This is a genomic window from Chthoniobacterales bacterium (assembly GCA_036569045.1).
GTDB lineage: Bacteria > Verrucomicrobiota > Verrucomicrobiia > Chthoniobacterales > JAATET01 > JAATET01.
In genome coordinates this window covers 1-49,618 of record DATCRI010000057.1, presented here as the reverse complement: position 1 = coordinate 49,618, position 49,618 = coordinate 1, and the positions used below count along the sequence as shown (strand labels likewise).

49 protein-coding genes and 1 tRNA gene are annotated in these 49,618 nt (G+C 64.5%); 15 read left to right on the top strand and 35 right to left on the bottom strand.

The window, feature by feature from the left end:
- Positions 1-1,232, top strand: a 1,232-nt coding sequence (locus VIM61_11205; GenBank protein HEY8900968.1) for a tetratricopeptide repeat-containing protein, incomplete at its 5' end; no start/stop codon positions are given.
- A gap of 8 nt (positions 1,233-1,240) precedes the next feature.
- On the opposite strand, the gene VIM61_11200 is transcribed toward VIM61_11205, so the two are convergent.
- The 5 genes from VIM61_11200 to VIM61_11180 all read right to left on the bottom strand — a co-directional run bounded on the left by VIM61_11200 (position 1,241) and on the right by VIM61_11180 (position 6,350).
- Positions 1,241-5,107 (bottom strand): FtsK/SpoIIIE domain-containing protein, encoded by a 3,867-nt coding sequence (locus VIM61_11200; protein ID HEY8900967.1) that lies wholly within the window; start codon positions 5,105-5,107, stop codon positions 1,241-1,243.
- The gene (locus VIM61_11195) at positions 5,100-5,312 is read right to left on the bottom strand and encodes a hypothetical protein (GenBank protein ID HEY8900966.1); all 213 of its coding nucleotides are present in this window, start codon (positions 5,310-5,312) and stop codon (positions 5,100-5,102) included. The genes VIM61_11200 and VIM61_11195 overlap by 8 nt, the downstream gene beginning before the upstream one ends.
- Positions 5,309-5,836: a hypothetical protein gene (locus VIM61_11190; protein ID HEY8900965.1), complete on the bottom strand. Its 528-nt coding sequence runs from the start codon at positions 5,834-5,836 to the stop codon at positions 5,309-5,311. Before VIM61_11190 ends, VIM61_11195 begins: the two co-directional genes overlap by 4 nt.
- A gap of 4 nt (positions 5,837-5,840) precedes the next feature.
- Positions 5,841-6,113, bottom strand: coding sequence for a WXG100 family type VII secretion target (locus tag VIM61_11185; protein ID HEY8900964.1), 273 nt, complete (start codon positions 6,111-6,113; stop codon positions 5,841-5,843).
- Between the two features lie 165 nt (positions 6,114-6,278).
- Positions 6,279-6,350 (bottom strand) — tRNA-Thr (locus VIM61_11180).
- Positions 6,351-6,468: 118 nt separating this feature from the next.
- On the opposite strand from VIM61_11180, the gene VIM61_11175 reads away from it, so the two are divergent.
- Complete coding sequence (locus VIM61_11175; protein HEY8900963.1) at positions 6,469-7,503, top strand: aldo/keto reductase; 1,035 nt, start codon at positions 6,469-6,471, stop codon at positions 7,501-7,503.
- 29 nt (positions 7,504-7,532) lie between these two features.
- Here VIM61_11175 and VIM61_11170 read toward each other — a convergent pair whose 3' ends face one another.
- The 11 genes from VIM61_11170 to VIM61_11120 all read right to left on the bottom strand — a co-directional run bounded on the left by VIM61_11170 (position 7,533) and on the right by VIM61_11120 (position 20,836).
- Complete coding sequence (locus VIM61_11170; GenBank protein ID HEY8900962.1) at positions 7,533-8,024, bottom strand: ferritin-like domain-containing protein; 492 nt, start codon at positions 8,022-8,024, stop codon at positions 7,533-7,535.
- Positions 8,025-8,178: 154 nt separating this feature from the next.
- Positions 8,179-9,288, bottom strand: a complete 1,110-nt coding sequence (gene dnaN / locus VIM61_11165; GenBank protein HEY8900961.1) for a DNA polymerase III subunit beta — start codon at positions 9,286-9,288, stop codon at positions 8,179-8,181.
- A gap of 87 nt (positions 9,289-9,375) precedes the next feature.
- The gene (gene dnaA / locus VIM61_11160; GenBank protein ID HEY8900960.1) at positions 9,376-10,755 is read right to left on the bottom strand and encodes a chromosomal replication initiator protein DnaA; all 1,380 of its coding nucleotides are present in this window, start codon (positions 10,753-10,755) and stop codon (positions 9,376-9,378) included.
- A gap of 452 nt (positions 10,756-11,207) precedes the next feature.
- A complete protein-coding gene (locus VIM61_11155; protein HEY8900959.1) occupies positions 11,208-12,899 on the bottom strand; it encodes a sodium:solute symporter in 1,692 nt (563 codons plus the stop codon).
- 1 nt (position 12,900) lies between these two features.
- Complete coding sequence (gene argA / locus VIM61_11150) at positions 12,901-14,190, bottom strand: amino-acid N-acetyltransferase (GenBank protein HEY8900958.1); 1,290 nt, start codon at positions 14,188-14,190, stop codon at positions 12,901-12,903.
- Between the two features lie 54 nt (positions 14,191-14,244).
- Positions 14,245-15,249, bottom strand: coding sequence for an alpha/beta hydrolase (locus VIM61_11145; protein HEY8900957.1), 1,005 nt, complete (start codon positions 15,247-15,249; stop codon positions 14,245-14,247).
- A 65-nt stretch (positions 15,250-15,314) separates the two neighbouring features.
- The gene (locus tag VIM61_11140; protein HEY8900956.1) at positions 15,315-16,040 is read right to left on the bottom strand and encodes a glycosyltransferase; all 726 of its coding nucleotides are present in this window, start codon (positions 16,038-16,040) and stop codon (positions 15,315-15,317) included.
- Positions 16,037-17,659: a hypothetical protein gene (locus VIM61_11135; GenBank protein ID HEY8900955.1), complete on the bottom strand. Its 1,623-nt coding sequence runs from the start codon at positions 17,657-17,659 to the stop codon at positions 16,037-16,039. The genes VIM61_11140 and VIM61_11135 overlap by 4 nt, the downstream gene beginning before the upstream one ends.
- 22 nt (positions 17,660-17,681) lie before the next feature.
- Positions 17,682-18,695, bottom strand: coding sequence for a phosphoribosylformylglycinamidine cyclo-ligase (gene purM, locus VIM61_11130; protein ID HEY8900954.1), 1,014 nt, complete (start codon positions 18,693-18,695; stop codon positions 17,682-17,684).
- The gene (gene purF, locus VIM61_11125) at positions 18,692-20,164 is read right to left on the bottom strand and encodes an amidophosphoribosyltransferase (GenBank protein ID HEY8900953.1); all 1,473 of its coding nucleotides are present in this window, start codon (positions 20,162-20,164) and stop codon (positions 18,692-18,694) included. Before purF ends, purM begins: the two co-directional genes overlap by 4 nt.
- Before the next feature lie 21 nt (positions 20,165-20,185).
- Positions 20,186-20,836: a hypothetical protein gene (locus VIM61_11120; protein ID HEY8900952.1), complete on the bottom strand. Its 651-nt coding sequence runs from the start codon at positions 20,834-20,836 to the stop codon at positions 20,186-20,188.
- Positions 20,837-20,973: 137 nt separating this feature from the next.
- Between VIM61_11120 and VIM61_11115 the strand changes: the two genes are divergently transcribed.
- Both VIM61_11115 and VIM61_11110 read left to right on the top strand, forming a co-directional pair.
- On the top strand, positions 20,974-21,447 hold the full coding sequence (locus VIM61_11115) for an RNA pyrophosphohydrolase (protein HEY8900951.1): 474 nt from the start codon (positions 20,974-20,976) through the stop codon (positions 21,445-21,447).
- A gap of 202 nt (positions 21,448-21,649) precedes the next feature.
- Complete coding sequence (locus VIM61_11110) at positions 21,650-22,165, top strand: GNAT family N-acetyltransferase (protein ID HEY8900950.1); 516 nt, start codon at positions 21,650-21,652, stop codon at positions 22,163-22,165.
- A gap of 30 nt (positions 22,166-22,195) precedes the next feature.
- Here VIM61_11110 and VIM61_11105 read toward each other — a convergent pair whose 3' ends face one another.
- From VIM61_11105 to VIM61_11080, 6 genes are all read right to left on the bottom strand, one after another.
- A complete protein-coding gene (locus VIM61_11105; GenBank protein HEY8900949.1) occupies positions 22,196-22,648 on the bottom strand; it encodes a R3H domain-containing nucleic acid-binding protein in 453 nt (150 codons plus the stop codon).
- On the bottom strand, positions 22,645-24,429 hold the full coding sequence (yidC, locus tag VIM61_11100; GenBank protein HEY8900948.1) for a membrane protein insertase YidC: 1,785 nt from the start codon (positions 24,427-24,429) through the stop codon (positions 22,645-22,647). The genes VIM61_11105 and yidC overlap by 4 nt, the downstream gene beginning before the upstream one ends.
- A 31-nt stretch (positions 24,430-24,460) precedes the next feature.
- Entirely contained in the window at positions 24,461-24,691 is a 231-nt protein-coding gene (gene yidD, locus VIM61_11095; GenBank protein HEY8900947.1) for a membrane protein insertion efficiency factor YidD, read from the bottom strand.
- A 6-nt stretch (positions 24,692-24,697) separates the two neighbouring features.
- Positions 24,698-25,078 carry a ribonuclease P protein component gene (rnpA, locus tag VIM61_11090; protein HEY8900946.1) on the bottom strand — a complete coding sequence of 127 codons (381 nt, stop codon included), beginning with the start codon at positions 25,076-25,078 and terminating at the stop codon, positions 24,698-24,700.
- A gap of 21 nt (positions 25,079-25,099) precedes the next feature.
- On the bottom strand, positions 25,100-25,273 hold the full coding sequence (rpmH, locus tag VIM61_11085; protein HEY8900945.1) for a 50S ribosomal protein L34: 174 nt from the start codon (positions 25,271-25,273) through the stop codon (positions 25,100-25,102).
- Between the two features lie 305 nt (positions 25,274-25,578).
- Positions 25,579-26,367 carry a TIGR00282 family metallophosphoesterase gene (locus VIM61_11080; GenBank protein HEY8900944.1) on the bottom strand — a complete coding sequence of 263 codons (789 nt, stop codon included), beginning with the start codon at positions 26,365-26,367 and terminating at the stop codon, positions 25,579-25,581.
- A gap of 49 nt (positions 26,368-26,416) precedes the next feature.
- Here VIM61_11080 and VIM61_11075 point away from each other — a divergent pair, with 49 nt between their 5' ends.
- Together VIM61_11075 and VIM61_11070 are read left to right on the top strand one after the other, a co-directional pair.
- The gene (locus VIM61_11075; protein HEY8900943.1) at positions 26,417-27,649 is read left to right on the top strand and encodes an N-acetylmuramoyl-L-alanine amidase; all 1,233 of its coding nucleotides are present in this window, start codon (positions 26,417-26,419) and stop codon (positions 27,647-27,649) included.
- Positions 27,650-27,730: 81 nt separating this feature from the next.
- Positions 27,731-28,540 carry a ParA family protein gene (locus VIM61_11070; GenBank protein HEY8900942.1) on the top strand — a complete coding sequence of 270 codons (810 nt, stop codon included), beginning with the start codon at positions 27,731-27,733 and terminating at the stop codon, positions 28,538-28,540.
- A 48-nt stretch (positions 28,541-28,588) separates the two neighbouring features.
- Here the strand turns inward: VIM61_11070 and VIM61_11065 are convergent, their stop codons facing one another.
- Positions 28,589-28,960 carry a hypothetical protein gene (locus VIM61_11065; GenBank protein HEY8900941.1) on the bottom strand — a complete coding sequence of 124 codons (372 nt, stop codon included), beginning with the start codon at positions 28,958-28,960 and terminating at the stop codon, positions 28,589-28,591.
- A 207-nt stretch (positions 28,961-29,167) separates the two neighbouring features.
- Here VIM61_11065 and VIM61_11060 point away from each other — a divergent pair, with 207 nt between their 5' ends.
- The 6 genes from VIM61_11060 to VIM61_11035 all read left to right on the top strand — a co-directional run bounded on the left by VIM61_11060 (position 29,168) and on the right by VIM61_11035 (position 35,027).
- Positions 29,168-29,773, top strand: coding sequence for a 3'-5' exonuclease (locus VIM61_11060; GenBank protein ID HEY8900940.1), 606 nt, complete (start codon positions 29,168-29,170; stop codon positions 29,771-29,773).
- A gap of 116 nt (positions 29,774-29,889) precedes the next feature.
- Positions 29,890-31,359 carry a hypothetical protein gene (locus VIM61_11055; protein HEY8900939.1) on the top strand — a complete coding sequence of 490 codons (1,470 nt, stop codon included), beginning with the start codon at positions 29,890-29,892 and terminating at the stop codon, positions 31,357-31,359.
- Positions 31,360-31,427: 68 nt separating this feature from the next.
- Positions 31,428-31,994: an orotate phosphoribosyltransferase gene (pyrE, locus tag VIM61_11050; GenBank protein ID HEY8900938.1), complete on the top strand. Its 567-nt coding sequence runs from the start codon at positions 31,428-31,430 to the stop codon at positions 31,992-31,994.
- A 10-nt stretch (positions 31,995-32,004) separates the two neighbouring features.
- Positions 32,005-32,355, top strand: a complete 351-nt coding sequence (locus VIM61_11045; GenBank protein ID HEY8900937.1) for a lysozyme inhibitor LprI family protein — start codon at positions 32,005-32,007, stop codon at positions 32,353-32,355.
- A gap of 69 nt (positions 32,356-32,424) precedes the next feature.
- Entirely contained in the window at positions 32,425-32,973 is a 549-nt protein-coding gene (locus tag VIM61_11040; GenBank protein HEY8900936.1) for a sigma-70 family RNA polymerase sigma factor, read from the top strand.
- Positions 32,970-35,027 (top strand): DUF4349 domain-containing protein, encoded by a 2,058-nt coding sequence (locus VIM61_11035; GenBank protein HEY8900935.1) that lies wholly within the window; start codon positions 32,970-32,972, stop codon positions 35,025-35,027. The genes VIM61_11040 and VIM61_11035 overlap by 4 nt, the downstream gene beginning before the upstream one ends.
- Before the next feature lie 22 nt (positions 35,028-35,049).
- Here VIM61_11035 and VIM61_11030 read toward each other — a convergent pair whose 3' ends face one another.
- Positions 35,050-36,192: a hypothetical protein gene (locus VIM61_11030; protein HEY8900934.1), complete on the bottom strand. Its 1,143-nt coding sequence runs from the start codon at positions 36,190-36,192 to the stop codon at positions 35,050-35,052.
- A 48-nt stretch (positions 36,193-36,240) separates the two neighbouring features.
- Between VIM61_11030 and VIM61_11025 the strand changes: the two genes are divergently transcribed.
- The gene (locus VIM61_11025) at positions 36,241-37,374 is read left to right on the top strand and encodes a hypothetical protein (protein HEY8900933.1); all 1,134 of its coding nucleotides are present in this window, start codon (positions 36,241-36,243) and stop codon (positions 37,372-37,374) included.
- On the opposite strand, the gene VIM61_11020 is transcribed toward VIM61_11025, so the two are convergent.
- From VIM61_11020 to lpxI, 4 genes are read right to left on the bottom strand one after another with little or no spacing between them, the layout of a single operon-like run.
- Entirely contained in the window at positions 37,369-37,875 is a 507-nt protein-coding gene (locus VIM61_11020) for an HIT domain-containing protein (GenBank protein HEY8900932.1), read from the bottom strand. The two genes, VIM61_11025 and VIM61_11020, sit on opposite strands and share 6 nt — an antisense overlap.
- Entirely contained in the window at positions 37,872-38,996 is a 1,125-nt protein-coding gene (gene lpxB, locus VIM61_11015; protein ID HEY8900931.1) for a lipid-A-disaccharide synthase, read from the bottom strand. The genes VIM61_11020 and lpxB overlap by 4 nt, the downstream gene beginning before the upstream one ends.
- Positions 38,993-39,979, bottom strand: a complete 987-nt coding sequence (locus VIM61_11010; protein ID HEY8900930.1) for a Gfo/Idh/MocA family oxidoreductase — start codon at positions 39,977-39,979, stop codon at positions 38,993-38,995. The genes lpxB and VIM61_11010 overlap by 4 nt, the downstream gene beginning before the upstream one ends.
- A 3-nt stretch (positions 39,980-39,982) precedes the next feature.
- A complete protein-coding gene (gene lpxI, locus VIM61_11005) occupies positions 39,983-40,792 on the bottom strand; it encodes a UDP-2,3-diacylglucosamine diphosphatase LpxI (GenBank protein HEY8900929.1) in 810 nt (269 codons plus the stop codon).
- A gap of 51 nt (positions 40,793-40,843) precedes the next feature.
- Between lpxI and VIM61_11000 the strand changes: the two genes are divergently transcribed.
- Positions 40,844-42,226, top strand: a complete 1,383-nt coding sequence (locus tag VIM61_11000) for a deoxyribodipyrimidine photo-lyase (GenBank protein ID HEY8900928.1) — start codon at positions 40,844-40,846, stop codon at positions 42,224-42,226.
- Between the two features lie 39 nt (positions 42,227-42,265).
- On the opposite strand, the gene VIM61_10995 is transcribed toward VIM61_11000, so the two are convergent.
- Genes VIM61_10995 through serS form a run of 3 tightly spaced genes read right to left on the bottom strand, consistent with a single transcriptional unit; the run spans position 42,266 to position 45,190 of the window.
- The gene (locus VIM61_10995) at positions 42,266-42,979 is read right to left on the bottom strand and encodes a hypothetical protein (protein HEY8900927.1); all 714 of its coding nucleotides are present in this window, start codon (positions 42,977-42,979) and stop codon (positions 42,266-42,268) included.
- Positions 42,976-43,944: a tRNA lysidine(34) synthetase TilS gene (gene tilS, locus VIM61_10990; protein ID HEY8900926.1), complete on the bottom strand. Its 969-nt coding sequence runs from the start codon at positions 43,942-43,944 to the stop codon at positions 42,976-42,978. The genes VIM61_10995 and tilS overlap by 4 nt, the downstream gene beginning before the upstream one ends.
- Positions 43,922-45,190, bottom strand: coding sequence for a serine--tRNA ligase (gene serS, locus VIM61_10985; protein HEY8900925.1), 1,269 nt, complete (start codon positions 45,188-45,190; stop codon positions 43,922-43,924). The genes tilS and serS overlap by 23 nt, the downstream gene beginning before the upstream one ends.
- Before the next feature lie 163 nt (positions 45,191-45,353).
- Between serS and VIM61_10980 the strand changes: the two genes are divergently transcribed.
- The gene (locus tag VIM61_10980; GenBank protein ID HEY8900924.1) at positions 45,354-46,307 is read left to right on the top strand and encodes a J domain-containing protein; all 954 of its coding nucleotides are present in this window, start codon (positions 45,354-45,356) and stop codon (positions 46,305-46,307) included.
- Between the two features lie 101 nt (positions 46,308-46,408).
- Here VIM61_10980 and VIM61_10975 read toward each other — a convergent pair whose 3' ends face one another.
- The 4 genes from VIM61_10975 to VIM61_10960 all read right to left on the bottom strand — a co-directional run.
- Positions 46,409-46,951, bottom strand: a complete 543-nt coding sequence (locus tag VIM61_10975) for a hypothetical protein (protein ID HEY8900923.1) — start codon at positions 46,949-46,951, stop codon at positions 46,409-46,411.
- A gap of 130 nt (positions 46,952-47,081) precedes the next feature.
- On the bottom strand, positions 47,082-47,621 hold the full coding sequence (locus VIM61_10970) for a hypothetical protein (GenBank protein ID HEY8900922.1): 540 nt from the start codon (positions 47,619-47,621) through the stop codon (positions 47,082-47,084).
- A 274-nt stretch (positions 47,622-47,895) separates the two neighbouring features.
- Entirely contained in the window at positions 47,896-49,185 is a 1,290-nt protein-coding gene (gene sufD / locus VIM61_10965) for a Fe-S cluster assembly protein SufD (protein HEY8900921.1), read from the bottom strand.
- 37 nt (positions 49,186-49,222) lie between these two features.
- On the bottom strand, positions 49,223-49,618 hold a 396-nt coding region (locus VIM61_10960), incomplete at its 5' end, for a SufD family Fe-S cluster assembly protein (protein HEY8900920.1).

The window sequence follows — 49,618 nt, the reverse complement described above, 5'->3', positions numbered from 1 at the left end:
CCAGCGGGCTTTGCTCCTGCCACAAGGCCCCCCCACCGCCGCCAGCCCCGCCGCCGCTTTCCGCCAACGATCTCGAGACCCGCGGACTCGCCCTCCAGGAAAAAGGCGACTTTCCTGCCGCCGAAAAGGACCTCCGCGAATGCCTCGACGAACGCGAACGCACCCTCGGCCCCGAGGACATCGACACCCTCGCCGCCCTCAATAACCTCGCGAACCTTTTGCTCGATCGCGGCCAGCTCGACGAGGCCGAAGCCCTCGACAGCCGCTGCCTCGAGGCCCGCCAGCGCACCCTCGGTCCCGACCATCCCCACACGCACGCCAGCCAGAACAACCTGGCCATCGTCCTTCGTTCAAAAGGTGACTACGCCGGCGCCGAGGCGCTTTATCGGCGGGCGCTGGACTCAATGCGCCGCACCCTCGGTCCGGAGAATCTCGATACCCTCTCCTGCCTGAACAATCTCGCGAACGTCCTCTCCGACGAAGGGCGCTATCGCGCCGCCGAACCGCTCTACCGGGAACTCGCCGCCATTCTCGAGCGGACCCGCGGCTCCGAGGATCCCGCAACCCTCGCCGCCCAGGGCAACCTCGCGAACCTCCTCCTCCGCAAAGGCGACCCCTGGGCCGCGGGCCCGATCTACACCCGTTGTCTCGAGATTCGCGAGCGCATCCAGGGCCCGGATCACCCCGAAACCCTCCTTGCCCTCAACAATCTCGCCGCCTTCCAGCTGGAGACCGGTCGCCTTCCGGAGGCCGAGGAACTCTATCGCAGATGCGTCGCGCGGCGTCAGGTCGTTCTCGGCGCCAATCATCCCGAGACCCTCGCGACGATGCTGAATCTCGCCCGCACCCTGCGCAAGGAACGCTCGCTCGACGAGGCCGAGGCTCTCACCCGCACCACGCTCGCCGCGCGCGAACGCCTTCTCGGTCCCAACCACTCCGAGACCTTCGAAACGGTCGCCGTCCTCGGCGACATTCTCCGCGATCGCGGGGCGAATACCGACGCCGTCGCGCAATACCAGAAGGCCCTCACCGGCCTGCGGCAAACGCTCGGCTCCGCCCATCCCACGACCCTCGGAGTAATTTACGACCTCGCCGCCCTGCAAAAAAACACCGGGCAAACCGTCGCAGCCCGGAAGCTCGCCTACGAGCTGATGGCCGGCGCGCGGCATTCCTTGCCGGAAGGCGCTCCAGACCGCGTCAAATACGAGAGCTTCTTCGCCTCACTCCAGTAATGCCGCTCTCACGCCGGCGGCTGCACGGCATCGAGCGTGACGCCCCGCGTCCGCCGGCCCGGAGCCTTCGCCAGCCAGGCGGCGTCGGGCATCGCGTAGGGTCGGAAGGTTTCCAACGTGCCCTCGTGCTCGTTGTGAAGCAGCGCGCGGTGCAGGCCCAGCCCACTGGCCTTCGGGGAATCGATCAGGCTGGCCGAGTCGTTCGCGCTCATCTGGAAAACCACGCGCATTTCAAACTCCGCCAGCGCCTTCCGGCTCAGGAAGCGATTCACGCTATTGAAGGTGTCCATCGACACGAGCAGGTGCATCCCGTGCCCGCTGCCTTCGGCAACCAGTTCCGCAAACCGCGCCGCCGGCTTCGGCTCGGCCTCGGCTTCGGCAAAGGAAAAGTCGAACTCCTCGTCGGCGCGCAATTTCCGGAATCGTTGCAATCCATGCACGAAGACGAACACCGGCGCGCCGCCCCCCTCCTCGCGTCGCTTCAACTCCCCCGCGAGATCAGACAGCACCTCCGCGACACCCGCTCCAGTCGCCACCGTGACCTCCTGCGGCACGGCCGCCACCACCCGGTCGAGAAACTCTGCGTCGGCCGAGCCCGGAGCGGCATTGTGCAGAAAAACGAAGCGCGCCGCATCCGCTGGAAACTGCGCGCCGAGCGCGAGCAACGCGTTGCCGAGCATCGTCAAGGCCGCCTCGTCCCGCTGGCCGACGATCAGCAGGTTGTTGCCGCCCTGCCGCTGAAAGACGACCTCCGTCGGTCCCTTGATGGAATTCGGCGCGCCGAGCCAGGCCCGCGCCGCGACCGGCGCGGACTTCGGCCGGGTCCGCAGCACCCTGGCGAGCAACGGATTCTCCGCGACATCGGCGGGCGCATTGCCCTCGAAGACCACCGGCGCCGCGTCCATGCCCGGCCTCTGCTCCGCGAGCTGACGCACCTTGTCCAGGCACGCGTCGCGCTCCTCCTCCGGCAGCCACACGACCTGGAACGGGCTATTGCCCTCCACCGCGCCGGCGGCGTCGTTGTAAATGCCCTCACCCGGCCGCGAAAGCAGCCGCGGTGCGGCATTGCCGTCGTCCATGATGAGATACGCGTCCGCCTCGTTGCACTGCAGGGCGATGCGAATGACCATCTGCCCGAGCGTCGCGCGGGCGAGGGAATACGCCCCGCCCAGCGTCTGCGAGCCAAGCAGCACGTGGATGCCAAAGGCGCGCCCCTGCCGCACGATCCGATCGAGCAACACCGACGCGCTCTGCGCAATGGCGTCGTCCTCGACGAAGAATTCCTGGAACTCATCGATCATCAGGAGCGACCGCGGCATCGGCTTCCCGCCACTGGCCCGCTGGTAGCCGGCGAGATCCTGCACGCCGAGCTTGCGGAAGACATCGCCGCGCCGACGCAGCTCGTCGTCCACGCGCTGGAGCACGCTGAGCCCGAACTCGCGATCGCTCTCGATCGCCACCACGCGCGCGTGCGGCAGCCGCTTCGTCGCGTAGCATTTGAACTCCACGCCCTTCTTGAAATCGATGAGGTAGAACTCCACCTGCTCCGGACTGCACGCGAGCGCGAGATTCGTGATGATCACGTGAAACAGCGTCGACTTGCCGGAGCCCGTCTTGCCCGCAATCAGCGCGTGCTGCCGCGTGCCCTTGCCGATCGCCAGCATCTGCCGCTTCGTCGCGCCCGTTCGACCGATCGCCACGCGCAGCTCGTTCGTCGTGTCGGCGGCCCACAGCTCCTCCTCGGTCGGCGCAATCGCGCGAAACGGCACCTGCACCTGGCCCGCATCCACGCTGCGCGCGCCGATCCGATGCGTGAGCTCCAGCGCCAGCGCGGCATCCGGCGCGGTATCGAGCACGAGCTGGGCTTCGAGCGCCGAGGACTCGCTCTCCAGGCTCACGCCGTCGGTGTCAGTCTGGATGCAAATGCTGCTCTTGCGCAACTCCTCCGCCACGAAGCCCGATGGCACCGGTTGCCGCCGATCCCAGTGAATGAGCGTGTAGACCCCGCAGCGCGGACCGCTCGCCAGGATGCTCTGCAGCCGCTTCAGCGCGACCTCGCTGAAATTCGCGGGGAAATCCGCGATCACCAGGAAGTGAAACTTCTCTGCCGTGCTCCCCGCCTGCGCGTTGTATTCGACGATCGTCGGATACTCGTTGCGCAGATACATCTGGATGACCTTCTCGATGTGCTGGCTGAGATCCGCCAGCCGCTCCTCGATCTGGTCCGCCTGCGTCCAGATCCGCCGGCTGATCAGGCTCTCCTCGTAATCGCCGAGATGCATCAACCCCGCAAAGTTCTGCCCAAGTCCGACCGGATCGACGATCGTGAAACTCAGCTTGCCCGGCGGCGTGGTCGCCAGCAGCCGCAGGATGATGTGGTTCAGGCAGTCGATCACCGCCGCTCCACCGGAAGCACTCGACTCGAAAAGCAACGAGCCGTGCTGCGGATACGTGAGCGCGAGCGGAATCGAAAGACGCGCCGGCCCGGGCAGCCGCAACCGCGATCTGTCGGTGCCGATCGGCGCGGGAATCTCCACGTCGAGCCGCCCGAATTTCGTCGCCGGCGTGAACTCCGTCGGCGGCATCCACGCCTCCACGAGCGCCTGGCTCCATTCCGGGAAAGCCGCCGCGGCGAGCGCATTCAATCCGGCCACCTCCGCATAAATCCGCTCGATCTCCCGTTGCCAGCGCGCCTCGAGTTCGCTCCAACGCTGGACCTCATCGGCGTCGACCCCGGCATTCCCCGTCGCGCACTCCGCGGTAATCGCCGCCCGTTGGCGCTCGAAATCAGCCCGCACCTCGCCGGTCTCCTCCGTCTCGCCGAGGCGCGCCAACCGGTCCTTCAGGGCCTTGTCATTCGCCGCGAGCGCGCGCGGCACCCGCGCTTCGAGTTTGGACCGCACACGGGCCTCGAAATCGATCTTGATCTCGTCTCCCCGCGTCCACTGCCCCTCGATCTGCGTGCTCGTCCGCGCGAGCTCGCCCTTGATCCGTTCACACGCCCGCTCGTGCTCCGCGAGCGCTGCCGCCCGCCAGGCGGAATGCAACCCGCGCGCCTCGGCGATTCCCGCCGCCACGGCTTCCGCCAGCGGCTTGGCCTGCCGTCGACTCACGAAATGCACCGCGATCAGCGCGATCATCACCAGCGCTCCGGCCAGCACCACGCCAGTGAAGATACCCGGGAAGGAACTCGCGACGAGGAAGGTCGCCACCGCGAGCAACACGAGCAACGCCGGCAGCGGCAGAAAGCTGAAGACCTTCGGCAGCGGCAGCTTTCGGAACTCGCGCAGTCGTTCCGTCGTCTGCGCCAGAACGGTCGCCAGCTTTTCCCGGGACCCCGCTTCGACGGCCCCCTCGCGCCGCAACAGCCAGCGGAAGCTCAGGTAGCCGGTGAAATACTCGCGCGCCCGTCTCTCGAGATTCCGCAGGTCGGATCCGATTGCCGCCAGCTCCGCGGAAACTTTTTCAAACGCCTTGTCCGCAGCCTCGCGGTCCGCGGTGAGCTTCCGCGTCACCAGAAATTCCTGCATCTGCAGATCTCCCAGCCAGCGCTCGCGCTCGAGCCGGGCGAGCCTGGGCAGATTCCTCAGCCCCTCGCTCTGCAGTCGGCGGATGCGCAGCCGGCGAGCGTCATGCCGCTCGGTGAGCCGCCGCTTGCTTTCGGAAAGAGCGGCGCCCCGCTCGGAGAGCGCGTCCGCGAGCCGGCGGTCCACCTCCGCAAGTCGATCGTCGCAGGCTCGCTGCAGCCGATAACGTCGGTCCCGCAGGCGACGCCCGAGTTCCGCCTCTTCGCTGGCAAAGGCCGCGAGGGTCGCCCGCAAATGCTCGAGCCGTTCCATGCCCCGGCCGACTTCCAATTCGCGCACGTCACTCACACTCCCGCCTCACCTTTCCGAGCAGTCGATCCAGTTCCTCGAGCGTCTCCACGGCCCGCGCCAGCTGCGGCGGCAGGGGATCGAGATATTCCCGCTGAAATTCCGCGGCCTTCGCATCGCGCCAGTGCGCCTGCGCTTCCTCCCACTCGGAGGAAAGATTCCGGCCCGCCTGGGCCAGCGTGGAGGCACATCCCTTGAAAATCATGTCGTCGGTTCCTGCGGTTCGCTCGCGGGCTCTGGATTGGCCGCCGCGCGCCGTCCGGCATATTCGTCGAGCGCCCGCTGCCGGGCCGCCAGATCGGCAATTCCCCGCGGCAAATCCTGTTCCAAAAAGCTGCGCAGCCCGCCGAGTCGCTTGGCCAAAGGTTCGGCCGTGAGGTCGTAATTGCGCGCCCAGTATTTCACGCGCCGCAGTTTCTCCTCCGCCTCGCGCAACGCGGCCCGCGCCTTCGTCACGGCATTCTGCTGCGCGGCGGTCGATGCCCGGAGATCGGAAAGCCGGGCGCCCATGAGCTCCTGCAGCGCCTGATCGAGCTTCTTCTGCCGCCGGCGCACCTCGCCCTCCCAATGAAAGCGCCGGTCGTTGAGGATCCATTGCCGCGTGCGACGGACTTCGTCGAACAACTCGTCGAGCGCCTGCGAGGTCGTGGCGCGAAAAACCACCAGATTTGCCCGGAACGTTCCGAGGGCATCGATCGAGGTAACGTGTGCCTGGGCGGGAATGGCCATGCCGTCAGCGTTGATCCAGATACTGCTCGATCCGCTGCGCCTTTCGCAACAGGTAGGGCGCATGCTGGTCCGAGACCTCGATGAATTTCTTGAGCGCCTTCATCGTGGCGACGAACTCCTCCGCGAACTTCTCGTGCTCCTGATCCTGCCAACTGCTTCCCAGGGCGGAAAATCGGGCCTGCAGCGACGCCGCCCGCACCTGGACATCCTGATTGAACCGCTTGAGCTCCGTCGCAAACCGGCGGACTTCCTCCGGGTCCATGATTGCCTGTGCCATAGTTTGATTCCTTTCGCTTGTCGAAACCCGGACTGACGCCCCCACAATAGCACCTCGCCCGACCTCTTCAACGCCGCGGGGAGCCGTCCTCAAAAAATCCGCGCCACAGAAAAGTGAGCTTCGGCCCGAAGACGACCGACCAATCCTCGCGACCTTCGAGAAGAAAGCCGGCAATCGGATTCGAACCGATGACCTACGGTTTACAAAACCGTTGCACTACCACTGTGCTATGCCGGCATTTGAGAAAATGCTGGGCCATCCTGCGGCCACTCCTCCCGGCTCGCGAGAAAAAATTTTCCGGGAAAGTGCAGAAAGGCGCTTCCGTTCTGCCGATCCCGGCGCATCGTGATCCACCATGGAATTTCGACAATTGGGCGGTTCGGGCCTCCGGGTTCCGGTGCTGAGTCTGGGCACGGGCACTTTCGGCGGCGGCACGGAGTTTTTCAAAACCTGGGGTTCCACGGGGCCGGAAGAGGCCACGCGCCTCGTCGACATCTGCCTCGAGGCGGGCCTGAACATGTTCGATTCGGCCGACATTTATTCCGCCGGGCAATCCGAGGAAGTGCTCGGCGCGGCCATCAAGGGCCGCCGCGATGCCGTGATGATCTCCACCAAGGCCACGTTTCGCCTCGGCGAAGGGCCGAACGACGTGGGCTCGTCGCGCCATCACCTCATCCGCTCCGTCGAGGGCAGTCTCCGCCGCCTCGGCACAGATTACATCGACCTCTTTCAACTCCACGGCTTCGATGCCATGACTCCGGTCGAGGAAACGCTCGCCACGCTCGACGACCTCGTGCGCGCGGGCAAGATCCGCTACCTCGGCTGCTCGAACTTCTCCGGCTGGCACCTCATGAAATCGCTCGCCACGGCGGATCGCCTCGGTCTCACGCGCTACGTCGCGCACCAGGCCTACTACTCGCTCATCGGCCGCGATTACGAATGGGAGCTCATGCCGCTTGGCCTCGACCAGAAGGTCGGCGCCGTGGTCTGGAGCCCGCTCGGCTGGGGCCGCCTCACCGGCAAGGTTCGCCGCGGCCAGGAAAAGCCGGCTGTCACCCGCCTGAACGATGCGCAAAGCATGGACTACGGTCCTCCCGTCGACGACGAATTCGTTTACTCCGTCGTCGACGTGCTCGACGCGATCGCCGAGGAAACCGGAAAATCCGTCCCGCAGATCGCGCTGAACTGGCTGCTCCACCGTCCGACTGTCGCCACTCTCATCATTGGCGCGCGCAACGAGGAACAGCTCCGCCAGAATCTCGGCGCCGTCGGCTGGAACCTGGCACCGGACCAGGTCGCCCGCCTCGAAGCGGCCAGCGCCCGGACGAGGATCTATCCGTATTGGCACCAGATGGCCTTCGCCGAGCGGAACCCGTTTCCGACGTCCTGAGGTCAAATCTCGAAGCGCGCGAGCGCGAGCTACTTGTCGGCAGCGACATTGATGGCGGAGACCGCCAGATCCGTGAGTTTCTTGTCGGTCGCGCCTTCCTCGTCGAGCGTCGTCTGGAGGAGTTTCGCGCCTTCCTTGTCCCCGAGGAGTTGCGCGTAGGTGCGAGCCGAGCCGTAGCCAGCCATCTCGTAATGCTCCACGCGCTGGGCGGCGGCGATAAGGCCCGCGTCGCGAACTTCGTCGTCCGCCTCCTCCTCGATCATTTCCGCCCCCTCGGCAACGACACCTTCCATGCCTTTGCACTTCGGTCCGCGGGTCGTCTGCCCGAGGCTCTTGAGAATTTTCTCGAGCCGGGCGGCGTGTTCCTTCGTTTCTTCGAGGTGAGCCTTGAAGCCGGCGACGAGGTCCGGGTGAGTGGCGGCTTTCGCCATCTTCGGGAGCGCCTTGATGATCTGCTTCTCGGCGCTGTAGAGGTCCTTGAGTTCGTGGATGTAAAGATCCTTGAGGGTGTTGAGTTCCATAGGACCAGTTTTCGCTCGAAAACCCCGTCCCGGCCGCTCCCCGATCCCACGCGAGGGGCAATCCCCTAAACTCCGGCAGGCAAACAGCCATCGCTCGCCCGGTTGATGCCCGGGCGAGGAGGAAAATAGCGGTGACCGGCGACGATCGAGTCGATTACGCGGAGACGCGCATCGGCATGATCACGTAGAGGAAGCCGGAGTTGATCTTCAGGACGCCGGGGCTCATCTCGTCGATGAGGTGAAGATTCACCTCGTCGTTCGGCAGGGCCTTGAGCGGGTCCATGAGATACTCGGGATTGAACGCGATCGAGAAATCGCGGCCGCGATAGGCGACGGCGATGGATTCCTTCGCTTCGCCGATTTCCGGCGTGTTCGAGGTGACCTCGATGTTGTTCTTCGTAAAATTGAGGCGGATCGAGCTGGTCTTGTCGTTGCTGAGCAGCGACACGCGGCGCACGGTCGTGAGGAACGTTTCGCGCTCGAGGGCGACGACTTCCTTGACGTCCTCGCTCGAGGGAATGACCTGCTTGTAGTTCGGGTAGTTGCCGTCGACGAGCTTCGAGACGAGCAGCGAGCCGTTGAGCTCGAAGGAGACGAGATTGTCGCTCACGGAAAGCGTGAGGTCACCGTCATCGTTGAGGAGGCGCTGGAGCTCGTTGATCGCCTTGGTCGGGACGATGAAGTCGAGGTCGAGCTTGCCGGCGAGTTCGGCATCGATCGTCTCTTCGAAAAGCGCGAGACGGCGGCCGTCGGTGGCGACGAGCTTGAGCGTGTTTTCCTTGAAGGAGAAGAGGATGCCATTCAGCACGTAACGGGTCTCGTCCATCGAGATCGCGTAGCTGGTCTTGCGCAGGCCATCGCGGAGCACGCTCTGCTTCAGCGAGAGGCTGCGGGCGTCCTTCGAGCTCGGGAACGCCGGAAATTCCTCACGCGCGAGGCCGAAGATCTTGAAGAAGCTCTGGCCGCTGCGAATGGCGGAGATGCTCTTCGCGTCGGTCTCGATCTGGATCTCGCTCGAGGGAAGCTCCCGGACGACGCTCAACAAACGACGGGCCGGCAGCGTGGTGGCGCCGGGCTTCTCGATGACCGCCGGCACGTCGACGCGCAGGGCGACTTCCATGTCGGTCGTGCTGAGGCGAACGCCGGTGTCGGTGGTCTCGACGAGCACGTTCGACAACACGGGAAGCGTGGTGCGATTGCTAACGACGTTCTGGGTTTTCTGGAGGCCTTCGAGAAGGTTTTCTTTGGTGACGCTGAACTTCATGGAATGGGGCGCTGCGGCACTCGGCCGCGATAGCTGCTGTGGTATCCGCGGGGCGCGGGCCTCTCAACTAAAAACTCGCGGCATCGGCTATCTCTGCAGCTGCGTTTCGATGGACTGGATCATGTGGCGCGTGCGCTCGTCTTCCTCCATGCGGCGCTTGATGAGCTTCACCGCATGGATCACGGTGCCGTGGTCCTTGCCGCCGAAAAGATCACCGATCTCCGTGAGGGTGGAATTCGTCAGCTCGCGGGACAGATACATCGCGATCTGGCGCGGGTAGGCGATGCTCGCCAGGCGGCGCTTGCTCGTCATGTCCGCGATGCGCAGATCGAACGTCTCCGCAACCTTGCGCTGGATCTGGTCGATCGTGACGGCGCGACGGGCCTGCTCCTGGAAGATGTCGCGCAGCAGCGTCTCGATGTCCTCGCGGGTGAGCTTGCGACCGCTGAGCGATCCATAGGAAGCCACGCGCATGAGCGCGCCCTCGAGGCGGCGGACGTTGTTGCGAATCTTGTCGGCAAGGAACTCGATCACCCACTGTTCGAGGTGAATCTTGAGGTTCTCGGCCTTGCTCTGGAGAATCGCGATACGCGTTTCCATGTCCGGCGGCTGCAACTCCGCCGTCATCCCCCACTCGAAGCGGGAGACGAGGCGCTGCTCGAGCTTCTCGATCTCACTCGCAGGGCGGTCGCTGGACAGGATGATCTGCTTGTGACCGTCGTGCAGGGTATTGAAGGTATGGAAGAATTCCTCCTGCGAGCGCTCCTTGCCGGCGAGGAACTGGATGTCGTCGATCATCAGCACGTCCGCCTGCCGGTATTTCTTCCGGAATTTGACGAGAGTGCCGTGCTGAATGGCGTCGATGAACTCGTTGGTGAACTGCTCGCTGGAGACGTAGAAAACCTTCGCACCCTTGCGGGAGGCGAGCACGTGGTGGCCGATGGCCTGCAGCAGGTGCGTTTTGCCGAGTCCGCTGCCGCCGTAGATGAAAAACGGGTTGTAGGTCTTGGCTGGCGCCTGCGCGACGGCGAGGGCCGCGGCGTAGGCGAACTGATTGTTCGAGCCGACGACGAATGCGTCGAAATTGTTGCGGGGGTTCATCCCGCTGGTGAAGGCCGTGGCGCCTTTCTCGCGTGGAGCCGGGCGCACGGGCTCGGGCTCCTCGATCACGTTCAGCGTCGGGCCGGCCTCCATATCGTCCGCCTGCCGGGCCACGATCACGATCTCGCGGGCCGAGTCGAAGGCCTCGGCGACCGCGCCCTGCACGAGGGGCAGATAATTGCTCTCGAGGAAGAACTTGTGAATGGGGTTCGGGACCGAAAGCGTGAGCGTCGTTCCGTCGTCTCCACAGACCTCGATATCGCGGAACCAACGCTGAAATCCATCAGCGCTGACCCGGGGGGCGATAAGGGCGGAAATGGTGCCCCAAATGGTCGCGAAATCCTGCGTCGCAAGTAACTTATGCACAATTGCTCCTTAGAGATTTGCCGCGCTTTCGGTGGATGCCGGGTGCGGCAGGAAACAAGCCGGAAAATAAGCCCACAGAGAAATTCGGAACGACCCAAAGCTCGCTGAAAACCCTCTTTTTCTCTGTATTTTCCTGTCAGTCAACATCTTCAAAATTCTTTTCTCGTGGCGTCGTCGATGCCTCTCCTTACCCTGACTTTGAAACGGATTCCTCTCTGTGAGCGGGCCGTGGAACACCGCGCACGACCGCCGGAGGAACATTTCACAAGTTATTCACAGGGCAGGATCTTTCGCTCGCCGCAACTGCCGAGAGGCTAGGAACCGGGGGTTTTTCCCTCAAGAAAAAAGGTTACGGAAGCGTCAAATTTAACCCCCGAAACCGCGGGATATTTTCTTGACCCGACGCTGCGTGCCGATGGTTCCTTGGCGCGCGCGAATCGGCGAAAAATCGCTCAGGCTTCCGCGCCAGCGCGCCGTTTCTCGGCGGCGGCGGCAATCTGCTCCGGAGGCGTCGCAAAACCCAGCGCGACGACGAAGGTCACGACGCTGCCGAAGGCCACCCGCCACGGAAATTCGATCTTGGGCAGCCAGTCGGGCTTCCAGAGAACGGCGTCGACGGTCGCGGGATGCAGGAGCGCCCAGAGATCGTTGTGGAGGCCACTGAGCAGCGAGACGACGATGAATCCACAGAGCATGGCGATGAGGTTGCCGCGCTCGTTGCCTCGGCTCCGGGTCAGCAATCCGACGAGGAAGACACCGAGGAGCGAGCCGTAAGTGTAGCCGAAGATGCCGAGGACGACGGGAATGATGCGGGCGTGAAGGACGATAACGGCGTAGGCGGTGAGTCCGCCGACGATCACGAGCAGGATGGAAAACACCACCGTTGCCCGCCGCGCGGCTCGCACGGTGTGGGCCACCGAAGCGTCTCGATTGATGTAGGGACGATACCAGTCCTCGACGAAACTTGTCGCGAGGGCGTTCAGCGCGGTGCTGAGGGAGCCCATGGCGGTGGCGAAGAGGCCGGCCACGAGCAGTCCGCGCACGCCGGGCGGCATCTCGTAAACGATGTAGTGCGCGAACGGAGCGGTCATGCCGGGTTTCTGATAGTAGCTCCAGAGCAGGAGGCCGACGAAAAGGAAGCAAAGCACGAGCGGAAGATCGGCGAAGCCGGACAGGATGAGCGAAAGGCGGCTCTTGCTGTGATTCTTGGCCGTGAGCATGCGCTGAACCATGTCCTGGTCCGTCCCGTGCGTCGCGAGCGTGGTGAAGGTCGATCCGATCAGCGCGGCCCAGATCGTGTATTCGCTTTCGAGAATGGACCGAACATTCTGCCAGAAGCTGGCGTTCGCATCGATGCCGCTGTCGTAGAACTTCAGGGCGTGGCCAGCGACTTTTTCGGCGGCAGCCTGGGCGTAAGCCTCGCCATGGGAGGCGACGAGCGCGGGGTCGACGACGACGCGATGCGCCGAGGAGAACACTTCGGCAAGTCCGCCGGGAATGTGCGAGAGAATCGACCAGATCGCGAAACCCAGCGCGCCGAACATGATCACGACCTGAATCAAATCCGTCCAGACCACCGCCTTGATGCCGCCGAGAGCCGTGTAAACGGCGGTCATGGCCGTGATGGCGACCAGCGACGCGAGGTAAATCGGCACCTGCTCGAGCGGCTCCAGTTCACGCCCGGTCACGAACTCGTAGCCGAGCACGAGCACGATGGCTGCCACGTAGAGACGGGTGCCGCTCGCGAGAACGCGCGTGATCAGGAAGATCGCAGAAGCGGCATTCTTCGTGCGCAGGCCGAACCGGATGAAGAGATATTCGTAGATCGAGACGACGCGAAAGTCGTAGTAGGGCTTGATGAAAATGTAGGCGATGAGGATGCGGGCGAGGATCGTGCCGATCGCCAGTTGCGCGTAGGCGAAATTTCGGGTCGCGTAGCCCTCACCCGGTGCTCCGAGAAACGTCGCCGCGCTGATTTCCGCCGCGAGAATCGAGGCAAGGACCGCCCACCACGGGATGTTCCGGTCGCCAACGGCAAAACTCTCGAGCGATTTGCTGCCCCGGCCCTTGTAGAGGCCGATGCTGATAACGATGACGAAGTAGGCGAGAACAACGAATCCGTCGGTGAGCAGGCCGAGATTCATTTCAGGATGTCGGGCCGAGGGTTTTCACGAGCACCTTCGAGTTCCGGCCGCTCTGCATGTATCTCTCGAGGCGAACGGCCGGCAACGATTCGGCCGGAGCTTCGGCGTAACCGCCCTTTTGCTGGAGAAACATGAAGGCCTGAGTCGAAAGCGCGAACAGCCGGGTGAGCCCTTTTTCCTTCGCGAGATTTTCGACGAAGGCCATGAGCTTGCGGCCGTAGCCCTGGTTTTCATGCGCCTTGCTCACGTAGAGGCAGGCGAGTTCGCCGGCTTTCTCCGGGGCGTAAACATGCAGCGCCACACAGGCGACGGGCTGACGATCGACCTCGAGCACCCAGTAGTCCTCGATGTGCGCAAGGATGTCGTTGCGGGTGCGACTGACGAGTTCCTCGCTCTGGACCGACTGGCGAATGAGCGTCATCACGCTGCGGACGTCCTTTTTGAAGATGCGGCGAACCTGCTGGTATTCGTTGGAATACACCATCGTGCCGAAGCCCTCGTGGCTGAAGATCTCGGTAAGGAGCGCCTCGTTGATGCTGCCGTTCAGCAGGTGCGCACGCGGCACGCCCTGCCGGCAGGCGCGGGCGCTGGCCTCGAGCTTCGATTGGAGACCGATCGCGGCGTCACTGCGGTGCTTGCGCAGAACCTCCTCGGCCTCACTGATCGAGAGCAGGCGCGGCAGCCAGGCGGTATTCGCAAAGGTCACCCCGGGCGCGAGGAAAATGATCTTCGCGGCCTGCAACGCCTCGGCGACCTCGACGGCAATGCTGTCGGAATTCACGCGATACGTGCGGCCTTCACCATCGAAGCCGAGCGGCGGGATCACGGGCACGATGCCTTCCTCGAGCAGGAGCTTCAGCGCCTTCGCGTCGACGCGCTCGACCTTGCCGGTGAATTGAAAGTCGGTGCCACCGAGAATGCCGGCGGGATGGGCAATGATCGCGTTCAGGTAGGCGGCGCGCAGGTCCACGGCGGACAGGCCTTCCATGATCTCGTTCGTGAGCCGGATGGCCGCATCGATGCTCACCTGCAGCGTGGCTTCATCGGCGACGCCGGTGCCGTCGGCATTGGAGAGGGCAACGCCGCGGCTGCGCGCAAGCTCCTCGATCTGCCAGCTCGCTCCATGCACGACGACGGTGCGAATGCTCAGCGAACGGAGAACGGCGAGGTCGAGCAGGACGTTGTGGAAATTCTCGGAGGCCGCAATCTCGCCATCGACGGCGACCACGAAGATGCGCCCGCGGAAACGAGGCACGTATTGGAGAATTTCCCGAAGATCAGAGACGTTCACGGCAGAACGCGAATATATGGGCGCGCCCGCACGAAATTGCAATGGCCGAGGCCATTACGCCGCGCCGGAGAGGCGAACGGGGCGCTGGAGTTCTTCGTCAAGCAGGGTCTGCATCAGCTCGGGCGCCTCGAGGGCGCCGAGCATGCCGGTGCGACCGGCGAGCGTGGGATGGCAGTTCGGAATCGCCGCCGCGAGACGCTCGAGCTGCGCCACCGGGAAGCGGTCGGGCAGGTCCGGCCAAAGCACGCCCACCGGCTGGAGCAGGCGCGGGAGCTGCGACTTGATATCGTAGAGCAGGCGGCCGCGCAGGAAGGCGAGCATCGCATACTCGGCGCCGTATTGGCCAGCGAAGCTCGTGAGGACTTCCGTCACATCCTCACCAATGCGCTCCGGATCGCCGTAACCGAAGCGCGTGAGCCAGCTCCGAATGAACGGGCGGCGGGCGAAGTAGTTCCGGTAGACGAAACTGTTGAGCGCCGGCGTGCGGGAAAGCGTGGACAGGCCAAAGGGCATGCGCCGCAGCGAGGCGTCGAGCCCGACCGGCGCATACAGCACGAGGCGACGCACGAGATCGGGGTGCTGCACGGCGAGCTTCACCGCAAGCGCGGCGCCGAATCCCGAAGCGACGATCGTGGCCGGCCGGCCATCGAACACCGCGAAAGACAAATCCGCCAGCGCCCGCACATGGTCGTCGGCATCGAGCCCCTGCCGCGGCCGCTCGGATTCGCCGAAGCCCACCAGATCAGGCGCCACGACCTGATAGCCCAGCGCGAAATAGGGATACACCCGCGACCATTCGAACGAAGAGCCCCCGGGATAAATGCCGTGCAGGAAGACCAGCGGCTCTCCCGCTCCGGACGTATGGTAAACGATCTCGCCGTGCGTTGTCTGCGCGAGTCGCGTGGCAAAAATTGCCGGAGAAATGATGTCGGGCAGCGGCTGACGCGTCGCGCGCTGCATCCCGTAGCGCACCGCGAGCGCGACCGCGCCGAGCAGGCCGACGCCCACGCCCAGACCCACGCCCAGCACGGGTTTTTTGCGCCAGCTCCTCAAGAACATTTACCTATAAGACTTTGCAGATGTTTACCCGGGCGCAAGCCGCAAAAGCAGGATTGCCGGCGGAACTAACGAATGGTCCGACGCAAGCGCCAGACCGCATTCGCCATCTGAAAGCTGTCCCGCACCAATGACACCTTGCTGCCCGGCACATCGCTCCAGTCCACCGGAACTTCCCGCATCCGCACCCCCTGTTTCGCCAACTGCGCCAGCAGATCGACATCGAAGGCAAACCGACACTCGGAGAGCCGCGACCTCACGGCAAGGTATGCGGATCGCCGCACGAGCTTGAGGCCACACTGGGTATCGTAGGCTTCCAAGCCGATCGCCGCGGAAGCGAGCGTGGCAAACACGCGTCCAACAACGTGACGCTTCATCGAGCGATCCACCCGACGACCGAGCATCTTCACCCGACTGGCCAAAAGGGCATCGGTCGGCAATTCCCCCCTCACCGTCAGCTCAGTCAGCCGAGCTACTTCTTCGGGAGGCACGGCTCCATCCGCATCGACAAAGCCGAGCCACTCCGCCTCCGGCGCAACGTTCCAGCTCGCATAAACGGCCCCGCCCTTTCCACGATTTTTCTCCAAGATAAGAGGAGGGTGAAGAATTTTTTTCTCATCATCGACAGCGCGGATCGCCTCTTCGACACGACGCGCCTCGACGGCACCAGAGCCATCGTCAACGACCTGAATCCCTATTCCCGGAAGCTCTTGCAGGCAGGCGCAAAGACGCGGAAGAAAATGGCTGAGACGCTCGGCATCCCGGTAGCAAGGGATTGTCAGCCACAGATTCATCGCCGCACGACCCGGAGGTTCCGGTAAAGGTAAGCGAACTGGCCTTGCAGATCCGAGTAGCGCCCCACAAGATGCCAGTCCGGGCTGCCGCTGATCCGCCCGATCAACTCGGATTGAAGCGCATCGCCCGGAATATGGTCGCCGGACGATCCCACAGTCTTCGGATCTCTCAATATCACGAAATCCATCGTCGCAGCCTGATCGAGAATCTGCGCGCTATCCCGAACGAAGGCGGCATTTTGAATATCCAGCGTCCGCCCGCGGGCGCGGGCTTCCATGGCAAGATACTCTCCGACGACGGGATTGCTCGCCGTGATCAGGACGGACGCCCGACGCCCGCGCGTCTCACGAAGCAGATCGTTCAGAACGCCGCGGTTGATCGCCTTTTGCGCCTTGCGCGTGGCCGGGGGAATCACACAGACCTCGGAGTAGGAATAGCCGCAAGCCGCAATGCTCAAGAGGACCAGCGCTGCGAGCAACTGGTGGGGAAACGCCTTCCACCATTCCTGTTCATAGCCCCAACGCAGGAGTCGCGCGATTTGCCATAATCCCGCAAAGATCAAAAATCCGTATAACGAACCGCCCAAAAACGGACTTTTCATGCCGAATGCCGAATTAACCAGCACCAAGCCGGCGAGCATCCAAAGAAATGCCCCCCCGCGGATCCGCTGAAACAGATCGCCGCAGGAGATATCCCGGATCGCCCCGGCGACACAGGCCAAAACCAACGGAAAGAGAAATCCGCCGAGATTTGAAGCCAGGGCGACGCCTTGGAAATAATAAAGCCAGCGATTCCAAACCGCGCCGTGATAGGCCCACACCTCACGATTCGCGCCAAAGCTGTTCTCGTAAAAATAGTTAAAAATTGCGGAGGCGTGCGGCAGACAATACCATCCGGCGACCACGAGCGCCGCGCTCGCGGTGACGGCCAGGCCTCGGAAAATTACACCCCATTCGGCGCGGCGTGAGAACCCCGCCGCCAGCGCGGCAAGCAGCCAGCTTCCTCCCATCACGAGAAAACTCATCGCAAAAGTTGAAGGCTTCGTCACCAGCACGAGGCCCAGGGCAAGCCCATAAAGAAGTGAAGGTTTCCACCCCTCGAAGGGCCGTTCCGCCGCGAGAAAAAACACGCTCCCGGCGCCGAGCACGATCGCCCACAGAGGATCGGGCCTAAACTGCTCGGCCGCCGTCGTGGCAAAGGGAAACGCCAGCGCCAGAAATACCAACGCCCAGCGCAAGAGAATAGGTAACCCACGGCCGACCCACGCCACGAGCGCGACGTAAGCGAACACCACAAGCGTGAGCATAAGATAAATGGCTTTCACGTTCGGCCCGAAGATGAAGAAGCCCGCCAGGGCGTTCGCAACGGCGAAGGGAGCGTGGAGGTATTGAGTAAAAAAACTCGCCGCGGCCGATCCGGCACCTTCCTTGCGGCCCAGAAAATAAATCTCCGACGCCTTGTTGAGATAAACGACGTCATCGTAATTGGGCACCGTGGACAGCCGGCCCGTCTTCGCGGAAACCTGCCCATTGAGGGCCGTGAATGCTGCCGCCGTCAGGAAAAGGAGCAGCGCCATTGCTGCCGCACCCCGCCAAGGCTGAAGGACGATCTCTTTCATTCGCGCGGTCGCCGAGCGGCGATCACCCCAAGCGCACGACTCCCGTGCCCGAAACGATGCGGCCGATCACGCAGCCGTGCGTCTTTTCGAGGACGGCTGGCGCGGACTTCTCGCTCACGATAAGCACCATGCCGATGCCCATGTTGAAAACCTGATACATCTCCTCGCGGTCGACTTTCCCTCCGCGGCCGATGTGCTCGAAAATCGCCGGCACCTTCCACGAGCCGGTTGTGATCGCCGCGTCGCAATCCTGCGGAAGCACGCGCGGAAGGTTGTCGATCAATCCGCCGCCGGTGATGTGCGCGGCGGCCTTGAGCGTGCGCGTCGGCAGGCTGGCCATGAGCGGCTGGTAGTTCTTGTGCACGCGGAGCAACTCGTCGGCAAGGGTGCCCTTCACGCCGGCAAGCTTCGATTTGGGCTCGAGTCCGAGCGTGTCGAAAAGAACGCTGCGCGCGAGCGAGTAGCCATTCGTGTGCAGGCCATTCGAGGCGAGGCCGATGAGGACGTCACCTTTCCTGACGCGGGATCCGTCGAGCATCCTCGCGCGGTCCACCACGCCGACAATGGTGCCGGCGAGGTCGTATTCCCCGGGCTGATACATACCCGGCATCTGCGCCGTCTCGCCGCCGATGAGCGCGCAACCAGCAGCTTTGCAGGCCTTGGCGAAGCCCTTGAGAATCTGCGTGAAGACCTTCGGCTCGAGCGTGGCGCTCGCGAGGTAGTCGAGGAAGAACAGCGGACGCGCGCCGACGACGGCGATGTCGTTGATGCAGTGATTCACGAGATCCTGCCCGATGGTGTCGTGGCGGTCCGTCGCGAAGGCGATCTTCAATTTCGTGCCGACGCCATCCACGCTGGAAACGAGCACGGGCTCCTTCATCCCCTTGAAGTTCGGCTGGAAGAGGCCGCCGAAGCCGCCAATCTTCCCCAGCACTTCCGGTCCATGCGTCTCGCGCACGAGTTTCTGGATGCCACTCTTGACCACGTTGCCGAGGTCCACGTCCACGCCGGCGGCGGCGTATGCTTTCTTGCTCATGAATTCAGATTGGCGGCGAAATCGCGATTCATCGGCAGCAGGCCCGGCTGGAAGTCCTCCGGCGGGAGGAGGCGGGCCTTGCCGCGGCGATTTTCCATCACGTATTTGTCAAAGGCTTCATCGAAGGGCAGCGGGTAATTTCCGTCGAAGCAGGCCATGCAGAACCCGGCCTTTTCACGCCCCGTGGCCCGCACCATGGCGTCCACGTCGAGATAGCCGATGCTGTCGGCGCCAAGGTATTCGCAGATCTCGGCCTGGGACATCTGGTTCGCGAGGAGTTTCTCGGGATCCGGAAAATCGATGCCGTAGTAGCACGCGTGCTTGTGCGGCGGACAGCTGATGCGCAGGTGCACCTCCTTCGCGCCGGCCTCGCGGAGATTCACGACGCGCGTGCGGGCCGTGGTGCCGCGGACGACGGAATCATCGACGACGACGACGCGTTTGCCGCGCACGGCATCGCCGATGAGATTGAGCTTCACTCGGACGTTGAAGTCGCGAATGAGCTGCGTGGGCTGAATGAACGTGCGCCCAATGTAGTGGTTCCGCACGAAGGCGAGCTCGAAAGGTATGCCGAGCTCCTCGGAGAAGCCGAGCGCCGCGTAGATGCCGGAATCCGGCACGGGCACGACGATATCGGCCTCGACGGGATGCAGCCGGGCAAGCTCGCGGCCCATTTGCACGCGGACTTCCTTGACGTTCATGTCGTCGATGTTGCTGTCGGGCCGGGCGAAATAAACGTATTCGAAAATGCAGAAGGACTTCTTCGCCTGGCGGAACGGCCACTCGGAACGAATGCCGTTCTTGTCGATGATCACGACCTCGCCGGGCTCGATCTCGCGGACGAATTCCGCGTGGATGAGGTCGAACGCACAGGTCTCCGAGGAAAGCACGTAGGCGCCATCGAGCCGGCCGAGGGAAAGCGGACGGAAGCCATACGGATCGCGCACGCCGACGATCTCGTTCTCGCCCATGATGACGATGGAAAACGCGCCCTCCATGCGGCGCAGCGCGGCAAGCGGATTCGGCTCCGGCGCCTTCGCGAGGAGATGAAGCGCGATCTCGCTGTCGACCGTGGTCTGAAAAATCGAGCCCTCGGCCTCGAGCTCCACGCGGAGCTGGGCGGCATTCACGAGGTTGCCGTTGTGAGCGATGGCGATCTGCCCGCGGGCGGTGTCGACGACAAACGGTTGCGCGTTCTTGAGATTGCTGGAGCCGGTCGTCGAATAGCGAACGTGCCCAATCGCATTCGAGCCCTGCAACTGATCGAGATCGCCCTTTCCGAAGACCTGCGAGACGAGGCCCATGCCCTTGTGGCTCTGGAACGGCGTCGACGGCGAGGTGGAGGTCACGATGCCGGCGCTTTCCTGCCCGCGATGCTGAAGGGCAAAAAGTCCGTAGTAAGTAAGGATCGCGGCGTCGGGATGGCCGTAAACGGCGAAGACGCCGCATTCATGCGTGGGTTTGTTCAAAGCGGGCGCGCGGCGGATGGATTAATTTTCGGTGCCAGGGAGGCTGGCGGAATCAGGTGAAGCGGCATCCTGATCGCCATTCTCGCCATCTTCACTCTTTTTCTTGGTGTGATACGGGGTCGTTCCCGCCGGGGTGAAGGTCTCGCCCTTCCCGGTCGTCCACGTGCGGTTGACGCTGGCGTAGAGCGCGTCGAGCTGCTCCTGCGTCTCAAGGCGAAACTCGATCGTGCCGGCGTGCGTGGTGGTGGGATAATTTTTGACGACCTTGGCCCAGATGGGATCACCAGGCACGGCCCGGTTCGCGAGATCCTGGGCACGATCCTTCGCCACGGCAGCCGCCGAGGCCCCGGGCAGCGCTGAACCGGTGGCCGCCGGAAGCGGCTCGAGATAATAAAACCGCGGCTGGAACGGGCCGGTGACGATGATGTTGACCTCGGTCACCCGCGCAGCGCCGTCGAGGATGTATTGCTGCGTGCTGATCCCGACGATGGCATTGCGGGCCACCGCAAAGGATCCGCCGGGAAGCTCCGCGCGCCAGATCGAAACGGCAGCCGGCCGCGCCTGCCGATTGCCATTGTCATTGTTGTTCCCGCCCTGGGGCGATTGCTGCGCGAGCAGACCGGTCGTCCCCGTAAGAAAGGCGAACGCAGCAAGAAGAGAAAAACGCTTCATCAATGGTCGGCGAAGTGAATGGTCCCGCGAGTGGAAACGAGCACTATAACCAGCCCGCGGCTGGTTTCCAGTTTTCGTTGCCTCGCGAAAAATTTGTGGCTGGCCCTTGCCGGGGAACTGGCCGTATTCCGGGAAGCGTGATCCGCTACCGTCCCAACGTTGCCCTCATTCTTCGCCGCGACGACGGCCATGTGCTCATCGGCGAGCGCAGCGACATCGCCGGCGCCTGGCAATTTCCGCAGGGTGGCGTGGACCCCGGGGAATCTGCGGAAGAGGCGCTTGCCCGCGAAGTCTGGGAGGAAATTTCCCTGCCGGCCACGGCTTACCGCGTCGTCGAGAAACGCGGACCGTATCGCTACGAATATTCGAACGGCCGAATGAAGGCCGGCTGCGGCGGGCAGGAGCAGACCTATTTTCTCGCCGATTTTCTGGGCGAAGACCGCGCGTTGCTGGTCGACCCGTCCACCGTGGAATTCCGGGCGGTCCGCTGGATCGATCCGGCGGATTTCCCCTTGGAGGCGGTCGCTCCCATGAAGCAGGAGGTCTATCGCGCGGTGCTCCGCGACTTTTTTGGCGTGGAATTCGCTCCGATCAGGGAAATCTCCGAATGAGGTCACATTTCCCAATTTGTGTTGACTCAGCTGGGGCGGTCTGGGATTTCCATCCGCGTTCATGTTCACTCTTACAGCTTTTACAGTTATGGCGGCAGCGCTCCTCGGGGGCGTCTGGTGGGTCTGCACAAACGATCAGGACGTATCCTGATTTGATGATGCGTTGCGCTCCGCTGCGCGCGGAAGCGCACAATTCCTTGTAATGGCTAACGATTGGCAACGATTCCATTGGGATCTCGGCAAAGGGCTGGACGCGTCGCGCCCGGCCCTGCCGCCCTTCGTGTTTCGCCCCGCCCTTGAAGAAGAGCGGGATACCGCTCTCAAGGTCGTTGCAAGCGCCCTGATGATGGAGCGGGCCTGGACCCGCACCGCGAAGGGCTTCGCTCGCGACCTCGAGAAACGCTGCGAGGACGCGTTCGCCCTCAAGCCGCCGGCCTGCATGGTCGTTCAGCACGGCAGCCGCATCATTGGTGCGTCGGTGCTCGATCCCACGGACGGCGCCGAAGCCAATCTCCTCACCGGTCCCTGTATCCTGCACGAATACCGCAGTCGCGGTCTCGGCAGCGCCCTGCTCTTCCATTCGCTCGAATTTCTTCGCGACGCCGGCCTCAAACGTGCGACCGCCCTGGTGCGCCTGCGCTCCACGACAGGCCGCTACATCTACCCGAAATTTGGCGGCGTGCCGGAGACCATCGAAACGCCAAAAATCGCGGCCTGAGTCGACCGCCTTGCCGGGGTAGTTCCACCCTCAGGCTTTCTTCCGCAGCCGCAGGGTGATCCGCTTCATGCGAGCCTCCTCGGGCGGACTCCACGTCGTGATCATCGGATCATCCTTGAACGTGTGGTGCACGATGCGCCGATCGTAGGCGTTCATCGGCTCGGTTTGCAGGGGGCGGCCGCCGTTCCTCACGGCTTCCGCAAGATGCTGCACCTTTTGAACCAGCGCGTCGTCGCGCATGTCGCGATGGTGTTCGACATCGACGATCACGCGCGGCGCATCAGGAGCCTCCGCGAGCAACAGCCGATTCACGAGGAACTGGAGATCCTCCAGCGTCTGCTCGTGGCGACCGATCAGGAGGCCGGCGTCCCGGGTGTAGACCTGCAGGACGAGATGCCCGTCGCGCTCCTGCTCCTGAATGTCGAAGGCGAAGCCGAGGTAACCCAGGATGGTATCCAGAATTTCCCTCGGTGATTCGTTCATGGGCGTTTTTTGCGAGTCCTCGGCGTGGAAAAGTCCTGCTTCTTCCGGGCCGGCGTCTTCACCTTTTCGAGGACCGGCAGGGGCGTATTCCGCGTCAGATAAAGCTGGACGATAGAGAAAAGGTTTTGCGTTGTCCAATACAGCGACAGCGCGGAGGCGTAGTTATAGGCAAACGCGAGGAAAATGATCGGCATGAACATCATCATGCGCTGCTGCATGGCGTCTCCCGTCTTCGGCGTGATCGCCATCTGCCAGACCATCGATCCAGTCATCAGGATCGGCAGGACGTTGATCGGTATCCCAAGCACGTGGCCGATGGTATCGGGCTGCGAAAGGTCACGGATCCAGAAGAACGAGCTGTTGCGCAGCTCGATCGCCGAGCCCAGCATCGAATAGAATCCGAAGAAAATCGGAATCTGGATGAGCATCGGCAGGCAGCCGCTGAACGGGTTCACCCCGTAGTCGCGGTAGAGCTTCATCAGCTCCTCGTTCTGCTTGGTCGGGTCGTCCTTATACTTCTCGCGGACCTCCGTCATCTTCGGCGAGAGCGCCGCCATCCGGCGCATGGAGTTCGTCGCCTTGTTCTGAAGCGGCCAGAGCGCAAACTTGATGCAAAGCGTCAGAACGACGATCGCCGCCGCGTAGCTGCCGAATAGCACGCCGTGCAGCAGGTTCATCGCCCAGAGCAGGAATTTGCTCACGAACCCGAACCAGCCGAAATTCATCACGGCATCCTGGCCGTAGCCGAGCTTCTGCAGTCGCGAAAGTTCCTTCGGGCCGGCGTAAATCTGGAATTTCTGGGTGCGGGTTGCGCCGGGTTCGATCGTGAATGGCTTCAGGCCGATGGCGCCCTGGAGTCCGTGAATGGGCTGGTCCGCGGGAGCCCCCGGCACCTTGAACTGCGCCGCGGCAACCGAGTTGCCCGGCTCATCGAGAGCCGTCACGATCGTGCAAAAATACTGGCTGGCGACGGCCGCCCAACGCACGGGATCGACAGCCTCGGAGAACGTATCGGAGGCCTTGCGCCACTCGATGCCCAGCCACGGCAGGCCGCTGGCGCCGAAATGTCCGATGTCGATGCCGTTCATTTTCCCGTCGTGCGACCAGTCGAAGCGCGTGTAGAGCGGGAGGTCGTGCTTGTGAATCGGGGCCGCGCCGCCTGCCGAGAGGAAGTAGCCCGGTCGCGAAAGCGGCGTCGTGCCGGTGTTGCGAAACGTGATCTCGAGATTCGCCACGTAGGGTGCCTCGGGAGCATCCCCGGCGGGCAGGGTGAACTTCTTCACGATCTCGAGGCCATCGCCCTCGCGCTTCGTGAAGGTGACCACGTTGTTGGCGCGGTCGGTCGCCATGTCGAAGCCGACGACGGCCGTGCGCGCATCCGTCCCCAATGCGCCAATCGGCATGCGGCGATCGCGGTTCAGGCTCACGAGGGACTGGTCCTCGCTGCGATGCATGCGCAGCTCGACGGACTCGATCCCGCCCGCGTCGTTGTTGAAGACAAAATCCGCGGCGTCCTTCTTGCCCTTCGCCGCCAGCGTTTCGCTGCGGGCCGTCATCACCGGGCCCGTCGGTTCCACCGGGGCCGCCGCGGTGACGGGCGTGCCTGTGGGCGTCGCGGATGCCGTGGGCGCAGGTGCGGCACTCTGCGCCGCGGCCGCCTGTTCAGCGCGAAGTTTCTCCTGCTGCTTGAGGTAGGGACCGTAGGTCGTCTGGTAATACCACTGGAAAAGGATGATGCCGGCGATGGAAAGGCCAACGGCGAGCCAGGTTTTACGATCCATTCGAGAAATTCAGTAAGTCTAAAACGAGTAGTTATTGAGGCACGGGGTCATAGCCTTGCCCGCCCCACGGATGACACCGGCAGAGGCGTTTGACGCCCAGCCAGCCGCCGCGCCACGCTCCGTGCCGTTCGATGGCCTCGGTGCAATAACGCGAGCAGCTCGGCACGTAGCGGCACGATCCGCCCGGCCCCGTGATAAAATGAAGCGCCGGGCGAAGAATCACTCGGTAAACGAAGAGCAGCGCCAGCAGCAGAGCTTTCATCTCGGGTCAAGGGTCCCGCAAAATAGAGAGCCGCTTCGCCAGGCGCAACCATTCCTCGCGCAGTTCCGCGAAGGTCGCAACGGACGATCCCGGCTTCGCCGTGACCACAAGCCAGATGCCGTCGGGAAGCAAGCCGCGACGGGCGCGAAAGATCTCGCGCACACGTCGGCGCAGGCGATTTCGCTGCACAGCTCCGCCGACTCGGCGGGACGTGACAATTCCCACGCGGGCTGGCGAAGGGGAGTCTTCGGTCGGCCGCTGCAGCACGCTCATACGCAGCCAGCGGCCCTGGACCATTCGCCCCTCGGCGCGCACTGCGAGAAATTCACTGGTCTCGCGCAGCCGCGCGGAGGCGGGAAAGCGTTCCAAGGGAAGCGGCTCGACCACGAATGCGGCGAGCCGGAGGAATTACGCCTGGGTGTGACGGGCGAAGTGGACTTCGACGCCCTTCGGGAGAAGGCGCTTGCGACCGCGAGCGCGGCGGCGGTTGAGGATGGCGCGGCCATTCTTGGTGGCCATCCGAGCGCGGAAGCCGAACTGCTGCTTGCGCGTGCGCTTGGAAGGTTGATACGTGCGTTTCATAAGCTTGAAAAGAGCCCGCGAACTTGAGGCGAGTCACGCCCGAAGTCAAGGGAAGAATCCAAGCCCCCTGCGATACCTATTGTCACCTTTCGGGAGACAGACTATTTGCACCTGTCTCCGTTTGTCTCCCCAGACCAATCCCTTCCCCCAAATGACCCTCAAGCCTCTCCTTCGCCAACTTGCCAGTGACCTTACAACGCGCCTCAACCTGCCAGGCCGGCAGACGCGGACTCGACAGAAGCGCCGTCGCCTGGTTGTCGCCGGCACGACGATTGTCGACAATGGGCTCTGGTCGTATCGCCGCTCTACGCGGTCGGTAACTCCGTAAAACGCTCGATCGCCAGCGCGCGACCGCTGCTTTCGTCGATGTCGACGATCGCTCCGCAAAGCCGCACCGGCCCGCGCGCGATCGGGAAATTCACGGGCAGGTTCGAGAGGAATCGCCCCACGATCGGCTCGACCGCCCGCCCGAGCACGGAGTCATCCGGTCCGCACATCCCGGCATCGCAGAGAAATGCCGTGCCGCCGGGGAAGATGCGCTCGTCGGCCGTCTGCGTGTGCGTGTGCGTGCCGACCACGGCGGAGACACGGCCGTCGAGGTGCCGTCCCATCGCAATCTTCTCGCTCGTCGTCTCGGCGTGCATGTCGACGAAGATCACCGGCGTCTCGGCGCGCAGCTTCTCCACCTCGGCGTTCGCGACGTGGAAGGGATTCTCGAGAATCGGCTGCATGAACGTGCGCCCCTGGAGGTTCAGCACCGCGACCTTGCCCTTCGCCGTCTCGAGCACGACGCTGCTGAAGCCGGGCGCGCCCGCCGGGTAGTTCGCCGGGCGCAACACGCGGGGCTCCGTCGGCAGCCACGCGGCCAGGTCCTTCTGGTCCCAGACGTGATCGCCCGTGGTGATCACCGCCACGCCGCAGCGCAGCAGATCGATCGCGATCTTCGGCGTGATGCCGCGTCCCCCGGCGGAATTTTCTCCGTTGGCGATGACAAAATCGATGGCGCGTTCCTCGCGAAGTTTCGGCACGCGCTGAATGACAGCCTGTCGGCCCGGTTCGCCGACAATGTCGCCGAGAAAAAGAATGCGAATCATGGGCTTTTGATCGTATCCGCTCCCGGCGATCGGTTACAACCCAAGGGCTTTGAAATTTCATCGCGCCCTCCTCATTCTGGTCTCGCTGACATTTGCCTTCCCGCTGGGAAAGGCTCGCGCGGAGCTCCTCAGCCCGCTCGCGAGCCGGCCGAACTGGGCCTCCCTCGAGAAATATCAGCAGTCGATCACGCGCGAGGATTTCCTCTATCTGCTGAACGCCGTTTACGCGCCCGGCGGCGGCTGGAAGCCGTTCATCACGGTCGGTGATCGCTCCGCCAGCATCCAGACCTCGCTCGGCCAGCCTCCGTTTGTCCTGAATTTCGCGCCGAGCCAGGCTGCCATCCGGCCCGCCTCCCGCTTCTGGCGCCAGCGTTCGCAACTCCCCGCCCGGCCCGCGGCCCGGCCGCTCGCCGGCGTGCGCATCGCGATCGACCCCGGCCACATCGGCGGCGCCTGGGCAAAAATGGAGGAACGCTGGTTCCAGATCGGCAAGACGAAACCCGTCACCGAAGGCGACATGACTCTGCTCGTCGCCCGCCTGCTCGTCCCGCGCCTCCAGGCCCTCGGCGCCACCGTGTATCTCGTCCGCAGCAAGGCCGCGCCCGTCACCCCCGTGCGTCCAGACCGCCTCCGCAAGGTCGCCGCCGCCTCCCTCGCCGAGAAGAACGAGCCCGTCACGCGGGCCGCCGTCACCAAGGAGGCCGAGCGCCTCTTCTACCGCGTCAGCGAGATCAACCACCGCGCCACCCTCGTCAACGAAACCATCCGGCCCGATCTCGTCCTCTGCCTGCACTTCAACGCCGAGGCCTGGGGCGACGAAAATCACCCCACCCTCACCGACAAGAACCACCTGCACCTCCTTGTCAGCGGGTGCTTCGGCGGCAAGGAGCTCGCCTTCGACGACCAGCGCTTCACCATGCTCACGAAGCTCCTCTCCCGCGCCCACCGCGAAGAGCTCGCCATCTCCGAGTCCGTCGGCGCCTCGCTCGCCCGCGTCACCGGCCTCCCCCCCTACCAATACCAGACCTCCAACCAGGCCCTCAAAATCGGCGCCAGCCCCTACGTCTGGGCGCGGAACCTCATGGCGAACCGCGTCTACCAATGCCCCGTCATCTACATCGAGCCCTACGTCATGAACAGCCAGCCCGTCTTCGACCGCATCCAGGCCGGTGATTTCGACGGGCAGGAAGCCGTCGCCGGCAAGATGCAGGCCAGCATCTTCCGCGAATACGCCGACGGCATCGTCCGCGGCCTGAAGAACTACTACTCGTCCACCGATTGATCGCGCCCCGCGGAGAAATCTCGAGAGAAGCCTCTCCCCTCCGCGACATCCGTGCTATCCGTTCAACCCCCGTCCCATTCCATGAAAACCATCGCAGTCGCCAACCAGAAAGGCGGCGTAGGCAAGACCACCACCTCCGTGAACCTCGCGGCCGGGCTCGCCGCCGCCGGCCAGCGCATTCTCCTCGTCGATCTCGACCCGCAGGGCAACGCCACCAGCGCCATGCTCACCGGCGAGGAAACCGCCGAACGCCGCAGCCTCTACCACACCATCGTCGGCGACGTCCCCGCCCCCGAGCTCGTCCACGCCACCCGCTTCGAGAACCTCTCCACCATCCCCGCCACCCTCGAGATGGCCGGCGCCGAGGCCGAGGTCGCCCGCCTTGACGACCACAACAAGCAGATCCGCAAGGCCCTCGCCGCCATCCGCGACGAGAACAAATTCGACTACGCCATCCTCGACTGCCCCCCCTCCCTCGGCGTCCTCATGACGAACGCCCTCGTCGCCGCCGACGAGCTCCTCGTCCCCATCCAGTGCGAATACTACGCCCTCGAGGGCCTCGGCCTCCTCATGCAGGTCATGAACCTCCTCCGCAACGGCGGCGACAACCCCGACCTCACCATCTCCGGCCTCGTCCTCACGATGTTCGACAGCCGCACGAACCTCAACCAGGCCGTCGTCCGCGACGTCCGCGAGCACTTTCAAGAGGTCGTCTTCGACACCGTCATCCCCCGCAGCATCCGCTTCGGCGAGGCCCCGAGCTTCGGCCGCACCATCTTCGAGCACGACCCCGCCGGCGGCGGCGCCCAGGCCTACACCGCCCTCGCCGAGGAATTCGTCAAACGCCAGCAAGCCAACATCCGCTTCATCCCGCCCTCCGTGGCGGGGTAGGAAAACACCCCGCAGCCGCTTCGCTGGGCGAAGCGCCACCGGAGCCACTTAAGCGGCGGCCTTGTGCGTGATGCGCCGGACATGCGCATATGAAACGAGATGGACGAACCCCTGGTCATCCTCGATCACCAGCGCGGACTTCGCCGCCATGGCGTGGTCCGGAGTGGGAATCGACCACGCGAGATCTTCCGCCACCTCCACCGCAAACGGCTCGAACGGCATCGCGTGCAATAATCTTTGAATCTGCTCCCGCATTTCCGATTCCTCCGGGAAACGTTTAGCACAATGCCTGTTCCTCGCCCACCGGGATTCTGCTGCTGTTTCAGGATCAATCTTCGACGCAGGTTGCGGCTTGATCTGGCAGCGCGTTTGCCGATTTTGCAGATCATGGCCAGTCGTTTTAAAAGCCGAGCCAGCCATGACAAATTTCGGTCACGTCGAAGGCATTTTCGCGATCAACCCGGGGGCGACATGATCCGCGGCACCATTCCCACCACGTATTCCCCGCCCGCACCGAAAACGCCCGCGCCGACTCCCTAGCCGGCGCACCTCGTTCTGGGAGGAAAGTCCTCCCGGGCGCGGCATTTCCAGCTTCCCCAGGCGGCCGTTTCAGGGATTCTCCGGGCCATGAGCCATCGGCCAAGACCCGTCGCCCCGACCAAGGCCGAAAGCGCCCACCTGCCGCCGTTCCCGGGGCTGACCCTCAACCGCATCTTCGTGCCGGCCAGCGCGGCGGAATTTGCCGCCGCCACGGCCAGGATCTCCGAGGCGGGCGTCGCGGGGTTCGACACCGAGTCGCGCCCGACCTTCCGCGTCGGCGAAAAGAGCACCGGCCCGCACACCGTCCAGTTCGCCCTCTCCGACTGCGCCTACATCTTCCAGCTCCACCGGCCCGAGTCCCGCCCCGCGGTGATCGAGCTGCTCGAATCCGAGCGCGTCCAGAAGGTCGGCTTTGGGCTGAAGTCGGACCACACGCAGATCCTCGCCAAGCTCGGCGTGCGGCCGAGGGGCGTGCTCGATCTCGACCAGATCTTCCGCAAACGAGGCTACCGCGGGCAGATCGGCGTGCGCGGGGCCGTCGCCGTGCTGCTGCACCAGCGCTTTGCGAAGTCCAAGAGCACGACGACGTCGAACTGGTCGCAGCCCCGCCTCACCCCCGGTCAGCTCCTCTACGCGGCGAACGATGCCTACGCGGCCCTCAAGATTCACGAAGCGCTCGAGCGGCAGGGCTAGCGGAAAACCCACCTTTCCGGCCGCCACTCGATCCTCGATCGTGACATTTCTGTTGGCCTGCCCTAGGAAGGAATGTCGACCGGATTCCCCCACCCTTTCCCAACGATCTGCCTTCCGTGAAACTTGCCCTCCCCTCCGTTTTCATCCCCGTCGTTGTGGCCGTGCTGGGATCGACCGGCATTTTTCCGGCCCATGCGGCCGATCCGTCGCCAGCCGCCGCGAGCTTTCGCGTGATCGCCGCCACGGAGTCGAGGCCTTACTTCTCGAGCTACCCGCCCAAATCCGGGGTGGACGACATTTATGCGTCGATGTCAGCCGACGGCGCGGTGCTGATCGGTAACGCCCGCCTCTGGAGTTACGGCCTCGTTTCCACCAGCGCGCAGGACGCCGCGGTGAAGGCTTTTCGGCGAATCGGGGACACCCGGGAGGAACTCGGTGCCCTCAAGGGCGCCAGCACCGGGAGCAGCACGGCTCGCGGCCTTTCCGGTAACGGAGACGTCATTGTCGGCGAAGCGGGCGCGACGTTCGGTGCTCCGGACGCCGTGATGGAGGCGTTTCGCTGGACGGCGGCCGGTGGCATGCAGCGCCTCTTCCCGACCGCCCAAGTTTACAGCGCGGCGACGGGCGTTTCGAGCGATGGCATGGTCATCACGGGAAGCTACCTGGCGCCCGGGAGCCAGTTCCCCCGGGCGTTTCGATGGACGGCGGCCGGCGCAATCCCGCTCTCCCCGCTGCCAGGCGAATTGTCCTCCTTTGGCTCCTGCATCTCGGCGGATGGGAGCACGATCGCCGGCACCAGTCGGAGCACGGGAAGAGATCACGCCTGCCAATGGACGGTCGACGGCTCGGTGGTCGCCCTCGATCCAAGCATCTCCCGATCCCCGAGTGTGCCCACGGCCATTTCCGCCGACGGCTCGGTGATCGTCGGGAGCGCGATTCTCGATGGAGGAAATTGTGCGTTCCGCTGGACGGCCGCGGAGGGCATTCAACGTCTCGGGAAGGCGCGGCCCAGCATTGCCGCCGCCGTATCCGCCGATGGTTCCGTCGTGGTGGGCTCTTCGCCGGCCGGCGCCTTCCGCTGGGACGCCGTCCATGGAATGCAATCGCTCGCCGATCTCCTCACCGCCGCGGGAGTGGACCTTGGCGATGTCGCTCTCGAGCAAGCGCTCGCCATCAGCGCCGACGGCACCACGATCCTCGGCCGCGGGACCATGAACGTGCCTCACATTCCGGACTATCGTCCTCCCACGGCGACGTGGATCGCCTATCTGCCCGTGGTTCCCGAGATCCCCGCGGCCACTCCCGAGCCCACGCCGGAAGCAACGCCCTCCGCGGAGGCGCCGCCCTTGCTTGGAGCGATCAAGGCGACCCTTCGCAACTCGCGCGTGATCGTCACCGGAACCGCCAGCGGGGCTATCTCTCGCATTCTGTTCCGCGTCGACGGCAACCGTTACCGTCAGGCCGACGGCACGACGTCCTGGCGCTTCGTGGTTCCGCAGCGAGGCGGCCGAAAGGTGGCGACCGTGATCGCGACCGGCCCGGGCGGACGTTCCGAGGCCGCCACGGTGACACTTCCGCGAAAATAATCCCGTTCCGCTCTCGACGCGACTTTCCTCGTTTCCTGCGTTCCTCCTTCGCCCTAGCCTCTGGGCGTATGAACGACGTCCTCGATCTCTTCCGCCAGACCGGTGCGCTGCTGCACGGCCATTTCGTCCTGCGCAGCGGATTGCACAGCCGCGAGTTTTTCCAGTGCGCGATCCTGCTGCAGCACGCGCGCATCGCCGCCGAGGTGTGCGGCCATCTTGCCGACAAGCTCCGGCCGTTTGCGGAGGGCACGGTCGTCGTCTCGCCGGCGGTGGGCGGCATCGTCGTGGGGCAGGAAGTCGCCCGCCATCTCGATACGCGCCACGTCTTCGTCGAGAAGGACGGCCAGGGCGGCCTCGTGATGCGCCGCTTTGCGATCGAGCCGGGCGCGAAATACCTCGTGGCCGAGGATGTCGTCACGCGCGGCGGCCGCGTGCAGGAGACGATCGACATCATCCGCGCCGCGGGCGGCATCGTCGTCGCGGCCGGGAGCATCGTGGACCGCTCCGGCGGCCAGCTTCCCGACTTCGGCTGCCCGTTCGTCTCGCTCGTGCAAATGACGCCCGCGACCTTCGAGGCCGACGCCCTCCCGCCTGACCTCGCGGCCATTCCCGCCGTGAAACCCGGCAGCAAATAGACCGCTCCCGATGAGACCGCTCCTCGCGCTGTGGCTGATGCTGGCCGCCACGCCGCTTCTCGCCCAGACCCAGTCGGAAATGAACCAGCAGGCCGCGGAGGATCTTGCGAAAGCGAATCGGAAGCTGAACGCGGTCTATGCCGAGGTGCGGGCCACGCTCGACGCCGAAGCGCAGGCCAAGCTCAAGGTCGCGCAGCGGGCGTGGCTCGCCTTCCGCGATGCCGAGGCGGATTTCCAGGGCGACGCGGGCGCGCGCGGCGGCACGATGCAGCCGCTGATCGTCAACGAAGTGCGCCAGCGGCTCACCGAGACGCGCACGAAGGATTTGCAGGCCCTCCTCGACCAACAGGCCGAGCACTGACCCGCCGCGCCGAAAAAAAATTCGCGCGCGTTGGGCGGTTCGTGCGTCAACCCGGGGAAGACCTTTCGCATGGACCCCGACCTTCGCGCCCAAACCGCCGCCGCCCTCGCCGGGGATCCCGACGCCTTCGAGGCGCTCATCCGCCGCCACGGCCGCACGCTCTATGCGGTCGCCTATTCGCTGTTGCACGACTCGTCCGAGGCGGAAGACGTGGTGCAGGAGACCTTCCTGAAAGCGTGGCAAACCCGCCACCGCCCCGCCGATCCCGGGAAACTCCCGGCCTGGCTCGCCACGCTCGCCCGCAACCGCGCCCGCGACATCCTTCGCCGCCGCCGTGGCCAGCCCCTCCCCGCCGAGGAGGAACTCCCTGCAGACCCCGCCGCGCCTCCCGGCACGGAGCTCGACACCGCCTTCTCCGCCACCGCCCTGCGCGCCGCCCTGGCGAAACTGCCCGACCACCACCGCGAGGCCCTCACCCTCCGCTACCTCGATGGTCTCGAATGCCGCGCCGTCGAGCACCTCATGGGCCTCTCGAATGGCGCGCTCCGCGGCATCCTCGGCCGCGCGCTCGGGACGCTCCGCCGCACCCTGCCACCCTCCGTCCGCCCCACGCCATGAAGGACTTCGCCGCCACCTCCGCCGCCTATCTCCACGACGACCTGCCGCCCGCCGAGCGGGCCGCCTTCGAAGCCGCGCTCGCCGCCGATCCCCGGCTCCGCGCCGACCACACCCACCTCGCCGCCATGCATAATCACCTCACCGACCACCTCGCGGCCGCCCGGCCCTCCGGCGACTTCGAGTCTCGCCTCGTCCGCAACTTCCGCCAGCACCGCGCGGAATCCACCCCGGCCCGCGGATTCTCGACCCGTCTCGCCGCGTGGCTGCGCCTCCCGGCGATCTACATTCCGGCCACGGCCGCCGTGCTGGTCGCGCTGGTGCAAACCGGCGCCCTGCTCACCGGCGAGCGCGATTCCCAGCTGCACACCGCCACAAACTCCCGGGTCGGGAAAGACCGCGAGATCGACACCCGCGGGTGGGCCTCCCTCGCCGATGAAGCCGCCCCGTCGGCTCCCGTTGTGACCGCCGGGGAAGCGCGTCGCCCCGGGGCGTCCGGAGAGTCTCCGACGAGCAGCACCGGGATCGATGGCGTATCCTCGCCATCGACTCTCCTGGCGGGCGCTCAGACTGCCCTCCGCGAGCAAGCGGGGGGATCCACCCGCCGGAAAGAGGTGCCGGCACAGGCCGATCCAGAATCCCGGAATGAAACCTCGAAGCTCCCCGTGGGCGCGTCTCTCCCGAGTGAGCCATCCGCAGGGTCCCCAGCCCCGCCCGTGGGAGCCGTCGACGCGCGCAAGCTCATCCGCAATGCGGACGTCGATCTCGAAGTCGCCGCGTTCGCTCCGGCGGCGCAGGGTCTCATCGACCTCGCCCGCCAGTCCGGCGGATATCTCGAGACGCGCGATTCGACCCGCCTCCCCAATGGCAAGACCCGCGGCGTGCTCGTCGTGAAAATTCCGCCAGCCGCGCTCGATGGGTTCGTGTCCAGTCTCCGTTCGCTCGGCGAGGTCCGCCACCAGTCCCTCGGCACGCAGGACGTCACGAAGGACTACTTCGACAGCGACGCTCGCCTGCGGAATGCCCGCAAGATGGAGGAGCGCCTGCTCGAACTCCTCCGCACCACCAAGGGCAAGGTCTCCGAGCTGCTCGCCGTCGAGCGCGAACTGGCGCGGGTGCGCGGGCAGATCGAGGAGCTCCAGGGCCAGCTGAAGCTCTGGGACAGCCTCGTCGCCTACGCCACCGTCACCATTCGCCTCGCCGAGAAGGATCTCGAGCAGGCTGCGAAATACCTCCTTCGCGAGCAAGCCACCGTCGCGCTCGCCAGCGTCGACGTGCCGCGCACCTATGAGGAAGCCCGCACCGCCGCCGACAAGGCCGGCGCGCAGATCCTCGAGTCGAGCCTTTCCGTGGATGGCCAGCAGCGGGCCAGCGCCCTCCTCCGGGTGCTCCTCGCGCCCGATCGGGCGGATGCCTTCCTCGCGCAGATCAGGACGCTCGGTCGTCCGCTCGATTTCCGTCGCGAGACCGAGCGTGTCGCCCGCGACGGCCATGCCGATTCGCCCGACGCCCGCACCGAGCGCGACCGCGTGCAGGTCACGGTCACCATCGCCTCACAGGACGAGACGCCCGCCCAGCGCACACAGCTCCGCATCGAGACCGACACCGTGGAAGCCAAGACCCGCGACCTGCGCACCTACGCCGCTCAGCACGGCATCGAGATCAAGGACTCCGCCTTCGAGCAATCTCCCGACGGACGCCAGACCGCCCGCCTTCGCCTCGCGTTCCCGCTCGCCAACTATCCCGAGACGCTCGCCCGCGTGCAGTCCGCCGGCACCACCCGCGACCTCTCCGTTCAGCGCAACGACACCGGCCAGCCCGGCGCCGTCAGCGATCGCGCGGAAATCTCGGTCGTCCTCGCCACGCCGCCGAAGCTCGTCGCCGCCGACTCGGGCATGCTTGCCACGCTCCGGCACACCTTCACGCAGGCCTTCGGCGCCGTGATGTGGAGCCTCCGCATGATCGGCGTCTCCCTCGCCTTCCTCCTGCCTTGGGCGGTAGCGGCGGGCATTCTCTTCGCCCTCGTGCGCGTGCTTCTTCGCCGGCGGAATCGCTGACTCCCCGCGGCCGTCCGGAGGGTTAGCCGAGTAGCTCGGCGCAGACCTTCGCCGCGTCGAAATACTTCTCCGCAAACGCCCGCGCCGCTGCCGAGTGCTGCTCGTAATTCGCCGCGACCGTCCCGATCGCCTTCACGGCACCTTCGAGATCATCGAACGCCAGGGCGCCCTGGCCCGCCGGCAGATGCTCGCTCCAGCCCGTGTCCTGCACGACCACCGGCCGCCCGAGTGCGAGATAGCAGGCGCTGCGACAGCTGAACCATCCGCTGCGCGACTTCACGTAGCCATTCTTCGCGATGCTCCACTCGGCCTTCGAGTTCGCGAGGAAGTCGTGATACGTCGCGTAATCGGGCAGGTGCACGTCGGGCTCGATGATCGTCCAGCCGGCCTCGGTGAGCCGCTCGGTGGGGCGGTTCCTGCCGATTCCCTGCCCCATCGCGAGCACGAACTTCTCGCTCGTGTGTCGCGGCAGATCGAAGAAGCGCGCGAACTCGAGATCCTTGTTGCCGTAGGCCTCGCCCTCGAACTCCTGCGGCTTGTAGCTCGCCCAGTTCATCACCGTCGTCCATGCGTCGCGCGCGACGTGATCGTGCGTAACCGGCATCAGATTTTTCCGCCACCATTCGATGGCGATCGGCTGCACCGTGGGCTTCCACGCGATCCCCGCCGTCGGCACCCGGCAGCCCAGCTGGCCCACGTTCAGGCCGAAGGTGTAGTGCTCCTCGTGCGCAAGCACGTGGTCGCGCGTCTTGCCCTCGGCGGTGAGACCGACGTGCGTGAACATCGGATCGCCATCGACGAAAAGTTTGCGCGGCACCGCGGCCGTCACATCTCGCAGCCAGCACGCGCCGGAGACATTGATGAGCGCATCGGCCGTGCGAATGATCTCGTCCGCCGCCGCGCCGGCCGGGCCGTGGTAGGTATCGGTCGCCTCGTTGCGATAGATCCAGCGGTCGCCGAGATCGAACTCGTGCATCACCCGCTCGAGGTAGTTCACGTTGTAGGAACAATCGGCCGACGGCTCCTCCTTGATCGGATCGTAGGCCCAGCATGCAGTATCCTCGAGATACCACACGTCGTGCCCGAGGGCCTGAAAACCGAGCACGTATTGGAGGTAGTCCCAGGTCACGCCGCCGAAGGCGTATTGGCCGATGAGGCCGGTCACCAAAATCCGCATCGCCCCAGCGTAGGCAGGTCCGCTAGAAATTGCCGCGTGAAAATCGTCGTCGCCGTCGGCATCGCCTCGCATCCCATTTCCGCCGCCGGCAACACCTGGAACTCGCTGAACTGGGCGCTCGGCTTCCGCGAACTCGGCTGGGACCTCTGGATCGTCGAGGCCGTCAAAAGCGCCGGCGCCATCGACGAAAACTGGAAACCCGTCCCCTTCGAGGAAAGCGCGAATCTCGCATACTGGCGCGAGATCACGACGCGGTTCGACCTCGCCCCGCAGGCCACATTGCTCGTCGACGACGACGCGGCGAACCTTGCCGAGTTTCGCGACTTTGCGGCGGAAACCGACCTGTTCCTCAATCTCTCCGGCCACTTTCAGAGCGACGCCGTCGAGTTCCCTCGCGCCCTGAAGATCTATCAGGATGGCGACCCGGCATTCACGCAGGTGTGGGTCGAGAGCTACGGCGTGGACATGCATTTCGCGGCGCACGACCGCTTCATCACCGCCGGCCTGCGCCTCGGCCAGCCTGATACCTTCGCGCCCACCTGCGGCATCGAATGGCTGCCGACGTTCCCGCCCGTGGTGCTCAAATACTGGCCCGCCGAGTTCCACGCCACCTTCGACCGCTTCACGAGCGTGGCGCATTGGGAGGGCTACAAGGCCAGCGAGTGGCGCGGCGAATGGTTCAACGGCAAGCGCGAGGAGTTCCAGAAATTCACCGAGGTGCCGCGCTCCATTTCGGGTCCGATCGAACTCGCCACGCATGTCGCCGTCCACGAGGCGGAGCTCGGCCCGTTCCGCGAGGGCGGCTGGCGCTTCGTCGAGGCGGCGCCGATCTGCGCAACGCTCGACGCGTATGGCGCCTACCTTCGCGGCTCATCCGCCGAGTTCAGCATTGCGAAGGGCGGCTATGTGCTCTCGCGCGCGGGCTGGTTCAGCGATCGCGCCGTCTGCTACGCCGCCTCGGGGCGCCCGCTCGTCGCGCAGGACACGGGCGTGGGCGACGCCCTGCCCGTCGGCGCGGGCTTTCATTCGTTTCGCACGCCCGCGGAGGCCGTCGCCGCATGCGAGCGCGTGATCGCGGATTTCCCCGCCCAGCAGCGCGCCGCTCGCGCATTGGCCGAGGAATATTTCGACAGCGCGAAGGTCATCTCGCGCCTGCTGGACCGGTTATAGTCCCGTCTGCGCCTCCACGAGCGCGCGATAAACCCGGTCGAGCGCATCGGGCAGGATGCGGGTGCCCCCGATGACGGGCATGAAATTCGAGTCGCCCTCCCAGCGCGGGACGATGTGAAAATGAATGTGCTCCGCGCAGCCCGCGCCCCCGGCCGAGCCAAGATTCACGCCGACGTTGAACCCCTGGGCCTTCACCACAAGCTTCAGCAACCGCTGCGCGTGCAGGCACAGCTCCCAGATCTCGCGCGATTCGTCCTCGGTAAGCTCGTCCATGCCCGCCACCTTCCGGTAGGGCACGGCCATCAGGTGACCGCTCGCGTAGGGGTAGCGATTGAGCATGAGGAAACTCGTCTTGCGCCGCGTCACCACCTGGTGCTCCGCATCATCGGTTGCATTCGCCGCCTCGAGCAGGAAATCGCGAGGCGCATCGGGCGAGCGTTGGAAATATTCCACGCGCCACGGCGACCACAGCGATTCGAGATGATCCTTCGGAAAGCTCATGTCGTGACTTTACCGAGTTCGCCGAGAACGGCCAGCGCCGCGCGTTCGGCCGCGCGCTCGCCATGCAAAGTCGCCACCACCGCGGACAATTCGTCGGAGAGTCGAGCCCGCGCCGCCTCGTCGTTGAGGAGTCGCAACGCCTCGTCCGCGAGCGCTCCGGGCGAGGCCGCGTGCTGGATGAATTCCCGGACGACCGTGCGCCCGGCGAGGATGTTCACGATCCCGAGATGCTTCACCTTCACGAGGCGCAAACCGACTTCGTAGGTGAGCCAGGCCGTCCTGTAGACGAGCGCGTAGGGCAGACCGAAACACGCGGCCTCGAGCGTCGCCGTGCCCGAGCAGACGATGCCCACGCCGGCGCGCTGCATCAGCTCGTGCGCGCCACCGGCGTGAATCACGATCGGCGCGTCGCCAGCCATGCCGCGCATGATTTCCGCATGGGCTTCGGTCGCGGCCGCCGCCTCGAACCGCACATCGGGCCGCGAGTTCGCAACCGCCCGGGCCGCGCCGACCATCGCCGGAAAGATGCGATTCACCTCGCGCTCGCGACTTCCGGGAAAGAGCCCGAGCAGCAGAGGATCCCGCGCGGCCGGCACGCGATCCCGCGCCATTTGCTCGACGATGGGATGGCCGACGAATTCCGTGCGCAGGCCGGATTGTTCGTAGAGCGGCTTCTCAAACGGAAAGATGCACAGCATCAGGTCGAGCCACTTAGCCATCTTCGGAATGCGGCCGCGGTTCCAGGCCCAGACCTGCGGGCTCACGTAGAAAAGAATCTTCAAGCCGGGCTGTCGCGCCCGCAGCGCCTTCGCAAGTCGCAGATTGAAGCCGGGATAATCGACGAGCAGCACGGCGTCGGGCTTGATCCGCGCAATGTCCGCCAGCATGCGGTCGAACTTGCCCTTGAAGTAGCCGTAGTTCTTCAGCACATCCCACAGGCCCAGCACGCCGGCCTCGGCAATCCACTCGTCGAACGGCTCCGCTGCTAGTGCCTGCATCTTCGGACCGCCCGCGCCGACGAACTCCACCTCCGCATCGAGCGCCTGCACGGCGCGCATGACCTCGGCCGAGCGGGCGTCGCCACTCGCCTCGCCGGCAACAATCCAGACGCGCTTCTTCACTGCGGGCGCAGCAGGTTCAGCAGCCCCGGCAGCTTCACGTCGGGCCGCTCGATCCCCTTGCGGGGGTCCGCCGCCTCGATCTGCCGCGTGATCTCGAGCGCGATGTCGAGCGCGTCGGCCGCGGCCTGGCCGGAGACCTTCGGCTGCAGGCCGTCTCGCGCACAGGCGAGGAAGGATTCCAGTTCGTTGCGCAGCGGCTCACCTTTGACGACCTCGACGCCCTCGCGAACGATCTTCCCGTCCACGACGCGATACATCACGCCGTCCTGTTTCTGGTAATCGAGCGAAAGATACGCGTCCTCCTGAAACACCCGAATCTTGCGGAGCTTGTCCATGCTGATGCGACTGGCCGTGACGTTCGCCACGCAGCCGTTCTCGAATCGAAAGCGCACGTTCGCGATGTCCTCTCCCTTGCTCAGCACCGAAACGCCCACGGGGTCCATGCTCACGATCGGCGAGCGCACGAGGTGCAGGATGATCTCGATGTCGTGGATCATCACGTCGAGCACGACCCCGACATCCATGCTGCGATTCGGATACGGCGAGAGCCGCGTGACCTCGAGAAAGCGCGGATTCCTGAGCTTTGCCTCGAGCGCCTGGAGCGCGGGATTGAAGCGCTCGATGTGGCCGACCTGCAGCACGCAGCCGCGCTCCTTCGCGAGCTCCGAAAGCGCGCGCGCGTGCTCGGGCTTGTCGGCGATTGGCTTCTCGACGAGGAGGTGCCTGCCGCGCTCGAGCAGCAGCTTGCCGATCTCGTAATGCGTGACCGTCGGCGTGCAAACCGTCGCGGCGTCCACGAGGTCGGCAAACTCCTCGAGCGTGCGCGCCACGGGCACGCGAAATTTTTTCCCGGCGGCCTCGGCGGCGGCGGTATTCGCATCGTAGACGGCCGCGAGTTCGCAGCCCTCCAGTTCCGAATACACCCGCACATGGTTCATGCCCATGCTGCCCGTGCCGACGACCCCCGCTTTGACGATCCTCATAAATTACACTCCGTAAATGGTGAGCCGCTTCTCATCGGCAAGCCGGCAAAGGCGCTCGCGATCGAGCAACAGCACGCGGTCCTTCTCGACGACGATGCCGCGCAGCCCGGCGGAAGCTGCGCGCTCCAGCGTCTGGTCGCCAACCACCGGCACGTCGAAACGCATGTCCTGCCCCGGCTTGGATACCTTCACGACCAGCCCGCCGCCGCGGCCAAGCCGGCCGCCTCGCTCGATGGCCTCATTCGTGCCCTCGAAGGCCTCGACGGCGAGCACGGTGCCGTTCTTCACGACGACCGTCTGCCCAATGTCGAGCCGGCTTGTCTCCTTCGCGATCCGCAGGCCGAACGCTGCGTCCTCGATCTCGCGCGCCTTGAGCTTCGGCCCGGCAATGTGGCCGTCGGACGCAAGCTGGTCCTCGAGAAACGTCGTCGCCGGCAGCAGCTCGATGCCGATCTTCGCGAGCGCGTCGGCAATGGCGCCGAACAGCGTCTCGGCATTGCGCTCCTTGATCGTCGCGAGGAGCATCAGCGCCTTCACGTCGGGGCGCAGGTCGAAAAGATTCTTCGGCGCGATCTGTCCCGCCATCATCGCATGCGCGGCGCCGGATTTCTTCGCGGCATCGAGCATTCTGCCGAGCTGCCCCACACGCATCCACGCGACATCGTCCGCAAGGGCCGTCGTCTCCGGGCTGGTTTCGTTCTCGAAGGCCGCCACGGCGATGCGGGCCACGCCAGCCTTGCGCGCCGCGCGAACGACGAGTTCCGGGTAGCGGCCGCTGCCGGCAATGAGGAAGAGGGTCTCGGGAGTGTCCAAAACGAAGCCCCATTCGTATCAATCCCGAACGCAAACACCCAAATCCAAAATTTGAAACTCGTCATCCACTGGTTCCGCCGCGACCTGCGCGTCACGGACAACACCGCCCTCGCCGCCGCCGCTCGCGACGCCGAAAGCGTGCTCCCGGTTTACATTCAGAGCCCTTGGAAAGGCTCGCACCGCTGGACCGGCCCGCACCGGCAGGAGTTTCTCTGCGGTTCGCTCGCCGCGCTGGATGGCAACCTTCGCGCCATCGGGAGCCGGCTGATCGTTCGCCGGGGCGACGCCGTGGAAGAGCTGACGAAGCTCGCGCACGAGGTGAAAGCAGAGGCGATCTACTTCAACCGCGATCCCGATCCCTTCGGTCGCGCCACCGAGGAACGCCTCGCCAGCGCCGGCCTCGAGACGCGCGGCTTTCAGGACATCTGCATTCACGAGGGCGACGAGGTGCTCACGGGCAAGGGCGAACCGTTTCGCGTCTTCACACCGTATTCCAAGGCGTGGCTCAAGCTGCCAAAACCCGCCGCCTCCGGCCGACTGCGCAAACTCACGACACCGGCACATCCGACATCCGGCGAGCCGCCGAAACTGGAGGACTGGAGCCTCGAATCCTCGGGAACCATCATCGAACCCGGCGAGCGGGCCGCCCGCGAACGCCTCACGCGTTTTCTCGCCGGCCCGATTACCCGCTACGCACAGGACCGTGACCTCCCCGCCGGCCAGACCTCCTCGCGGCTCTCCCAGGACCTGCGCTACGGCCTGCTCTCCATCCGCGAAGTCTTCGCACGTTGCGAAGCCCGGGCCGCCGAGCTCCCCGCAGCCGCTCGCAAAAGCGTGCACACCTTCGTCAACGAGCTCATCTGGCGCGAGTTCTACGTGCAGATCCTCTGGCACTGGCCCGAGGTGCTCGAGCAGGATTTCAGCCCGAAGTTCCGCCGCATGCGCTGGACCGGCGACGAACGACACTTCGCCCGCTGGCGGGACGGGGAAACCGGCTTCCCGATCGTCGACGCCGCCATGCGCCAGCTCGCGCAGACCGGATTCATGCCAAACCGCGTCCGCATGATCGTCGCGATGTTTCTCACGAAGGACCTCCAGCTCCACTGGCGGCTCGGCGAGCAATACTTCATGCAGCAGCTCACCGACGGCGAGATCGCCAGCAACAACGGCGGCTGGCAATGGAGCGCAGGCACCGGCGCCGATGCGGCACCCTACTTTCGCATCCAGAATCCCTGGACGCAGTCCGCCCGCTTCGACGCAGAGGGCCGCTACATCAAAGAATGGCTGCCCGAGCTGCGCGACGTGCCGCCGGAGAGGCTCTCGCGCCCACCGACCGATGGTCGCGCCCTGGCAAAGGGCTATCCGCTGCCGATGGTCGACCACGCCGAGGCGCGGGAAAAGACGCTCGCAATGTTCAACAACACGCCCGAGTGACGGGAGCCGCCTCGGAGCGACCGTGACGACACGGCCGGGTCAGGTGAATGCCGGCGGCAAGTCGGCCGGGGGAGGCGCACCCTTCCGCTCGGCAAGCGTGGTGATGATGAGCACCCAAAAGATCTGAATGGTGACGGCGGTCGGCAACTGCAGCGCCGACGGCATGAAGTAAACGAGACTCACGCCCGGAATCCACACACACCAACCCGCCACCACGATCGGAAAAATTCGATCGAAAACGAAATCCCCCGTGAACATCCGCCGGAAGGCATCGCCCCGGAATCCCGCATCGCGCCAGAAGAGCCAGCCCACGATCACCGGCGCGCTGAAAAACGGCGAATAAAGGAACTGATCGACCGCCATCTTGCAGAGGATGGTGCCGAGATCGCTGCCCGCACCGAACCAGACGACCTGCAGCCGATACAGGAGATCGACGGACATCCCGAGCAATCCCCACATCGGCGCCGCTGTCAGGAAATTTGCCAGATTCCGCGCCATCGGCCGGCCGCGCTGGAAGAAGACAATCCGCATCAGCTCTGGCAGCAGCGCCGCCACGATGACATATGAAACAAAGGCGAAGACATAGCCCGAGCGCTGCTTGAACTCCGCCACGTGCCCGAGGAACTCCCGCGTGCCGTCGTTCCAGAAATAGAGCGCCAGAAAAACGAGCATCAGCGCCCACAGCACGAGCCCGGGCAGAAAATTCTCGCGCGCCGCTTCCGCTGCTCGCCGCAAGGCCCCGCGAAACTTCATCTCGGCTCCAGAAAGATTTCCCCCTGTCGCCGGCGGGCGTGGCGTCCGCCGGGGAGATTGATTTTTGCCGGCCCGGCGGGATCGAGCAACGTGAGCACCCGCTCCGTTTCGGCGAATCCCACATCCGCTACGCCCGCGGCGTCCAGCCACGCCCGAACTACGCGGCGGCGCAGCGCGAGCGGCGCGGCAGCAAGGTCGCGCACGGTCAGGTCGCCCGAAACATCGACGCGTTCCACCTCCCCGCGCATCCAGTCTTCCTCGACCGCCAGGATCTCTGCCGCCCGCAGGATCGCGTCGGAAAACGACGGCCCAAATTCCTCCGCCAGCGCGGGCAGGATGCGGATGCGCAGACGGTTCCGCGTATGCTCCGGGCTTCGGTTGCTCGCGTCCTCACGCCAGCGAATCCGGCGGGAGGAGAGAAACGCGTCGATCGCCGCCCGGCGAATTTTCAGCATCGGTCGACGCACATGCAACCTCACGGAGCCGAGCTCGAGCGTCGTCTCGACTCGCATTCCGGCCAGCCCGGCGGCGCCGCTGCCGCGCAGGAAATTGAACAGGCACGTCTCGACCTGATCTTCCGCGTGGTGGGCGAGAAACACGTCGCGGCACCGTTCACCCCGCGCCACGCCGGCCAGCAGCACGTGCCGCAGCTCGCGCGCCGCCGTCTCGATCGAAATCCCGCGTTCGGCCGCATAGCCGCGCACATCGGCCCGACCAGACACGCAGCGAAGTCCCAGCTTCGCAGCCAGCCGCTCGACGAACTTCGCATCCGCCCGCGAGACCCGGCCACGCAACTGGTGGTCGAGATGCACCACGGTCAGCTTCTTCCAACCGAGCGCGTGCAGACCATGCAACAGGGCGACGGAATCGCGGCCGCCCGAGACGGCGACGAGCGCGCGCTTTGGGCCGGAAAGCGCCGCCTTCAGATCCGCGAGGAACGGATCACCCGATGCGATCGCTTCCAAAATAGCGATGGAGTGGCTCGGGCAAAAGGATCGAGCCGTCTGGTTGCAGGCCGCTCTCGATGAGCGCGACGTAAAGCCGCGCGAGAGCGGTGCCGGAGCCGTTGAGCGTGTGGCAGAAGCGGTTCTTCCCATCGGCATCCTTGAAGCGCACGTTCATGCGCCGCGCCTGGTAATCGCCGAAATTCGAGCAACTCGAAACCTCGAGGTAGCCCTGCTGCCCGGGCGACCAGACTTCGATGTCGTAGGTCTTCTGCGAGCCAAAGCCGAGGTCGCCGGTGCACAGCTCGATCACGCGATAGTGCAGCCCGAGAAGCTGGAGCACCTTCTCCGCGTCGGCCGTGAGCGCTTCCAGCTCCGCCGCGGAATTCTCCGGCGTCGTGATTTTCACGAGCTCGACCTTGTCGAACTGGTGCAGGCGAATGAGCCCGCGCGTGCCGAGTCCCGCCGCGCCGGCCTCCCGGCGGAAACAGGGCGTGTAGGCCGCATACCGGATCGGCAGGTCGGCGAGCGCCTTGAGTTCCCCATTTTCCAGGTTCGTCACCGGCACTTCCGCGGTCGGCACGAGATAAACATCGTCCTCGCCGCTGTGATAAAGCTGGTCGGCAAATTTCGGCAGCTGCGAGGTGCCGACGAGCATCTCCGGCCGCACGAGAAGCGGCGGAATCACCTCGCGGTAACCGTGTTCGCCAGTGTGAAGATCGAGCAGAAAATTGATGAGCGCGCGCTCGAGCCGTGCCCCCGCGCCGGTGTAGCAAACGAAGCCGCTGCCGCTGATCTTCGTCGCGAGTTCGAAATCGAAGAGGCCAAGCCGCGCGCCGATGGCGACGTGATCCTCGGTGCGCTCCAGCGCGGGTTTCCGCCCCCACTCGCGCACCACGGGATTCGCGTCAGCGTTGGCGCCCGCCGGCACATCCGCAGCGGGGAGATTGGGAATGCCCAGCAGGATGCCGCGCTGTTTCTCGTCCAGCTCCGTGGCGACGCGATTCAACGCATCCATCCGGTCCCCGAAGCTCTTCACCTCGGCCTCGATCGCCGAGGAATCCTCTCCGCGCGACCGCAGCATGCCGATCTCCTTGCTCAGCCGCTTGCGATCCGCGAGCAGCTGCTGGAGCTCGGTTTCGCTCGCGCGGCGATCGCGGTCGCATGCGAGAACGGCGTCGATGTCGGCAGACAAATCCGCCCCGCGGCTGGCGAGGCGCGTTTTGACTTCGTCGGGTTGTTCGCGAATGAGACGGATGTCGAGCATGGGACGGATTAACGGAACGAAAATTCAACCACGGATCGCACGGATCGCACGGATAAAAAGGCGCGGAGGCGCAATCGTAATCTCACGAAGCGGCTCAAGCGCGCTTTTGCCATCCGCTTCATCCGTGTTATCCGTGGTGCCATAACCTGCTATTTCTCACCGCATGGCCGTTCAGTATCGCGATTATTACCAGACCCTCGGCGTGGCGAAGACCGCCAGCCAGGATGAAATCAAGAGCGCTTTCCGCAAACTCGCGCGCAAATTTCATCCCGACACCGCCGCCGACAAGAAGACCGCCGAGGAAAAGTTCAAGGAGGTCAACGAGGCCTACGAAGTGCTCGGCGATCCCGAAAAGCGCCGAAAATACGACGAATTCGGCGCGAACTGGGAACACGGCGCCAGCATGCCGCGCGGTGGATGGTCGCAAGCGGGCGGATTTCCCGGCGGCGCCGGTCGCGGCGGCTTCCGCACCGATGAGGGCGTCGATTTCGAGTTCGGCGGCACGGGCTTCAGCGACTTTTTCGAGCAGATGTTCGGCGCCCGCCGCGGGGGCGGCTTTCGCTCCGGCGGGTTCGATCCCGGCCCGCAGCGCGGCGGCGACATCGAGGCTGACATCCTCGTCACGCTCGAGGAAGCGTTTCATGGCTCAACCCGGCAGATTTCGTTTCGCCGGGGCGATTCTCCGGAAACGCAAACCTACACCGTCAAGATTCCGAAAGGCGTGCGGGAAGGGCAGCGCATCCGCCTCGCCGGGCAGGGCAGCGCCGGCGCAGCCGGCGGAAGCGCAGGCGATCTCTTTCTGCGCATCAAGCTCCAGAAGCACCCGGATTACGACGTGGAAGGCAGCGACCTTTACCGGGAGATCCCGGTTCCCGCATGGAAATGCGTGCTGGGAGGAGAGGCCGAGATCCAAACCCTCAGCGGCCGGGGAAAACTCAAAATTCCCGCGGGCTCTCAGGACGGACAGAAGCTTCGTTTGGGCGGCAAAGGACTTCCCAAGAGTGACGCCTCCTCCGGCGACCTCTTCGTCGTGATTTCGGTGAAATTACCGACCCGGGTCTCCGACAAGCAAAGAGCACTCTGGGAGCAGCTCCGACACGTCGAAGGAAGCGAGTAGAAATCACCCTGCGTGCGCACGTTGCCGCAAGCAATGGAAATTCCAGACAAAAAAAGCGCCGATCTTTCGATCGGCGCTTTGAAGAGAGTTGATCCTTCGTTTTAAGAATTCGGAGGAGGAATGTTACCCACGTTCTTCTGAACGTCAGCGGTGTAGTAAGAGTAAATCTGATCCGTGTTATACGACTTCGAGAAGCCGGCCTTGATCGAGTTATAGATCGCCTGAGAAGTGACCGCAGTCTTGGCCGTCGAAGGCAAACCCTTCAGAATGGTCGTCAGAGCCTTGTTGTAGGTCTTGTCGTTGATATCCAGCTTGAGACCCTTGAAATACCCCTTGATCAGCTGCTTGACGCAGGCATTTACGCTGTCACCAGCACCGACGCCCTTGAGCGATGGCTTCTTCAAAGCCTTGATAAGGGCCTTCGCGTATTTGTCCGCGTTTTTCTTGTTGTCTTTGTCCTTGAGAACCTTGCCATAGTAGCTCGCTGCCGCGTTCGCAGCCTTGAGTCCGGTCTTGGTTCCAATCTTTGCCTGGACCTCGGTTTTAAAGTCGGCGACGGAAACTTCCGCAGCCCGGGCCAGGGGGGAGGTGGCAACCACTGCAAGAGCGATCGCCGCAACGGCTTTGAGCAAATTCGAGTTCATTGCGAGTGTTTGTAAGTAACGTCCATGAACTAGATTTGGCGCGCAGAGTTGTCCAGTAATTAATCGCACGCCAACGCAACGAATTTGTGATTCACACAGATTCGTTGCGTTGGCTTGATTGTGCGAAAACTTACGAAACCGGCTCGGGAAGGCGATTCTTCGTATCAACCGTCATGTAATACGCGAACACTTCGTCCTGACCGACACCTTTGCGGGCCGAGTAGGTTTTGATCGTGTTATAGAGAGCCTGGGATGTGGCGACCGTCTTCTGGGAAAGCGGGAGCGGTTTCACGAGCTTCGTGAAGGCCTTGTTGTATTCCTTGTCGTAGAGGTCGAACGACTTCCCAGAGAAATAGCCGGCGAGCAGGCCCTTCGTGAAGGTGTTCGTCGCGCGGCCCAGCAGGGCGATTTTGACGCGTCCGCCGCGCATGGCCTTGGTCAAAAAGTTGGCGTATTTCGACGCGTATTTTTTGTTCCGCTTATCGCGGAGGGTTTTCTGGAAAAACTTCGCCCCTTTGTTGTAGGCCGCAGAGCCCTTTTTATTTCCCAGCGCGACATTGAGCTGCCCCTTGAATTCGGAGGGTGTGACTTTTGCGGCCACGCCGGCCGGAGCGGCGGCAAGACAGAGGACAACACCTACGAGAAAAGCGGGGAGGAAATAAGTTTTCATCGGGGATTTTTGAACCGAAATCACATTTGCAATAAATGAGCGATAAGGCAATCCCTTTTTGCATATTCCTTGAGAGAGAAACCCATGACAGAGAGAAAGCTCCGCTTTTCCACGAAATCGAGGTCTGAAATCAGGTGGTCATCACGGCACGAACAACCATTTTGCCGATGATTTGGAACGAAACTGTGTCGTCACCCTCCAAGGGCGGAATCCCAAAAAAGAAACGGCCGCGGAAAATCCGCGGCCGTCATGATTGCCAGATTGAGCGAGCGATTCAGGAAATCCCGAATCGCTGGGCGAGCGCGGCGGCGAGTTTCGCGCGAAGGGCTTCGTCCTCGATGCGCTCGAGGAGCGAATTGAAGAAGCCGGCCACGATGAGTCGCCGGCCCTGGTTTTCGGAGATGCCGCGGGCCTGCATGTAGAAGAGTTCGTCGGGGCTCACGCCGCCGCTGGTCGCGCCGTGGGTGCAGCGAACGTCGTCGGTGAGAATTTCCAAACCGGGCATGCCGTGGGCGATGGCGTCCTCGCTGAGCATGAGGTTTTCCATCTTCTGGTAGCCGTCGGTGCGGGCCGCGCCGACGCCGGGGCGGATGAGACCGGCGAAGATGGCCTGTGACTTATCGTCGAGAGCGTTGCGATAGAGGAGGTCGCTGAAGGTGTTCGGCGCGACGTGGTCCTGGAGCGTGCGCTGGTCGATGAAACGGGTGCCGTCCAGCGGATTCATCGAAAGCATGATGCTGCGGGAGCCCTCTCCGGCGAGCCTGCTGAAGGATTCGCCGCGGACGTAGGCGCCGCCGAAGTTCTCGAGCAGCGCCGTGGCGCTCGCGTCACGGCCGACGAGGGTGGAGTTGAGGTGGAATGCGAGGGTATCGCGGCTCCAATCCTGCACGGCGACGTAGGTGAGCTGCGCGCCGCGGGCGAGGTGGAAGTCGTTGATGCCGCAGGCGAAGGCGCGGGCGCCGTCGGCGGATTTGAAGTGGTCGACGACGGTGGCCTTCGCGTTGTCGCCGAGGACGATGAGCGTGTGCGGGAAGACGGAGCTGTTCTCTCCCTCGACCCAGTGGAAAATTTCGATCGGCAGGGCGACCTCGACGTTTTTCGGCACGTAGACGAGCACGCCGCCCGCGAGGCGGGCCTTGTGGAGCTGGGCGTATTTGTGCGAGCCGAGCTCGACGGGCAGCGCCATGAAATACTCGCGGAAGAGCGCTTCGTTTTCCGTTGCGGCCTCGGCGAGCGGCTTGACGATCACGCCTTCCGGAAGGCTGGCGGCCTCGCGGTGAACGAGCGTGTCGTTGCCGAAGATCAGGCGGGCGGCGCAACCCCCGCCGGGGTTCGAATCCAAGCCGCCGAGACCCGTGGAGGCGGTGATGAGCTTGCCTTCGCTCGCGACGGGCGGGGCCGGGACAAACGCGGAGAGGTCGAGCGCCTTGAGGTTGGCGAAACGCCAGGCTTCGTCGCGGCGGGTCGGCGCGGGGGTGGACTCGTATTCCGCCAGGGCGGCGGCTTGTTCGGCCTGGAACCAGGCGGGGAAGGCGCTCGGGGGCGCGACGGTGCTTTCGGGCATTTCGGGTGCGGAAATCATGTGAAGAACGAGGCGGGAATCAGCCGACGCTGCCTTCCATCTCAAGGTCGATGAGGCGCTTGAGCTCGACGGAGTATTCCATGGGGAACTCGCGGACGAGGTCGTTCACGAAGCCGTTGACGGCAAGGCTCATCGCCTGGCCCTCGGTCAGGCCGCGCTGCTGCATGTAGAAAATCTGCTCGGCGCTGACCTTGCTGACGCTGGCCTCGTGCTGGGTGGCGTTCGCGTTGCCGCGGGCGACGATCGCGGGATACGTGTCCGTGCGGCTGTGCGTGTTGATGAGGAGCGCGTCGCACTCGGTGTTGTTCTTGCAGCCCTTGCGGTGCGGCGGGATGTCGACGAGGCCGCGGTAAGTGGCCTGGCCGCTGCCGATGCTGATCGACTTCGAGACGATGTTGCTCGTGGTGTCGTCGGC

Bases quoted from the DNA above. Each gene is read 5' to 3' on its own strand.
- VIM61_11045 (HEY8900937.1), top strand. From the start codon at position 32,005: ATGAGACCGCTCCTCGCGCTGTGGCTGATGCTGGCCGCCACGCCGCTT.
- dnaN (HEY8900961.1), bottom strand. From the start codon at position 9,288: ATGAAGTTCAGCGTCACCAAAGAAAACCTTCTCGAAGGCCTCCAGAAA.
- VIM61_11080 (HEY8900944.1), bottom strand. From the start codon at position 26,367: ATGATTCGCATTCTTTTTCTCGGCGACATTGTCGGCGAACCGGGCCGA.
- yidD (HEY8900947.1), bottom strand. From the start codon at position 24,691: ATGAAAGCTCTGCTGCTGGCGCTGCTCTTCGTTTACCGAGTGATTCTT.
- VIM61_11110 (HEY8900950.1), top strand. From the start codon at position 21,650: ATGGCTAACGATTGGCAACGATTCCATTGGGATCTCGGCAAAGGGCTG.
- yidC (HEY8900948.1), bottom strand. From the start codon at position 24,429: ATGGATCGTAAAACCTGGCTCGCCGTTGGCCTTTCCATCGCCGGCATC.
- VIM61_10995 (HEY8900927.1), bottom strand. From the start codon at position 42,979: ATGAAGTTTCGCGGGGCCTTGCGGCGAGCAGCGGAAGCGGCGCGCGAG.
- VIM61_10975 (HEY8900923.1), bottom strand. From the start codon at position 46,951: ATGAACTCGAATTTGCTCAAAGCCGTTGCGGCGATCGCTCTTGCAGTG.
- VIM61_11185 (HEY8900964.1), bottom strand. From the start codon at position 6,113: ATGGCACAGGCAATCATGGACCCGGAGGAAGTCCGCCGGTTTGCGACG.
- VIM61_11060 (HEY8900940.1), top strand. From the start codon at position 29,168: ATGAGCCATCGGCCAAGACCCGTCGCCCCGACCAAGGCCGAAAGCGCC.
- VIM61_11170 (HEY8900962.1), bottom strand. From the start codon at position 8,024: ATGGAACTCAACACCCTCAAGGATCTTTACATCCACGAACTCAAGGAC.
- VIM61_10970 (HEY8900922.1), bottom strand. From the start codon at position 47,621: ATGAAAACTTATTTCCTCCCCGCTTTTCTCGTAGGTGTTGTCCTCTGT.
- VIM61_11035 (HEY8900935.1), top strand. From the start codon at position 32,970: ATGAAGGACTTCGCCGCCACCTCCGCCGCCTATCTCCACGACGACCTG.
- VIM61_11190 (HEY8900965.1), bottom strand. From the start codon at position 5,836: ATGGCCATTCCCGCCCAGGCACACGTTACCTCGATCGATGCCCTCGGA.
- VIM61_11065 (HEY8900941.1), bottom strand. From the start codon at position 28,960: ATGGCTGGCTCGGCTTTTAAAACGACTGGCCATGATCTGCAAAATCGG.
- VIM61_11040 (HEY8900936.1), top strand. From the start codon at position 32,425: ATGGACCCCGACCTTCGCGCCCAAACCGCCGCCGCCCTCGCCGGGGAT.
- VIM61_11120 (HEY8900952.1), bottom strand. From the start codon at position 20,836: ATGAAGCGTTTTTCTCTTCTTGCTGCGTTCGCCTTTCTTACGGGGACG.
- VIM61_10980 (HEY8900924.1), top strand. From the start codon at position 45,354: ATGGCCGTTCAGTATCGCGATTATTACCAGACCCTCGGCGTGGCGAAG.
- VIM61_11105 (HEY8900949.1), bottom strand. From the start codon at position 22,648: ATGAACGAATCACCGAGGGAAATTCTGGATACCATCCTGGGTTACCTC.
- VIM61_11135 (HEY8900955.1), bottom strand. From the start codon at position 17,659: ATGAAAGAGATCGTCCTTCAGCCTTGGCGGGGTGCGGCAGCAATGGCG.
- pyrE (HEY8900938.1), top strand. From the start codon at position 31,428: ATGAACGACGTCCTCGATCTCTTCCGCCAGACCGGTGCGCTGCTGCAC.
- VIM61_11145 (HEY8900957.1), bottom strand. From the start codon at position 15,249: ATGTTCTTGAGGAGCTGGCGCAAAAAACCCGTGCTGGGCGTGGGTCTG.
- VIM61_11140 (HEY8900956.1), bottom strand. From the start codon at position 16,040: ATGAATCTGTGGCTGACAATCCCTTGCTACCGGGATGCCGAGCGTCTC.
- purM (HEY8900954.1), bottom strand. From the start codon at position 18,695: ATGAGCAAGAAAGCATACGCCGCCGCCGGCGTGGACGTGGACCTCGGC.
- VIM61_11155 (HEY8900959.1), bottom strand. From the start codon at position 12,899: ATGAATCTCGGCCTGCTCACCGACGGATTCGTTGTTCTCGCCTACTTC.
- VIM61_11195 (HEY8900966.1), bottom strand. From the start codon at position 5,312: ATGATTTTCAAGGGATGTGCCTCCACGCTGGCCCAGGCGGGCCGGAAT.
- VIM61_11020 (HEY8900932.1), bottom strand. From the start codon at position 37,875: ATGAGCTTTCCGAAGGATCATCTCGAATCGCTGTGGTCGCCGTGGCGC.
- VIM61_11070 (HEY8900942.1), top strand. From the start codon at position 27,731: ATGAAAACCATCGCAGTCGCCAACCAGAAAGGCGGCGTAGGCAAGACC.
- serS (HEY8900925.1), bottom strand. From the start codon at position 45,190: ATGCTCGACATCCGTCTCATTCGCGAACAACCCGACGAAGTCAAAACG.
- VIM61_11010 (HEY8900930.1), bottom strand. From the start codon at position 39,979: ATGAGGATCGTCAAAGCGGGGGTCGTCGGCACGGGCAGCATGGGCATG.
- rpmH (HEY8900945.1), bottom strand. From the start codon at position 25,273: ATGAAACGCACGTATCAACCTTCCAAGCGCACGCGCAAGCAGCAGTTC.
- VIM61_11175 (HEY8900963.1), top strand. From the start codon at position 6,469: ATGGAATTTCGACAATTGGGCGGTTCGGGCCTCCGGGTTCCGGTGCTG.
- sufD (HEY8900921.1), bottom strand. From the start codon at position 49,185: ATGCCCGAAAGCACCGTCGCGCCCCCGAGCGCCTTCCCCGCCTGGTTC.